Source organism: Microbacterium sp. BH-3-3-3, assembly GCF_007679045.1.
In the GTDB taxonomy this organism is placed as follows: Bacteria; Actinomycetota; Actinomycetes; order Actinomycetales; family Microbacteriaceae; genus Microbacterium; species Microbacterium algihabitans.
The window spans coordinates 1-56,452 of record NZ_VEFS01000006.1 but is presented as its reverse complement, the minus strand read 5'-3'; the positions used below and the strand labels follow the sequence as shown (position 1 = coordinate 56,452).

The following is a 56,452-nucleotide window of genomic DNA, read 5'->3' as shown; positions in this document are numbered from 1 at the left end:
TGACCGGGGGCCTTGGGGGCGACGAGGATCACGTCGACACCCTCGGGGGCGTCGATGTAGCCGAAGCGGATGTTGAAGCCGTGCGCGAAGGCGAGCGTCTTGCCCTCGGTGAGCTTGTCCTTGATCGAGTCGGCGAAGATCGAGCGCTGGTGCTGGTCGGGCGCCAGGATCATGATGAGGTCGGCCCACTCCGCGGCATCCGCGACGTTCTTGACCTCGAAGCCGTCTTCCTGCGCCTTGGCGGCCGACTTGGAGCCGTCCTTGAGCGCGATGACGACCTGGACACCCGAGTCGCGCAGGTTCTGCGCGTGGGCGTGACCCTGCGAGCCGTAGCCGACGATCGCGACCTTCTTGCCCTGGATGATCGAGAGGTCGGCGTCGTCGTCGTAGAAGATCTCTGCCATGAGGATGTTTCTCCTTGTGTGAGGTCCCCGAGCTTGTCGAAGGGACCGGGGGTTTGTGGGAGGTGTGAAGTTCGGGGTGTCGGGCCCTTCGACAGGCTCAGGGACCGACGGGTTCGGGGTGTCGGGCCCTTCGACAGGCTCAGGGACCGACGGGTTCAGCCGCGCAGGACGCGCTCGGTGATGCTCTTGCCGCCGCGGCCGACGGCGAGCAGGCCCGACTGCGCGAGCTCCTTCACGCCGAACGGCTCGATCGCCTTCAGGAAGGCGGCGACCTTGCCCGAGTCGCCGGTGATCTCGATCACGATGGCGTCGGGGGCGTAGTCGACGACCGACGCGCGGAAGAGGTTGACGACCTCGAGCACGTTGGAGCGGCTCGCGTTGTCGGCGCGCACCTTCACGAGCACGTGCTCGCGCTGCACGGAGCTGGCGGCGTCGAGCTCGACGATCTTGATGACGTTGATGAGCTTGTTCAGCTGCTTGGTCACCTGCTCGAGCGGCAGACCTTCGACGTCGACGACGACCGTGATGCGCGACAGGCCCGGCACCTCGGTGACGCCCACGGCGAGCGACTCGATGTTGAAGCCGCGACGGGCGAACAGGCCCGCGACGCGGGTCAGCAGACCCGGCTTGTCCTCGACGAGGAGGCTCAGAACGTGACGAGACATCTCAGTCCTCCTGCTCGTTGAAGGCGGGCGAGTGGTCGCGCGCGTACTGGACGTAGCTGTTGCTGACGCCCTGCGGCACCATCGGCCACACCATCGCGTCGGCGCTCACGACGAAGTCGATCACGACCGGGCGGTCGTTCGTGTCGAGGGCGAGCTGGATCGCCGCGTCGATCTCGTCTTCCTTCTCGACGCGGATCGCCAGGCATCCGTAAGCCTCGGCGAGCTTCACAAAGTCGGGGATGCGACGCGTGCCGTGTCCCGTGTTCAGGTCGGTATTGGAGTGGCGGCCGTCGAAGAACAGCGTCTGCCACTGGCGCACCATGCCCAGCGAGGAGTTGTTGATGATCGCGACCTTGATCGGGATGTCGTTGATGACGCAGGTCGCGAGCTCCTGGTTGGTCATCTGGAAGCAGCCGTCGCCGTCGATCGCCCAGACGGCGCGGTCGGGCTGGGCCACCTTGGCGCCCATGGCCGCCGGAACGGCGTAGCCCATGGTGCCGGCGCCGCCCGAGTTGAGCCACGCGTTGGGGCGCTCGTACTTGATGAACTGCGCCGCCCACATCTGGTGCTGGCCCACGCCCGAAGCGTAGACGCCCTCGGGACCGGTCATCTCGCCGATGCGCTGGATCACGTACTGCGGCGAGAGCAGCCCGTCGGTGGTCGGCGTGTACCCGAGCGGGAACTCCTCGCGGAGGCCGTTCAGGTAAGTCCACCACTCGGTGTAGTCGTGCGGGTTCTCGGCGTCGGCGGCGCGGAAGGCGGCGTCGAGGTCGACGAGCACGTCCTTCAGGTCGCCCACGATCGGCACGTCGGCCGTGCGGATCTTCGAGATCTCGGCGGGGTCGATGTCGACGTGCACCACCTGCGCGTTCGGGGCGAACAGCGCCGCCTTGCCGGTCACGCGGTCGTCGAAACGGGCACCGAGCGAGACGAGCAGGTCGCTCTCCTGCAGGGCGAGCACCGCGGGCACGGTGCCATGCATGCCCGGCATGCCGAGGTGCTGCTCGTGCGAGTCGGGGAACGCCCCGCGCGCCATGAGCGTCGTGACCACCGGGGCACCGGTCGCCTCGGCCAGCACCTTCAGCTCGGCCGCGGCGTTGGCGCGGATCGTGCCGCCGCCCACGTACAGCACGGGCTTCTTCGCGGTGGCGAGCAGCTGGGCCGCGGCCTGGATCTGCTTGCCGTGTGCCTTGGTGACCGGCCGGTAGCCGGGCAGCTCGATCTTGGGCGGCCACACGAACGGCGCTTCGGCCTGCTGGGCGTCCTTCGTGATGTCGACGAGCACGGGGCCGGGGCGCCCGGTCGAGGCGATCTCGAAGGCCGCCGCGATCGCGCCGGGGATCTCGTCGGCCGACTTCACCAAGAACGAGTGCTTGGTGATCGGCATGGTGATGCCGACGATGTCGGCCTCCTGGAAGGCGTCTGTTCCCATGAGGGTGGAGAACACCTGGCCGGTGATGCAGACCAGCGGCACCGAGTCCATGTAGGCGTCGGCGATCGCGGTGACGAGGTTGGTCGCACCGGGGCCCGACGTCGCAATGGCGACGCCGACCTTGCCCGAGGCGGCGGCGTAGCCCTCGGCCGCGTGGCCGGCGCCCTGCTCGTGCCGCACGAGGATGTGGCGCACGTGCTCGTCGTCCATGAGCGGGTCGTAGACGGGCATGATCGCCCCGCCCGGCAGACCGAACACGTCGGTGACGCCGAGCAGGTCGAGCGAGCGGACGACCGCCTGCGCACCCGTCATCACGGGCGCGGCAGCGGCGCGGGCGGGCGGCCGGGGAATGGCTGCCGTGGAGGAATCGATGGACATGGGAGTACCTCGAGAACCGGGAGAAAGGTGAGAAGGGGGACGGCCGTCAGCCCGTGACAGCGCCCTCGGCGGCGGAGTGCACGAGCTTGGAGTACTTGGCCAGAACGCCACGGGTATAGCGCGGGGGAAGCGGTTCCCAGCCTTCACGGCGGGAACTCAGCTCGGCGTCATCGACGATCAAGTCGAGAGTGCGAGCGGCGATATCGACCCGTATCAGATCACCATCGCGCACGAAGGCGATGGGACCTGCGTCCACCGCTTCGGGAGCTATGTGGCCGATGCACAGGCCGGTTGTGCCGCCTGAGAATCGTCCGTCCGTCAACAGTAGTACATCTTTTCCGAGGCCCGCGCCCTTGATGGCCGCGGTGATCGCGAGCATCTCGCGCATGCCGGGGCCGCCCTTGGGGCCCTCGTAGCGGATGACCACGACGTCGCCGGCGGCGATCTCGCCCGCCTCGAGGGCGTCCATCGCCCCGCGCTCGCGCTCGAACACGCGGGCCGGACCCTCGAAGACGTTTCCGTCGAAGCCGGCCGACTTGACGACGGCCCCCTCGGGGGCCATCGATCCGTGCAGGATCGTGATGCCGCCGGTGGCGTGGATCGGGTCGTTGAACGAGTGGATGACCTTGCCGTCGACCGGGTCGGGGTTCAGGTCGGCGAGGTTCTCGGCGAGGGTCTTGCCCGTGACGGTGAGTGCGTCACCGTGCAGCAGGCCCTCGTCGAGCATGGCCTTCATGATCACCGGGATGCCGCCGTGGCGGTCGACGTCGTTCATCACGTACTGGCCGAAGGGCTTCATGTCGGCCACGTGGGGCGTCTTGTCGCCGATGCGGTTGAAGTCGTGCAGGTTCAGCTCGACCTCGGCCTCGTTCGCGATGGCGAGCAGGTGCAGCACGACGTTGGTCGAGCCGCCGAGCGCCATGGCGAGGGCGATGGCGTTCTCGAACGCCTCTTTGGTGAGGATGTCGCGCGTGGTGATGCCCTGACGCAGCAGGTTGACCACGGCCTCGCCCGAGCGGTGCGCGAAGTAGTCGCGGCGGCGGTCGGCCGAGGGCGGGGCGGCGGAGCCGGGGAGGCTGAGGCCGAGGGCCTCGGCGACGGATGCCATGGTGTTGGCGGTGTACATGCCACCGCACGCGCCCTCACCGGGGGCGATCGCGCACTCGATGCGCTTGAGGTCGGCCTCGCTCATCTTGCCCGCGAGGCACGCACCCACGGCCTCGAACGAGTCGATGATCGTGACGTCTTTCTCGGTGCCGTCGCTGAGCTTGACCCAGCCCGGGGCGATGGAGCCGGCGTAGAGGAAGACGCTCGAGAGGTCGAGGCGCGCAGATGCCATGAGCATGCCGGGGATCGACTTGTCGCAGCCCGCGAGCAGCACGGAGCCGTCGAGGCGCTCGGCCATCATGACGGTCTCGACGCTGTCGGCGATGACCTCGCGCGACACGAGCGAGAAGTGCATGCCCTCGTGGCCCATCGAGATGCCGTCGGAGACGGAGATGGTGCCGAACTGCAGCGGGTAGCCGCCGCCGGCGTGCACGCCCTCTTTCGCGCCCTGCGCGAGGCGGTCGAGGCTGAGGTTGCAGGGGGTGATCTCGTTCCAGCTCGACGCGATGCCGATCTGGGGCTTGTCCCAGTCCTCGTCACCCATGCCGACGGCGCGGAGCATTCCGCGCGACGTGGTGGCTTCGATGCCATCGGTGACGACGCGACTGCGGGGCTTGATGTCGAATTCGCCGGTGTTCGGATTCTGCGGTGCGGGCATTCTCGAAGTCTATTGCGCGGGTACGACACCCGATGCTCCGCAGACCCGTGAACGCTCGATTAATCGGCGTCCGCGGGTGCGCGGACCATCGGTCTACGAGATGTGGGCTCGGCGCAGGCGTGCCACGTTCTCGAGCACCTCGACGAACGCGTCGATGTCGGGCACCCGCAGCGTCGCGGCGGTCTCTCCCCCGCCGATGCGCACGCCGAGGTCGCCCGGGCCGAGCGAGCCGAGGGCGTCTTCGTCGGTGACGTCGTCGCCCGCGAAGAGCACCGAGGTCGCGACGACGCGTTCGCGCAGGTGCGCGACGGCGGAGTCCTTGCCCTCGTGGCGGAACGAGAACTCGAGGATGTCGTGCCCGGTGCGACGCCGCCACGAGGGCGCCTCGGCGGCGAGCAGCTCGTCGGCCCGCTGCTGCGCGGCGGTCGAGGCCGCGGCATCCGCGGTGCGGGTGTGGATGCCGAGACCGAACTGCTTCGGCTCCACGCGCACCCCCGCCAGGTCGGCGACGGCGTCACGGATCTCGGCGGTCAGCCTGTCGCGCAGGGCGAGATCGTCGGAGTCGTCGCTCGACTCCCCCGCGCCCGTGCCGGGCTCCCACGACTCCGCGCCGTGCGATCCCATGAGCCACCACGGCGACGAGTCGTCGTGCTCGGCGATCTCGCGCAGGTCGGCGAGCGTGCGGCCCGACACGAGCGCGACAGTGGTGCGCGGCAGGGCGGCCAGGGAATCGAGCGCCGCACGGGCACCCGGAGTCATCCGCGCCGACATCGGCTCGTCGACCAGCGGCGAGAGGGTGCCGTCGAAGTCGAGCGCGATCAGCAGGGTGTCGGTCGTGGCGACCGCCTCGATCGTGGCGTCGGCGGCGGTCACGCGGCATCCACCCCCCTGCTTGCACTCGGGGCGCTCGCGAGTGCGGCGGTCATCCGGCGTCCGTCTCGTCGATGGGCTCGCGCTCGGGCGTCGACCCGTCGTCGTCGCGGGTGATCTGTTCGGCGGCGGCGCGCGACGACTTCTCGTGGAACACCGAGAGCGCCTCGAGGAAGTCCTGCGACCAGTCCTCGACATCGTGGTCGCGCACGCGCTTGCGCAGCGCCCGCATGCGACGCCCCTGCTCGGCGGCGGGCATGTCGATCGCCCGCATGATCTGGTCTTTCAGACCGTCGATGTCGTGCGGGTTGATGAGCAACGCACTGCCCATCTCGTCGGCGGCACCGGCGAACTCGCTCAGCACGAGCACGCCGCGGTTGTCGATGCGACTGGCCACGTACTCCTTCGCCACGAGGTTCATGCCGTCGCGCAGGGCGGTGACGAGCATGACGTCGGCGGCGAGGAAGAGGGCGACCATCTCTTCGCGCGGATACGACTGGTGCAGGTAGCGAATCGCGGTGTGCGTGGTCGTGTCGTAGTCGCCGTTGATGCGACCGACGGTCATCTCGATCTCGTCGCGCAGCTGCACGTACGCTTCGACGCGTTCGCGGCTGGGGCTGGCGACCTGCACGAGGGTCGCGTCTTCGACGCTCGCTCGTCCGTCCTCGAGCAGCTCGCCCCAGGCCTTCAGGCGGTGGCGGATGCCCTTGGTGTAGTCGAGGCGGTCGACGCCGAGCAGGATCTTGCGCGGGTTTCCGAGTCCCTCGCGGATCTCCTTCGCGCGCTGCTGGATCTCGGGCTTCTGCGCGAGCTCGATGTACGACTCGGCGTCGATCGAGATCGGGAACGCCTTCGCCAGCGCGACGCGGGTGCCGCCCTCGGCATCCGGAACGAGGATGCCGCTGGCCTTGGTCTCGTAGCGCAGCTGACGGCGCACCGCGCGGGCGAAGTTGCCGGCATCCGCCACCCGCTGGAAACCGATCACGTCGGCGCCGAGCAGCCCCTCGAGCACCTGCTTGCGCCACGGGAGCTGCGCGTACAGCCCGTACGCGGGGAACGGGATGTGGTGGAAGTAGCCGATCGTGAGGTCGGGGCGCATCTCGCGGAGCATCTTCGGCACCAGCTGCAGCTGGTAGTCCTGCACCCACACGATGCCGCTGTCGGCGGTCACGTCGGCGGCGGCCTGGGCGAAGCGCTGGTTGACCTTAACGTAGGCGTCCCACCAGGCGCGCTTGTACGTGGGCTCGGCGATCACGTCGTGGTACAGCGGCCAGATCGTGTCGTTCGAGAAGCCCTCGTAGTACAACTGCACGTCGCTGGCCGACAGGGTCACCGGAACGAGATGGGTGCCGTCGAAGTCGAAGGGCTCAACGGTGACGTCGGCCTGCCCGGCCCACCCCACCCACGCGCCCTCGGCGCTGCGCATGACGGGTTCGAGAGCGGTGACGAGACCGCCCGGTGAGCGTCTCCACCCCTCGCCGTCGGGGGTGCGATCGACGGGCAGACGGTTGGCGACGACGACGAAATCGGCCTGGGTCACAGGTCCTCCTCGGGGGATCGTCCTCAGGCTAACAGCGGGCCCGATCCGCGCACGGGGGTGGACGGGATGCGATATGTCCGTTCCATCGGCCGATGCTCGTCCTGTCAAGGTGCGGCAGCGGATCGACCTGCTCGATAGGTTGGGCGCATGCGGCAGTACATCTTCGGAACCGGTCTCCTCAGCGCCATCACCGGCGGCGTCACGCTCTTGCGCGGCCTCAAGAACGACGAGCCGTTCACGTGGCGCACTGCGCTGGCGTGGCTCAGCTGGGGAATCACCCTCGCCCTCGCCGTCGGCGCGGTGGTCGACACCCGTCGCGCACGCCGTGGCCGCACGATCGCCGGCGACTCCCCCGTCCAGAAGAAGCAGGCGAAGCTGCTGAAGAAGCGCCTCGCGCGCTGAGCGCTCACCACCATCGGTTTCCGGATGCCGCGGCCTCGAGGTCGCGGCATCCGTTCGTTTCGGCCTGGCCCTAGCGGGTGAGGATCAGCGCGTCGCCCTGACCGCCGCCTCCGCACAGCGCCACCGCGGCCGTGCCGCCGCCGCGACGCACCAGCTCGTGCACCGCGTGGACGACGAGCCGGTTGCCCGAAGCGCCGATGGGGTGACCGATCGCGATGCCGCCACCGTGCGGGTTGACGACCTCGTCGGAGACGCCGAGCTCGGCCTGCGACCGCGCGACCACGGCCCCGAAGGCCTCGTTGATCTCGATGAGGTCGAGGTCGGATGCCGCGATGCCCTGCTTCTCGAGCGCCTTCGCGATCGCGCGGGCGGGCTGGGCGTGCAGGGAGTTGTCGGGGCCGGCGACCTGACCGGACGCTCCGACCACGGCGAGCACGTCCCAGCCGCGCTCGTCGGCGATCGCACGGGTGGTGACGACCACCGCCGAGGCGCCGTCGGAGATCTGCGAGGCGTTGCCCGCGGTGATCGAGCCGCCCTCCGCGAAGGCGGGACGCAGCTTGGCGAGCGTCTCGACCGTCGTGTCGGCGCGGATGCCCTCATCGGCGGTGACGACGACCGGTCCCTGAGCCTGTCGAAGGGCGCCCTTTCGCTGCGGGATCGACACCGGCACGATCTCGGCGTCGAAGACGCCCTCGGCTTGCGCTGCGGCGGCACGCTGGTGGGAGCGTGCGGCCACGGTGTCCTGGGCTTCGCGGGTGACCTCGTATCGAGCGTTCGCGCGCTCGGTCGAGGCGCCCATGCTCTCGCGGTCGTAGGCGTCGGTGAGGCCGTCGTACGCCATGTGGTCGAGCACCTCGACGGAACCGTAGGCGTAGCCGTCGCGCGAGTTCATCAACAGGTGCGGGGCGCGGGTCATCGACTCCATGCCCGCGGCGACGACCACCGTCGCATCGCCGAGGCGCAGCATGCGCGCGGCGTCGATGATCGCGGTGAGGCCCGACAGGCAGACCTTGTTGATGGTGGCGCTGTGCACGTCCCACCCGATGCCCGCTTCGATCGCCGCCTGGCGCGCGGCGTTCTGCCCCGCTCCGGCCTGCAGCACCTGCCCCACGAGCACGGCGTCGACGGCATCGGCCGGAATACCGCCGCGCTCGAGCGCCCCGCGGATGGCGGCAGCGCCCAGCTGCACGGCGGTGAGCGGGGCGAGCTGCCCCTTCAGGCGGCCCTGCGGGGTGCGGGCGGCGGCGACGATGACGACGTCGTTCTGTGCGCTCATGCGTGCTGCTCCTCAGCGAGCCGGACGGTCAAGGCGGGTTCGGTTGCGGCCCGCACCTCATCAACGCTCACCCCGGGGGCGAGCTCGACGAGCACAAGGCCATCCTCCGCCACATCGATGACGGCGAGGTCGGTGATGATGCGGTCGACGACGCCGCGGCCGGTGAGCGGCAGCGAGCACTCGTCGACGATCTTCGGCGAGCCGTCTCGGGCGACGTGCTCCATCAGCACGATCACGCGGGCGGCGCCGTGGACGAGATCCATCGCCCCGCCGGGGCCCTTCACCATCTTTCCGGGGATCATCCAGTTGGCCAGGTCTCCGGATGCCGACACCTGCATCGCCCCGAGGATGGCGGCGTCGATCTTGCCGCCGCGGATCATCCCGAAGCTCAGGGCCGAGTCGAAGAACGCCGACCCCGGGAGGGTGGTCACGGTCTCTTTGCCGGCGTTGATGAGGTCGGCATCCACCGCGTCTTCGGTCGGATAGGGACCGACGCCGAGGATGCCGTTCTCGGACTGCAGCACGACCGTCACCCCGTCGGGCACGTAGTTCGGCACGAGGGTGGGCAGGCCGATGCCGAGGTTGACGTAGGCGCCGTCGGCGAGCTCGCGAGCGGCGCGGGCGGCCATCTCGGTGCGGGACAGGGGCATGTCAGTTCTCCTCCGTGACGGTCGTGCGCGGTGCGATGCCGGGTCCCTGATCGCGAGGTCCCTGAGCCTGTCGAAGGGACCGGGCGCCACGCGAGCGAGGTCCCTGAGCCTGTCGAAGGGACCGGGGCCCGCAGCTCCGCGTGATCACTGCTCCCCCTCCCGAACAGTGCGCTTCTCGATGCGCTTCGGGATGTCGGGCCCGACCTCGACGATGCGGTGCACGTAGACGCCGGGCAGGTGCACGGCATCTGGGTCGAGCTCTCCGGGTTCGACGAGGTGCTCCACCTGCACGATGCAGGTGCGTCCGGCCATCGCGGCGAGGGGGTTGAAGGCGCGCGCGGCCTTGCGGAAGACGAGGTTGCCGTGGCGGTCGCCCGTGTAGGCGTGCACGAGCGAGAAGTCGGTGGCGATGGCTTCTTCGAGCACGAACTCGCGTTGCTCGCCGTTCACGTCGAAGGTGCGCACGTCTTTGACCGGGGATGCCACGGCGATGCCGCCGGCGCCGTCGTAGCGACGCGGCAGGCCGCCCTCGGCGACCTGCGTGCCCACACCGGTCTGCGTGTAGAAGGCTGCGATGCCCGACCCGCCGGCCCGCAGCTTCTCGGCGAGGGTGCCCTGCGGGGTGAGCTCGAGTTCGAGTTCGCCGGAGAGGAACTGCCGCTCGAACTCCTTGTTCTCGCCGACGTACGACGAGGTCATCTTGCGGATGCGACCGGCCCCGAGCAGAATGCCGAGCCCCCAGTCGTCGACGCCGCAGTTGTTCGACACGACCGAGAGGTCGCGGGTCCCCTGGGCGAGCAGCGCCTCGATCAAGGCGATGGGGTTGCCCGAGAGGCCGAACCCGCCGACGGCGAGAGACGCCCCGTCGGGGATGTCGGCGACGGCCTCGGCGGCTGAGGCGACGGTCTTGTCGATCACGCGAACTCCTTCGTAGCGGCGTCCCTCCACCTTGCGGTGCGACCGGATGCGGTCGCGAGTCGCTTCTTGTGATGTGGATGCCGCGAGGCGTAGCGTCCACATCGTGGACACACCGAGGCAAAAGGTCGACGTCAGCGCGACGGGCATCCCCCACGCCGCGCACGGATCTGCGCGGAGGGCGGGGACCCCCGTTCCCGGAGCGCAGGCCATCGCGCGCGCGGCGCACCTGCTGCGCCTGGTGACGGCGGCCGGTGACACCGGCGCCTCGGTCGCAGACCTCGCCCACGACGCCGACCTGACTCGCCCGACCGCTCATCGCCTGCTCAGCGCCCTCCGCGTCGAAGGTCTCGTCGACCGCGACGATGCGACCGGGCACTGGCTCCCGGGGCCCGAGCTCTACCTGATGGGCAGCGTCGCGGCATCCCGCTTCGACATCACGGCGACCGCGCGCGACATCGTGCGCTCGCTCGCCGTGCGCACCGAGGAGAGCGCCTTCCTCTCGGTGCGGCGCGGCGACGAGACCGTCTGCCTCGTGCGCGAGGACGGCAGCTTCCCCATCCGCTCGTTCGTGCTTTCTGAGGGCGTGAGGTTCCCCCTCGGCGTCGCATCGGCGGGGCTGGCGATCCTCGCGTTCCTCCCACCTCAGGATGTGGATGCCTACCTCGAGCGCCACCCGGAACTCGTCGAGCGGTGGGGAGCCTCCCACTCCCCCTCTCGACTGCGCACGCGCATCGCCGACACGCAGGCCCGGGGCTACGCGGTGAACCCCGGCCTGATCGTCGAGGGCAGCTGGGGCGTGGGCGCCGCCGTCTTCACGCGCACCGGCGACCCGCAGTGGGCGCTGAGCCTGACCGGGGTCGAGTTCCGCTTCGGCGGTGAGCGACTCGCCGAACTCGGGCGGATCCTTCTGGCGCACGCCCACCAGCTGTCGACGCGGATCGCCGCGCGGTAGCCGCGGCGCGCGAGACCGCCGCCGCACGCGGCATCCCCCATTTAGATACCCACGGTATATAACGGGGGTATACTTCTGGATATGACCCGTGACGACGACCTGCAGCGCCTGCTGCTCGCGGTGCACGCGCTCACGCGTGTGGCCGCTCTCGACACGAACTCCGATGCGCCGGCGGCGCAGTGGCGCACGCTGACCCTGCTGCGCGACCACGGCCCGCAGCGCCTGGGCGACCTCGCGACGCTCAGCCGTGTCACGCAGCCGGGCATGACCCGACTGATCCGGCAGATGGATGCCGCGGGGCTCGTCTCGCGCCGCAGTCATCCGGCCGACTCCCGCGTCAGCGTGGTGGCGGCGACGGAGGACGGTCTCGACGCCCTCGAGCGGTGGTACGAGCTCTTCCGCTCCGCTCTCGCGCCGCACGTGGCCGACCTGTCCGACGCGGAGTGGGAGGCCGTGCGCACGTCGGCCTCGGCCCTGTCGCGCCAGGTCGGGATGGTGCCCGTCGGGTCGAACGATTTCACCGAGAACCCGAACGACGACGCGCCCGCCTCGCGCGGCGCCGCACGTCGTTCCGAAGAAGAAAGGGAGGTGGTCCGGTGAACGCCGGTACCGCAGCTAACCCGGCCGATGAGGCCCCCAGCGTCTGGAAACAGCCCGCACAAGTCTGGGCGGTCGCCTTCGCGTCGGTCGTGGCGTTCATGGGCATCGGGCTCGTCGATCCGATCCTCCCCGCGATCGCTGACTCGCTGCAGGCGAGCCCGGTGCAGACCGAACTGCTCTTCACGAGCTACCTCGTCGTGACCGGCCTCGCGATGCTCATCACCAGCTGGATCTCGAGCCGCATCGGCGCGAAGGCCACCCTGCTGGTCGGCCTCGGCCTGATCGTCGTCTTCGCGCTGTTCTGCGCGCTGAGCGGCAGCGTCGACGCCGTCATCGGCTTCCGCGCCGGGTGGGGTCTGGGCAACGCCCTGTTCATCTCGACGGCTCTCGCGACCATCGTCGGAGCAGCCTCGGGCGGCACGTCGTCGGCCATCATCCTGTACGAGGCCGCGCTGGGCCTCGGCATCGCCGTGGGTCCGCTGCTGGGCGGCGTTCTCGGTGAGGTCAGCTGGCGCGGGCCGTTCTTCGGCGTCGTCGTGCTCATGGCGATCGCGTTCATCGCGGTGGCGGTGCTGCTCCGCGGACCCAAGCCCGAGCGCACGCCCCTGCCCTTCAGCGCCCCCTTCCGTGCGCTGGGTCGTCCGGCCCTCGCGATCCTCGCGGCGACCGCGCTGTTCTACAACATCGGCTTCTTCACCCTGCTGGCGTTCTCGCCGTTCCCCCTCGGTTTCGGAGCCATGGGCATCGGCCTCACCTTCTTCGGCTGGGGTGTGGGCCTGGCGATCACGAGCGTGTGGGTGGCGCCCCTGCTGCTGCGTCGGCTGCGGCTGACCACCGTGCTGCTGATCGCCCTCCCCCTGCTCGCGATCGACCTTGTGGTCGCCGCGTTCACGGTGGCCTCCGCGACGGCTCTCGTCGTCTGCATCATCGTGGGTGGTCTGGTGCTGGGTGTGGTCAACACCGCCCTCACCGAGGCCGTCATGGAGGCCACCGACCTGCCGCGCTCGGTCGCGTCGTCGGCCTACTCCGCCGTCCGCTTCCTCGGCGGCGCCGTCGCTCCGCCGCTCGCGGCGTGGCTGTGGCACGCGTACGGCGCCGACGTACCGTACTTCATGGCCGCGGCATCGGTGTTCATCGCCGCCGCCTGCATCCTGTTCGGCCGCCGCCTGCTGGCCCACGTCGACGGCTCGCACCCCGACGCCGCCGACGATGGTGCCGCCGTGCTGGTCGGAGACGCCGCGTAACGACATCACTCCCCCGCGAGCACCTCTCGCACCACGGCCCGCGCGCCGGGTGCCGACATGACGATCGAGTAGTGATCGACATCCGGCACTCGGCGCGTCGCTGCGAGTTGCGGGAATCGCGCGCGGATGCCGTCGGGGTCGGGATACAGCGGGGGCACCTCGCCGAACAGTCCCCGCTCGGCCGCGATCAGCCGAGTCGGGCGGCGCAGTCGTTCGAGGGCTCCGGCGATCGCCTCGCCGGCGTTCTGATCGATGGAGTCGGCTTCGACCGTGGCGAACGTCGTCGCCGGGCGGAGCGCGGGTGGCTCCCCGACCAGGTCGTAGGCGAAGTAGGCGTCGAGCAGCGGGTCTTCGCGCCCGACGAACGCCGGGTGCGCGCGCCAGAAGTCGCGGTACGCGCCCACGCTCTCGAACCGCATGTCGAGCCGCGCCGCCGTCGGACCGAGCACGTGGCGCACGGCCGCGCGCGGGTCCATTCCAGGCGGCAAGGCCAGGGGCAGGCCGCCGTCGACGAGCACGATCCGCTCCACCCGGTCGGGGTGTCGGTCGCCGAACACCGTCGAGATGAATGCCCCCATCGAGTGCCCCACGACGACCACCTTCTCGACCCCGAGGGCGTCGAGCACCGCGGCCAGGTCGTCGGCGTGCTGCGCCAGCCCGGTCCGTCGCGTCGAGGCTGCGCTGCGGCCCCGCCCGCGCAGATCGGGGGCGATCAACCGTGCCGCGGTCTGTTGCGCGACCCATGCCCACGCCAGGTGCGACGCGGTGACGCCGTGCACGAGCAGCCACGGGGTGCCCTCGGCATCCGGATGCCATTCCCCGACGCGCAGGGCCCCCTCTTCGACCGCGAGGTCATGGGTGACGTACGTGGCGGGCGAGGCGTTCTCGATCGGCATGGCGACATGGTGGCACGGGGGTCCGACATCGGGCTCCGCCCGTGCTCTCGGTTCAGCGGGCGGTGCGTTTGCCCATGTCGGCCACCCGCTCCTGCAGCGTCTCCCAGAGCTGTTCGAAGCGCGCGTTCCACGGTGTCGCGAACCCGCCGTTCTCCCACCGATGCCGCACGACGTCGAGAGTGACCCACTCCGACTCCAGCACTTCTTCCGGATCCGGCACCGGCACGGGCTCCCCGTCGACGCGCGCGACCCACAGGTCGAAAAGCGCCCGCTCCTCGATCACCCGCCCGACCAGCACGAGGTCGTCGCGGGCGACCTGCATCCCGGTCTCTTCGGCGAGCTCGCGCACCGCGCCGGTCCGGCTCGTCTCTCCGCGCAGGGCGCTCCCGGCCGGGAACTCCCACGCGAGCGGGTAGTCCTTGCCCTCGGCCCGTCGACTCATCAGCACCCGGCCGGTCGACGACACCAGGCAGACGGATGCCACGATGTGGAACGACCCGGCCGGCACCGGGCCGTCACCGCGTCGGTGGAGGGTGCCCGTGGGCGTGCCCTGAATGTCGGTCACGTCCCACATCTCGTCGTCGGCCATGGCCCCATCCTTCCGCGCGCACGCCGCGAGCGCACCGGCCACGCCGGGCGCAACGGGCAGCGGTCAGAGCCTGGCGCACACGGGCGCTCAGGTGACGCCGATCGCCGCGGTCGTCGGGGCCGCGGTCGCCGTCCTGGTCGGCGGCGGTCTGATGCTGCTGGTCCGCCGACGGGCGCGACAGCGCGCGTGAGGTGAGCGGAGGCGGTGCGTCCGGGTACTGGTCCCCGGGCGCATCGCCTCCTCGTCATGTCAGCAGGTCTTGGAACACCATCGAGGTGCGCGTGCGCTCGATGCGGGGTGACATGCGGAGCGTCTCGATCGTCGACGAGACCTGCGCGCTCGTCGCCCCTTCGACCACGATCACCGCGTCGGCGGCCCCCGCCACGGTGACGGCGAGGGAGACGTGCGGGAGCTCGGCGACGATCTCCCTCAGTTCGGAGACGCTCGCATTCCCCCGGCAATACACCTCCACGATCGCCCGCGCGTCGAGAGGCCGCGTGGCGGTCTCGATCGTGAATCGCGTGATCGTCCCCTCGGAGTTCAGCGCCTCGATGCGACGCTTGACGGTCGAGGGGGCGAGGCCGAGCTGTCGGGCGATGGCGGCGGCGCTCGCCCGGGAGTTGTCGCGCAACGCCGCGAGGATGAGATCGTCCACGGTGGTCCTCTCCACGGATATCCGGATGCCGCGGCGCGGTGAACGATTCGTCCGAGCCGCCGCGGCGATGCGCGACATTCGACCACGCTCAGGCACGTGGGCCCGTCCGTGCGACGGCCCCGGGAGAGCGGGTGAAAACCCGCGACCGCACGGTCGAGGACGACGCAGGCGGTCCGTCGACGGAGTCACCCGATCACGACGGTGGCCGGTCCTCGACGAGGGTTCATCCTCAGATCAGGTCGAAGGGCATGTCGTCTTCGTCGTGCGTCCGCGGCGTCGGCCGGTCGACGCGTTGCGGCTCCGCAGAGGCGGAGCTCAGATGCACGGTCTCCACCGCGATCGTCGCCGACGTCGCGGGGGTGACGAGGATGCTCATCTTCCGTCCGTCATCTGCGGTGACGGTGAGGAACCCACCCTGCGCGTGAACCGCCGAGAGGATCTGGCGTCGCAGATCGTCAGCGTTCTCGAGCGGCGCAAGCGCGTGCGTCACCCCGTCGACGGTGACGTGTACTCGCTGTATAGAGTGCGCCATGCCATGAACGCTAGGGGGCGACGCTGCGGATGGGGCCGGGGTTGTTCGGGGACACCGCACGAGGGACACTACGTGGCCGACGCCGACGAACCGGTCAGCCGTATGCTCGCAGCGTGACCGATGCATCTATCGAAGAGTCCCCGCCACGACGCTCGCGAGCTCAGCTCGAAGCGTGGGTCCGTGAGTTCGAGGAGCAGGAACACTGCATCGCCGGGAAGATCACCATCCCACCGCAAGAGGACAACGGCGTAGACGACACCGGTCTGGTCATCCTGAACCTGCGAAACGCGTCACCGTCCATCTACATGAGGCCGCGGGGGTACGACGATCCGACCTGGGAGCTGACGGTCACCGAGCAGCCGACCGATCTCACGCTGTCCGTACACGACATCGCGAGCCTGGCCGCGGAGCTCGTCATCGCGAGCAACCTATGCACCTTCCTCCAGTACAAGTCCCTCGATTGGGATCGTCGGAGTGGTCAGCGCCGGGCGACCGAGGGCGGTTCGCGGACCAACCACGCCACGACGCGGAAGCCGGCAGTGGGCTAGGACTCGAGCGGGGCGTTCGTGGGGAGCACTTCGCCGGCGCGCTTTCTCAGCTGCGGCGCTCGCCAGTTCGGCGCTCTGACCGCGGCACACGCTGCGAGATGCACGGGTTCGTGGTGAGCCCAGAGCACGGCCATTCCGTCACGCTGATCGGCGAACGATCCGAGGGGTTCGGATCGTCGTCAGGCGGTCCAAATACCGTCCGCCCCGCGCGACATGAAACCGAACAATCGATAGGTGCACGCGCCGAGGACGAAGTCGTCTTCGACTTTCTTCCACGTCGCCTGAGGTGGCGGTTTCGGCATTCCCCACATGTGGCCCCCCTTGCACCCTCGCCATTCGAGGCGAGAAAGGCCCCGCGAGCCATTGTGCTGAGAGGAGGCCATTTACCGCCCTGGAAAGACGAAACGACCCCGGCGCCCCTGGGGAAGGGACGCCGGGGGCGTTCGACGTGCTAGCTGGCGCGGCGCTCAGACCGCCGGACCTGGCCATGAACGATGTCGGGGAGGTGCTCCCCATTGACCGTGACACCGACCAACGCGATGCCGCGCAGGTCGACATCGCCGAACATGAACCGGCCGAGCTGTCGCTCGCGGTCCGTCAGTCCTGAGATGCTGCTCCAGCTAATGGGCTCGGATTCGTGCACAACGTGCCTCTTCTCTGCCCCCCGGTCGCCGAAGCTACCAGCGCAGAGGGCGAGGTGGGAGGGGTTGCGCTGTCGTGCCCACCCACGCCGTGAAACGAGAAAATCCCCGGCCCTCCGAAGTGCTCGGAGAAACCGGGGATCCAGGTGGTGCACCCCCTGGGACTTGAACCCAGAACCCACTGATTAAGAGTCAGTTGCTCTGCCGATTGAGCTAGAGGTGCGTATTTTTCGGCCGGAGTTTCGCTCCCCGCGCCGAGGAATGACGTTACCAGGCGTGACGCGAGCACACCAAATCGGCTCAGCATCGCCGGTTATCCTGGGGCCGTGTCCCGCTCTGATCAGCCCGCCGCGTCCTCCCCCGACAGCACCCCCACCGAAGCTTTCGCCGACGACCTCGCCCTGGCCCTCCGCCTCGCCGACGCCGCCGATGCGGTGGCGATGCAGCGATTCGACGCGTCCGACCTGCGCATCGACACCAAGCCGGACCGCACGCACGTGACCGAGGCCGACCTCGCGACCGAGCGCGCGATCCGCCAGATCCTCGACAGCGAGCGCCCCGCCGACTCCGTCCTCGGCGAGGAGTACGGCACCTCGGGCGATACCGCGCGCCGCTGGGTGATCGACCCGATCGACGGCACGCACAACTACATGCGCGGAATCCCCGTCTGGGCGACCCTCATCGCCCTCACGGTCGACGGTGTGCCGCAGGTCGGCGTCGTCAGCCAGCCGGCCCTCGGCCGCCGCTGGTGGGCCGCCACCGGTCACGGCGCCTGGACCACGACGACGACCGGCGAGACCCGCCGCATCCACGTCTCGGCGATCGACGACGTCTCGGCCTCGAGCATCAGCTTCCAGAGCATCGAGCAGTGGGACGACGTCGACCTCCTCCCCACCCTCGAGAAGCTCTCGCGAGCGGTGTGGCGTGATCGCGGGTACGGCGACGCCCTCCCCTACATGTGGCTCGCCGAGGGGCGTCTCGAGCTCGTCGCGGAGTTCGGCGTCAAGGAGTACGACATCGCCGCGATCGCCCCGATCGTGCGCGAGGCCGGCGGGAGCTTCAGCGCGTTCGACGGGTCCGACCGCCTCGACGCCGAGTCGTCGCTGGCGACCAACGGTGTGCTGCACGACGCCTTCCTCGACCTGCTGCACGAGGACGACGCCCGATGACCCGCCGCGCACCGCACGCCGCGGCGATCACCGCCCTGGCCGTCGTCACCGCCCTCGCTCTGGCGGGGTGCTCGGCATCCGGCGCCCCCGAAACCGCGCCCAGCGTCGCCGCCACTGCGAGCGGACCGGCTGTCGACGGCAGCGCGCCCACCGACTCACCGGAGCCCGAAGACGAACCCTCGATCGCGCCGACCTGCGAGAACATCATTCCGAAGTCTCTGGTCGACAACTTCACGAGCGTCGGGTGGACATCGCAGGAGGATCAGTTCCGCGTCGGCGCGACGCCGCTCGACGGCGGCATCCAGTGCAAGTGGGGCGACCAGAGCATCGCGTCCGACCGCGTGCAGATCTTCGGCTGGGCGCCCATCGACGACTCGACTGCCGCCCAGGCCGTGAGCGATCTCACCGCGGCGGGCTGGAAGGTCGAGAAGGACTCCGACGGCACGTACGTCACCGAGAACCCCGACTGGCTCAACGGACGCGGCGTCGACGGCTACGGCCTCACCTACCTCTTCGGCGACGGCTTCGTGAAATTCGCCGACACCCGCCAGAGCCTTCTGCTGGTCGACAGCCCGCGCGCGTCCTGAGCCGCCGGCATCCGGAGACGAAGATCCCGGATGCCGAGACCTCACGTCACGCGAGGCTCCGGCCTCAGCGGTACGGGTTCGTCGCCCCGGCGTCGCGCGCTGCCGCGAATCCCTCGTCCCACGCGTCGCCGCGCGCCTCGACGTCGCGCCAGAGCGCGTCGGCCTGCAGCACGCGCTGCGCGAAGGCGACCCAGGCGGTCCACTGCGCCGTGATCTCGGGCGGCTCTGCGTCGGAGGCGCTCCGTGCCGTCGCCGTCCACGTCTCGGCATCCGGAGTCGGCAGCAGGTGGAACGGACCGACGTCGATGCGCAGCGCGCGAGGATCAGGCATCCCTCGACGCTAGACGCACCGCGCGGCGTCGCGCCACGACCCGCTCGCGTAGGCTCGAGGATCGTGGCTATCGGCTCGACCATTCACACCTTCACGGTGCACCTCTCCGACGTCGACCGCGGTGTCTATGACGAACTGCAGCTGCGCGTGGCTCGGCATCCGTCCGAGACCGCTCCGTACATGCTCACGCGCGTGCTCGCGTACTGCCTCGAATACGAGGAGGGCATCGGCTTCAGTGAGGGCGTCGCCGCGACCGACGAGCCCGCCGTGATGGTGCGCGACCTGACCGGCGCCCTGGTGGCGTGGGTCGAGGTCGGGGCTCCGGATGCCGCGCGCCTGCACACCGGCAGCATGAAAGCCGATCGCGTCGCGATCTACACGCACCGCGATCCCGAGAAGGTCGCCGCCCCGTGGGCGGGCAAGCGCATCCACCGCGCCGACGAGGTGCTGCTGCACAGCTTCGAGCCCGGGTTCGTCGAGAAACTCGCGGATGCCATCGAGCGCCGTAACACCGCCACCCTCACCCGCACCGAGGGGCGTATCTACCTCGAGCTCAACGGCGTCTCGGGCGAGACCGACGTCTTCACGCGGTCCGCGGCCTGATCACAAACCAAGAAAGCCCCCACCCTCGCCGAAACGGGCGAAGATGGGGGCTTTCTCACGTGACGATGGTTCGTGGAGCTGGGGGGAATCGAACCCCCGTCCAACGCTGGGTCTCCGCGTTTTCTCCGGGCGCAGTCTGTGCAGACGTTCTACTCGGCTCCGACCTTTGTCACAGACACCTAAGTCGACAAGCCCAGCCTGGGAAAAGTCCCGCGTGACGTCCAGACGCCGTCACACAGCAAGACCCCTAAATGACGCCAGATTCCGTGGCGGGGTCGCACACGGCCTGACGGACTATCGGGCTCGCTTACGCAGCGAGGGCGAAGTCAGTGCGCTTAGCATTGGCACTTATTGTTTTGCAGGGAGCGTTTACGAGATAACCCCACATCCTCGGCCCGCTTCTCGCGGGTTCGCAGGCGCTGTCGAAACCGATCAGCCCCGGGAACTCCGTGAAGGAGCGACCATCGTCACGCTGTTGAGTTACCACCTCGGGGCCGAAGCACCCGAGCGTCTCAGTCTATAACGGATCCCGCGGCCCCGTGATTCCCGCCGTCGCGCGGGAAGCGGAAAGGTGGCTGAGCCTGTCGAAGCCACCGCGACGCCGCGGGTACCTCGGAAAGGTGGCTGAGCCTGTCGAAGCCACCGCGACGCCGCGGGTACCTCGGCGAGGTGGCTGAGCCTGTCGAAGCCACCGGGACATCGCGGGTACCTCGGGGAGGTGGCTGAGCCTGTCGAAGCCACCGGAACACCGCGGGTACCGGTCCCTTCGACAAGCTCAGGGACCGGGGGGCGAGGTGGCTGAGCCTGTCGAAGCCACCGCGACGCCGCGGGTACCGGTCCCTTCGACAAGCTCAGGGACCTCGGAAAGGTGGCTGAGCCTGTCGAAGCCACCGGAACACCGCGGGTACCGGCCCTTCGACACGCTCAGCGACCTGGGTCGGTCCCGTATGCTCGCGCCATGACTGCCGTCGTCATCACCGTCCGAGGCGAGAGCGAGGCGCGCGTGCGCGCCGAAGAGGCCGCCGTCCGCGTCACCGTCACCACCGACGGCCCCGCCCGCGGGCCGGTCGTCGAGCGGGCGCAGGAACGCGCCGCCGTCGTGCAAGACGGCCTGGTCGCGCACCTGCGTTCGGGCGAGGTGTCGGAGTGGTCGAGTGCGCGCGTGTCGGTGTGGTCCGACCGTCCGTGGAACCACGACGGCGCGCAGCTCCCCCTCGTGCATCACGCCAGCGTGGAGCTGTCCGCGACCTTCATCGACGCGGGCGCCCTGTCGTGGTGGCTCGGCGATGTCGCCGAGTCCGACGACGTGCAGGTCACCGCTGTCGAGTGGCGCCTCTCCCCCACCACGCGCGCCCGTGTCGAACGCGAGGTGGCCGCGGCCGCGGTCGGCGTCGCCGTCGAGCGCGCCAGTGCGTACGCGGACGCTCTGGGCTTGGCATCCGTGTCTCCGGTGGAAGTGGCGGATGCCGGATTGCTGGCGACCCGGCCCGAGGCACAGCACCCGCTGGCGGCGCGCATGATGTCGGCCGACCATGCCGGCGGACCTTCATTCAGCCTGCAGCCGTCGGAGATCGTCGTGACCTCGGTCGTCGAGGGACGCTTCCGCGCGGAGTGACGGCGAAAGCCGCGATCAAGCTCAGTCGCCCAGGCGGTTCTTCGTGCGCATCGCGCGCTCGGCCTCGCGCTTGTCTTCGCGCTCGCGGATCGTCTGACGCTTCTCGAACTCGCGCTTGCCCTTGGCGACCGCGATCTCGACCTTGGCCTTGCCGTCGAGGAAGTACAGCCGCAGCGGCACCAGCGTGTATCCGCCGGCCGAGACGGCGTGCGAGAGCTTCACGATCTCTTCCTTGTGCAGCAAAAGCTTGCGCGTGCGCTTGGCCGAGTGGTTGGTCCAGTGACCCTGCGAGTACTCGGGGATGTGCACGGCGTCGAGGAACGCCTGACCGCCGTCGATGTAGGCGTACCCGTCGGTGAGGTTCGCGCGCCCCTGGCGCAGCGACTTCACCTCGGTGCCGGTCAGCACGAGACCGGCTTCGTACGTCTTCTCGATGGCGTAGTCGTGACGCGCCTTCTTGTTCGACGCGATGAGCTTTTCACCTTGCTCACGAGGCATGGTGCCACCTCCTCATGATCAAGGGCACACAGAGCCCTACAGTCTATCGCACGGCAGACGCCGAGACGGCTGCGTGCTAGGCGCGTAGCCAGCGGCGGATCGCGAAGCTCGCGCTGAGCGCGGCGAGCAGAACGCCGATCACCACGATCGCGGGGATCACGAATGCGACATCGCCCAGGGTCACCCACGAGGTGATGAAGCTGATCCGATCGCGCAGGTACTGGTTGACCCCGACGCCGACGATCGCCCACACCGCGACGCTCGCGAGCGCCGAGCCGATGAGCGCGGCCAGCACGCCCTCGACGATGAACGGCGTCTGGATGAAGCGGTTCGAGGCGCCGACCAGGCGCATGATGCCGAGCTCACGCCGTCGCGCGAAGGCCGACAAACGGATGGTCGTCGCGATCAGCAGCACCGCCGCGATGAGCATGAGACCGGCGATGCCGACGGCGACGTAGGTCGCGACCGTCAACGCCTGGAACAGCGGCTCGAGGTACTGCATCTGATCGGTCACCTCCTCGACGCCCGCCTGGCCGCTGAACGCCTCGGAGATCACGTCGGACTGGCTGGAGTCGTCGAGGTTGATGTTGAACGTCGCGTTGAACGAGTCGGCCGACACCACGCCGAGGATGCTGTCGGGCAGCTGGCTCTTGGCGCTGTCGAACACCTCCTCGCTGGTCGAGAAGGTGTAGTCGCGGATGAGGGGCGCGAGCGCCTCGCCGTCGAGCGTCGCCTTGACGGCGTCGATCTGGTCTTGTGTGGCCGCCTGACCGGTGGTGCAGGTCGGCACGTCCGACACGGACGCGCACATGAACACCGCCACCTGGGCGCGGTCGGCCCAGTACGACTGCATCTTGCCGATCTGCATCTGCATGAGTATCGCGGCGCCGACGAAGGTCAGCGACACGAAGGTCACGAGGATGACCGAGATGACCATCGACGCGTTGCGCCGCAGGCCTGTGAAGGCCTCGGAGAGGATGAGACCGAACCTCATGACGTGGGTCCTACTTCGTCGTGGCGGTCTTTCGATCCTCCGAGTCCGAGCCGGTCGGCGAGACCGAGGGCGTCGACGTCGGGGCGCGTGACCGGAATGGAACGTGTATTGGTGCCCGGCTCGCGCTCGGCGTTCTGCTGCGTGACGGCGGGGGCGGATGCCGCGGACGCGGCCTCTTCGCGCGGCTCGGCGTTCTCGCGTGCCTCCGACGTCGGCGCAGCGGCGGGCTGAGCCTGCGCTGCGGCGGGCCGCTCGGCATCCGGAACGCGGAGCGGCTCGACCGGACCGGTGAGGCCGGTCACCTCGCGCTGCACCTCGAGCACCGCGGTGAGGGCTGCGACGGCCGCCGCTCCGCGCTCGACCTCGGGTGCGAGGCGCGGGAGGCTCGACGTGTCGCCGTAGCCGCCGTGACGCTCGTCGCGCACCATCTCGCCGCCACGCAGCTCGATCACGCGACGCTGCATCTGGTCGACGAAGCCGGCCTCGTGCGTGGCCATGACGACGGTCGTGCCGCCGGCGTTGATGCGCGCGAGCAGGCGCATGATGTCGATCGAGGTGCCGGGGTCGAGGTTTCCGGTCGGCTCGTCGGCCAGCAGCACCTGCGGACGGTTGACGAGCGCGCGAGCGATCGCCACGCGCTGCTGCTCACCGCCCGAGAGCTCGTGCGGCAGACGCTTCTCTTTGCCGTCGAGGCCGACGAGCGCCAGCACCTCGGGCACGGCCTGCTGGATGAACCCGCGCGAGGCGCCGGTCACCTGCAGTGTGAAGGCGACGTTCTGGTGCACGGTCTTGTTCGGCAGCAGACGGAAGTCCTGGAAGACCGAACCGATGTGGCGCCGGAAGTACGGCACCTTGCGGTTCGACAGGCGGCGCAGGTCGCGACCGAGCACGACGACGCGCCCCTCGCTGGGGGTCTCGGCGCGCAGGATGAGCTGCAGGCACGACGACTTGCCCGAGCCCGAGGCTCCGACGAGGAAGACGAATTCCCCGCGCTGCACCTCGAAGTCGACGGCGTTGAGGGCGGGCTTCGCGGTGCCGCGATACCGCTTGGTGACGTTCTCGAACCGGATCATGGCTCGACGAGCCTAAGCGCGGGCTTCGAGCAGGCCGTCAGGACGCGCCGTGTCGTGAAACCGAGAGAGCCCTATGGATGCCGAGGTGATCGGCATCCGCAGGGCTCAGGCTCGGGCGGAAAGACGGCTCAGTCGTCGTCGTCCTTGCGCTTGCGCCAACGGATGCCGGCCGCGATCAGACCGTCGAGGTCACCGTCGAACACGACAGCCGGGTTGCCGACTTCGTACCCGGTGCGGAGATCTTTCACCAGCTGCTGGCCGTACAGGAAGTACGAGCGCATCTGGTCGCCCCAACTCGCGGTGATCGTGCCGGCGAGCTCCTTCTTCTTGGCGGCTTCTTCTTCGCGCTTGAGCAGCAGAAGGCGGGTCTGCAGCACGCGCATGGCGGCCGCGCGGTTCTGGATCTGCGACTTCTCGTTCTGCATCGAGACGACGAGACCGGTCGGAAGGTGCGTGATGCGCACGGCGGAGTCGGTCGTGTTGACCGACTGCCCACCGGGGCCCGACGAGCGGAACACGTCGACGCGGATGTCGCCCTCGGGCACCTCGACCTCGACGGCTTCTTCCATGACGGGGATGACCTCGACGGCCGCGAAGCTCGTCTGTCGCTTGTCGGCGCCGCCGAAGGGGCTGATGCGCGCGAGGCGGTGCGTGCCGGCCTCGACCGACAGCGTGCCGTAGGCGTAGGGCACGTCGACCTCGAAGGTGGCCGACTTGATGCCGGCGCCTTCAGCGTAGGAGGTGTCCATGACCTTGACGGGGTACTTGTGACGCTCGGCCCAGCGCAGGTACATGCGCAGCAGCATCTCGGCGAAGTCGGTGGCGTCGTCGCCGCCCGCGCCGGAGCGGATCGTGACGACCGCGGAGCGCGGGTCGTACTCGCCGTCGAGGAGGGTCTGCACCTCGAGCTGGCCGATCACGTCTTTCAGCGAGGCAAGCTCGCGGCGCGCTTCGTCGGCCGACTCGTCGTCTTCCATCTCGATGGCGAGTTCGACGAGCACCTCGAGGTCGTCAAGGCGCTGCTCGATCTCCGAGACGCGCTTGAGCTCGGCCTGCTTGTGGCTCAGGCTGCTGGTGACTTTCTGGGCCTTGTCGACGTCGTCCCAGAGGTCGGGGGCACCGGCCTCTTCGCTGAGGCGATCGATGTCAGCTTTGAGTGCGTCGACGTCGACCACGGCCTGGATATCGGCGAAGGTCGAGCGCAGCGCCTGGATGTCGGCGGTCAAATCGAGTTCGAGCATTTGACATCAAGCCTATCGTGGAGACGGTGACAGCCGACTCTCCCCGGAATGTGCTGGTGCGCTTCGCACCGATGATCTACGGCCCCACCCTGCTGTTCGCCCTCGGCGAGGGCGCGGTGATCCCGCTCATCCCGGTGATCGCGAACCGCCTCGGCGCCGACGTCGCACTGGCCGCCCTCGTGGCCGCAGCCCTGGTCGTCGGCCAGCTCTGCGGCAACATCCCCGCCGGGTGGGCGGTCGCCCGCTTCGGCGAGCGCATCACGATGGGCGTGGCCGGCATCGTCGTGTTGGCCGGCCTGACCGGCATCGTATTCGCGCAGTCGCTGGCGTTCTTCACCGCGGCGGTGTTCCTCATCGGTTTCTGCGCGGCGTCGTTCGCCCTGGCCCGTCACTCGTTCATGACCACGCGCGTGCCGCTGACCTTCCGCGCCCGTGCGCTGTCGTTGCTGGGCGGCACGTTCCGCCTCGGCATGTTCGTCGGCCCGTTCATCTCGGCAGGCCTGCTGGCGATCTTCGGCGACGAGACGGCATCCATCGTCTTCTTCGACGTCTGCCAGGTCGCCACGATCCTGCTGGTGTTCTTCGGCCCCGATCCCGAGAAGGCCGTGCCGGTGGGCGCGGGCTCCCCCACCCGCCGCGGCGCCGGCGACTCCCGCGACGCCGAAGACACCGGCGAACCCGTCACCGGCGCGATCCCGACCGTCGAGCGCGAGGGGGTGTTCCGCACGATGTGGCGTTTTCGCGGCGTGCTCGCGCGGCTGGGCCTCGCGGCGGCGTCTCTGTCGGCCGTGCGCTCGGCCCGCCAGGTGGTGCTGCCGCTGTGGGGCGTGTCGCTCGGACTCGACGCCGGCACGATCGCCGTAGTCGTCGGCGTCTCGGGCGCGATCGACTTCGCCCTGTTCTACGCCAGCGGCCAGGTGATGGACCGCTTCGGGCGCCTGTGGGCGGCCCTGCCCGCGATGGTGCTGATGGGTGCGGGCTTCCTCGCCTTGTCGTTCACGCACGAGCTGGGCTCGGCGGCCATGTGGTACGCGATGTTCGCGGCGGTGCTGGGGGTCGGCAACGGCCTGTCGAGCGGCATTCTGCTCACCCTCGGCGCCGACATCGCGCCGCCCACCGAGCCCGCCGCGTTCCTCGGATCGTGGCGCACGTTGACGGATGCCGGCGGCGCCATCGCCCCGCTGATCGTGTCGGCCCTGACGGCCGCGGTCTCGCTGTCGGTGGGCGTGGGCGCGATGGGTGTCATCGCCGTGCTCGGCGCGGCGGGCTTCATCCGCTGGGTCCCGCGCTACGTCCCGCGCACCCGCTGACCCGCCTTCCCTCTGATCGCGTGAGGGGTCCCTTTCGGTCGCTTCCGGACCCGTTCAGGCGACGAAAAGTGACCCCTCACGCGCGCCCCGGACAACCCTTCGCGGAGCCCCGCCCGTGTTACGTCGCCGTAAACATTCCGGCGACTCTTGCCGGATCTGTCGATTCCCTATGAGAATCGTCGAACGTTCGCTTCCCTCTGAAGCAGCGTGTCATTCCCCCTGGATGATGCGGGCGTCGACGCCCGCAGAGAGGTGCCTTTGACGTGCCCCGATACACCCTGCATTCCCCTCCCTCTCGCGCTCGTCGCGCCTCCGCGGTGCTCGCCGCGGGTGCCCTCGTCGGCGGCGCCCTGCTGTCGGCACCGGCCGCGTTCGCTGCCGCCGCACCGGGCGACTCCCCCGAAGACCTCGGCCTCACCGGCACCGACGTCATGACCCACCTGACCGAGCTGGCGCGCATCAGCGAGTCGTTCGCCGACGACGGCTACCGCGTCTGGAACGGCCCCGGCTACGAGGCCGCCGCGCAGTACGCCGAGAAGGTGCTCGAAGACACCGGCGCCTTCACGGTCTCGCGGCAGGTGTTCGAGGTCGACACCCCCGAGTTCGGTGAAGCCTCGCTCACCGTCGACGGCACCACCTACGAGGGTTCGCACTTCGACAACAGCGAGGGCATCGACGCCCCGTACACGGGCGCCCTCGCCCTTCCCCTCTCCGCAGACGGCGGCCGCCTCGGGTGCGAGCCGTCCGACTTCGCCGACATCGCGGCCGGGGCGATCGTGCTCGTGCAGCGCGGCGTCTGCTCGTTCGAGCAGAAGATCGACAACGCCACCGCCGCTGACGCCGGGGCCGTCTTCATCTACAACAACGAGCGGCCGCCCGAGGAGGAAGCCTCTCCCGACGACCAGCTGACCAACGTCACCTCGGGTGCGCGCAACCCCGACGACTCCCCCGCCGCCACCCTTCCGCAGTCGAGCGGCGACACCCTCGCCGCGCTGATCGAGGCGGCTCCGGCCGACGCCCCCGTCGAGGGCACCGCGGTGATCGAGAAGCAATTCCTCACCACGCAGACCTTCAACGTCATCGCCGACTCCGTCGCGGGCGACCCCGACGACACCGTCGTCATCGGCGCGCACCTCGACGGTGTGGCCGAGGGACCGGGCGTGAACGACAACGCCTCGGGCTCGGCCGCCGTGCTGGCGCTGGCCGAGAAGATCGCGGCATCCGACGTCCCCAACGACAAGCGCATCCGCCTCGCCCTGTGGAGCGCCGAAGAGGTCGGTCTGCTGGGTTCGACCGCCTACGTCGCCGACCTGGTCGAGAACGACCCGGCCGAGTGGGAGCGCATCTCGGCGTACCTCAACTACGACATGATCGGCTCCGAGAACTTCACGGTCGGCGTGTACGACGCGAACCGGTCGACCTACCCCGCCGAGGGCGTCACGATCCCCGAGGGGTCCGCCGCGATCGAGCAGGTGTACACCGACTACTTCGATGCGATCGAGCAGCCGTGGATCGACACCGAGTACTCCGGTCGCAGCGACTACCAGGCGTTCATCGACAACGGCGTGCCCGCCGGTGGCCTGTTCTCGGGCGCCGACGACACGAAGACCGCGGAGCAGGTGCAGCAGTTCGGCGGCACCGCGGGCGTCTTCATGGACCGCAACTACCACACGGTCAACGACACCCTGGCGAACGTGAACACCGACGCGATCGACATCTTCGCCCCCGCGATCGGTCACGCCGCGGCCGCCCTCGCGTGGACCGCCGTCGAAGAGCCGCCGGTGGAGCCCTCGCCCGAGCCCACGCCCGGCGAGCCCTCGCCCGAGCCCACCACCGAGCCGACGAACGAGCCGTCGCCGGTTCCGTCCGACGAGCCGGCCGCGGTTCCGAGCCCTGCGCCCTCGATCACGACCGGTCCCGGCGCGAACGGACCCGACCGCGGTGATCTGGCCGCCACGGGATCCGACGTCGAAGGATCCCCGCTCCCCGCGATCGGCCTCGGCATGCTGGCGATCGGCGTGATCGTCGCCGCCGGTACCGCCATCGTGCGTCGACGCGCACACGAGTGATGCCGCAGGAATGACGCAGCGCCGGGGTCTTCACGGACCCCGGCGCTGTCGTCGTTTCGGCTTACTCGCTGACGCGGATGAGCACCTTGCCGGTCGCTCCCTGCTCGACGGCGTCGTGCGCAGCGGCGGTGTCGCCCAAGTCGAAGAAGCTCAGCGGCAGGCCTGCGCCCTCGCCCACCGGCAGCGCACCATCGGCGACAGCCGCCGCAACGTCTTCGGCGGCGGCGAGAAGAGCGCGCTCCCCCACCGTGTAGAGCAGCAGGCCCTGCCAGCGCACGTTCTTCGCGAAGCTCACGCGCACGGGGGCGGTGAAGTCGTCTCCGCCATTGTCGGCGTAGTAGCCGACGGTGCCGTGGTTGGCGATCACCTCGACGTCGAGGGCGGCGTTGTCGGCGATCGCGACCTCGACGATGTGCTCGACGCCGTTCGGGGCGAGTTCGCGGATGCCAGCGGCCAGCGAATCGCTCGGATACTGCAGCACGTGGTGGGCGCCGGCCGAGCGCGCGAGGGCCTCCTTCTCGTCGCTGCTGACCGTGGCGATGACCGTCGCGCCGGCCCAGACCGCGAGCTGGATGGCGGCGTGACCCACCGCTCCCGCACCGCCCTGCACGAGTACCGTGCGTCCGGTGAGGGCGCCGGGGGCCAGGCGCGAGGGTCCGTCCTCGTGCACGGTGAGCGCGCGGTGCGCGGTCATCGCGGGCACACCGAGGCTCGCGCCGAGCTCGAACGACGCGTCGTCGGCCAGCGGCACGGCACGCGCGGCGGGCAGGATCGTGTACTCGGCCGCCGTGCCGAACGGACGCTGGTGCGCCGCGAGGTAGATCCACACCCGCTGGCCCACCGTCAGGTCGGTCACGCCGTCGCCGACGGCATCCACCACTCCCGAACCGTCCTGGTTGGGCGTCACCTCGTCGAACGGCAGGGGGCGGCCGGTCGTCGCGCGCGCCTTCCAGTCGGTCGGGTTCACGCCCGACACGACGACGCGAACGCGCACCTCGCCGGGTCCGGGTTCGGGCAGGGGCTTCTCGGCCAGCGAGAGGACGGAGGAGTCACCGGGCTGGGAGTACGTGATCGCCTTCATGGAGGAGTGAACGGATGCCATGGCGTCCAGCATTCCCCCGCGGCGTGTCGCGGCGGGGGAACGGGCGTGGGCTTGACGGCTCCTTCACATCGTGAGAGCGCCCCGCCTGCTTAGAATGAGCACACTCGCGGGAGTGGTGAAATCGGTAGACACGCAGGATTTAGGTTCCTGTGCCTTCGGGCGTGGGGGTTCAAGTCCCCCCTTCCGCACGTTTCGCCCTTTCCGCACTGCCTTCTCGACCCGACGGGACCGATGTGATCCACACCACCAGCGCGCTGCTCCCGTGGCTCGACCCTGCTGCGATCATCACCAACTCGCAGCCCTGGGCGCTGCTCGTGGTGTGCTTCATCATCTTCGCCGAGACGGGTCTGCTGATCGGCTTCCTGCTTCCCGGCGACACGCTGCTGATCATGGCGGGGCTACTGTCGCACTCCACGCCCGCCGCTCCCAACGGCGTCTTCGGCCTCAACGCGTGGTGGGTCGCCCTCGCAATCGGTGTCGCCGCATTCATCGGCGGTGAGGTCGGCTATTTCATCGGCCACAAGGCCGGGCCCTCGATCTTCGAGCGCAAAGAATCGGGCATCTTCAGCAAGAAGAACGTCGAGCGCACGAACGCGTTCTTCGAGCGCTTCGGCGGTCTCACCGTGATCCTCGCGCGCTTCGTGCCGGTCGTCCGCACCTTCGCCCCCATCGCCGCGGGCGTGGGCCACATGCCGTGGAAGAAGTACTCGCTCTACAACCTCATCGGCGCGATCCTCTGGGGCATCGGCCTCACGATGCTCGGGTACGCGGTCGGGTACATCCCGTTCATCCGCGACATCGTCACCGAGTACATCGACGTGATCCTGCTCGCCGCGGTCGCCGGCACCGCGATCTTCATCGCGATCCACTACTTCCGCGAGCGCGCCGCCGCCAAGCGCGAAGGTGCCGTCTCGCACGCCGAGGCCGAGTCGCTGACGCTCGACCCGAAGACGCTCGAAGACGGAGATCAGCCCGCGCGCTAAGACGCCTTCGACGTCTTCTTCTTCGCGGGGGCCTTCTTCTTCGGCGCGTCCTCGGTCTTCTCGCCGCGCGCGGCCCGGCTGCGCTCGACGCTCGCGCGCAGCGCCTCCATGAGGTCGATGACCTCGCCGCCGTCCTCTTCCTCCTGCTTGCCGAAGGTCGCGTCGGTGTCGAGGGCGTCGCCCTGCTCGAGCTTCGCGTCGATGAGAGTGCGCAGCTCGGCCTGGTACTCGTCGGTGAACTCCTCGGCGTCGAAGTCCTTCGAGAAGCTGTCGACGAGCGAGGCCGACATCTCGAGCTCCTTCGCCGAGATCCGCACGCTCTCATCGAGTGCCGGGAACGCCGCCTCGCGCACCTCGTCGGCCCACAGCAGCGTCTGCAGCACGAGCACGTCGCCGCGCACGCGCAGGGCCGCGAGCCGTGTCTTCTGCCGCAGCGAGAAACGCACGATCGCGGTGCGGTCGGTCTGCTCGAGCGTCTTGCGCAGCAGCACATAGGCCTTGGGTGACGACGAGTCGGGCTCGAGGTAATACGCCTTGTCGAGGGTCAGCAGGTCGACCTGATCGCTGGGCACGAACTCGACGACCTCGATCTCGCGGCTGCGTTCGCTGGGCAGCGACGACAGGTCGTCCTTGGTGAGCACGACGGTCTGTTCGCCGTCGTCGTAGGCCTTGTCGATGTTTTGGTAGGGAACGACCTCGCCGTCGATCTCGCAGATGCGCTGGTACCGGATGCGCCCGCCGTCTTTGTTGTGCACCTGGTGCAGAGAGACGTCGTGGTCTTCGGTCGCGGAGTACACCTTGACGGGCACGTTGACGAGGCCGAAGGTCAGGGCGCCTTTCCAGATCGATCGCATGCCCCCAGTGAACACCGAAAAGGTTCCGGATGCCGAGCCCCTTGCGCCCCGCCAGGTGGCATACCCTGTCTACGCCACCGGACCTCCGCGAACCCCCAACCGAGGTGGCTGAGCCTGTCGAAGCCACCGGACCCCCGCGAACCCCCAACCGAGGTGGCTGAGCCTGTCGAAGCCACCGGACCTCCGCGAACCCCCGGACCCTTCGACAAGCTCAGGGACCTCTCCACCCGCAACCCCCTCGGCACCCGCCGCCCGCTTCGCTCTACGCTGGGGCGATGACGGAGCAGACGGTGCGCATCGGCGGGCGCCGCCTGCGCCTGTCGAACCTCGACAAGGTCCTCTACCCCGAGACGGGCACCACCAAGGGCGAGGTGATCGACTACTACTCGCGCATCGCGCCGCTTCTGCTCCCCCACATCGCCGACCGTCCGCTGACGCGCAAGCGCTGGCCCGACGGAGTGGGAACGGATGCCGACCCCGGCGAACCGTTCTTCGCGAAGGCCCTCGAGCCCGGCGCTCCGGCGTGGGTGCGGCGCTTCCCGATCGATCATTCGAGCGGCGCGAAGGACTACCCGCTCGTCGACGATCTGCCGACGCTCGTCTACCTCGCGCAGGTCGCGAGCCTCGAGCTGCACGTGCCGCAGTGGCGCTTCACCTCCGAGGGCGAACGGCAGAACCCCGACCGGCTGGTGCTCGACCTGGATCCCGGCCCGGGCGTCGGCCTCGCCGAGTGCGCCGAGGTTGCGCGGTGGGCTCGCGCGATCCTGCAGGACATCGGCCTCGAACCGTTCCCGGTGACCAGCGGCAGCAAGGGCATCCACCTGTACGCGCGCCTCGACGGACGCCAGTCGAGCGACGCGGCGAGCGCGGTCGCGAAAGAACTCGCCCGCGCGATCGAGGCCGACCACCCCGACCTCGTCGTAAGCCAGATGGCCAAGGCCGCGCGCCCCGGCAAGGTGTTCATCGACTGGAGTCAGAACAACGGCTCGAAGACCACGATCGCGCCCTACTCGCTGAGAGGGCGCCCGCGTCCGTACGTCGCCGCCCCACGCACCTGGGACGAGCTCGACGACCCCGACCTGCGGCACCTGCTGTTCAGCGAGGTGCTCGAGCGTCCCGACGATCCGCTGGCTCCGGTTGACGAGGCGCACGGCCCCCTGCGCGCCTACATCTCGAAGCGAACGGCGGGTAAAACCCCCGAGCCCGTGCCCGAGGCCCCTCACGGCGAGCCCGACCCCGAGGGGCTCCCCCGCTTCGTCATCCAGGAGCACCACGCCAGCCGCCTGCACTGGGATCTCCGCCTCGAACGCGACGGCGTGCTCGTCAGCTGGGCCGTGCCCAAGGGCGTCCCACCGACGACCGCGAAGAACAGCCTCGCCGTCATGACCGAGGACCACCCGCTGCAGTACCTCGACTTCGCCGGAGAGATCCCGCGCGGAGAGTACGGCGCGGGCATCATGACGGTCTGGGACACCGGCACCTACGAGCTCGAGAAGTGGCGCGACGACGAGGTGATCGCGACCCTCGAGGGCCGTGACGATGGGCCGCTCGGACGCGTGCGCCTCGCTCTCATTCGCACCGAGGGCCAGGGCGAGAAGTCGCAGTGGCTGCTGCATCGGATGAAGACGGATGCCGAGGGCAAACCGCAAAGCGACGGAGCCCCGGTCGTGGCGCTCGACCACGGATCCCCTGCCCCTGAACCCGTTCACACCAAGGCCCCGTCGACCACCGACGCCCCCACCGTCGCCGACCTCCAGCCGATGCTCGCCACCTCCGCGACCCCGGGCATCGCCCGCGCCGCCGCCGAGCGGTGGGGCACCGCCTGGGTGGAGATGAAATGGGATGGCATCCGGGGTCTCTGCATCTGGGACGGACACCGCCTGCGCCTGCGTTCGCGCAACGGCAACGACCTCACGGCCGCGTATCCCGAGCTCACGGCGGTCGACCTGGGTCTCGGCGATGAGCCCGCGGTGCTCGACGGTGAGATCGTCGCTCTCGACGCGCAGGGCCGCCCGAGCTTTCCTCTGCTGCAGAAGCGCATGAACCTCGCCAAGCCGCGCGAGATCGAGCACGAGGCCGCGCGCACGCCCGTGCACCTCTACCTGTTCGACGTGCTGTCGGTGAACGGTCGAGACGTGGCATCCCTCCCCCTCTCCGAACGCCGCGAGCTGCTCGAAGCGCTGGCCGCCGACGCGGGGGCGCCCGTCGTCGTGCCGCCCGTGTTCGACGACGTCGACGCCGCCGTCGCCACCAGCGGACGCTTCGGCCTCGAGGGCGTGGTCGTGAAGGATCCCGGTTCGGCGTACCGGCGCGGGGTGCGCTCGGAGCAGTGGCTCAAGGTGAAGCGCTCCCGCACGCAAGAGGTGGTGATCGGCGGCATCCGCCCCGGCAAGGGCAACCGCGCGGGCACGATCGGCTCTCTGCTCGTCGGCGTGCCCACGGCCGATGGCCTGCAGTACGCCGGCCGGGTGGGTTCGGGCTTCGGCGAGCAGACCCTCGCGAAGCTCACCGCGCTGCTCGAGCCCCTGCGGTCCGATGCGGATCCGTTCCAGGGTGTTCCGGATGCCGATGCCCGCGACGCCCTGTGGGTGCGACCCGAGCTGGTCGGCGAGGTCGAGTTCGCGGAGTTCACGCCCGGCGGAATCCTGCGCCAGGCCCGCTGGCGCGGCCTGCGGCCGGACAAGTCCCCCTCCGACGTGACGCGCGAGTCCTGACGCGGCGCAAGGTGGCTGAGCCTGTCGAAGCCACCGAACCCAGCACCCGCCCAACCCAGGTGGCGGAGCCTGTCGAAACCCCCGCGACCAGACGGATTCTCGCGATTCACCGGGTGAATCCGGGCCACCCCAGCTCCGCCTCGCTTTCGCCGCAAAGCCCCTCCGATCAGGTCTTGCAGCACATTCACTCGGCAGCCCCTTCGCGCGCGTGTCCTCGCGGGCGACATGATGCGAGGGCACGTTCACATGTTCTCCTCACCGCACCGCGCAGCCTCACCGGCGCCGATCCCGGCTCGCCCGAAAGGACTCACCCCATGTCGACCCCGTCTTCTCGTCAGCACCACCCCACCCGTGTCTCCCGTCGCGCGCTTCTCGCCGCCTCGGCGTGGTCGGTCCCGGCGATCGCTCTCACGACCTCTTCGCCGGCCTTCGCCGCATCGGGTCTCACTCTCGCCCTCGACCGTTCGTCGTACAGCGGGACCGGGTGCTCCACGATCAGCGGCGCGACGGTATCCGCCACCGACAGCGGCGCTCCCGTTGGCGGAGTGGCCGTCACGGCCCTGCTCGCCGACGGCTACACCTTCGTCGGCGGCAGCACGAGCGCGACGGGCACGACCACCTCGAGCGGGGTCTTCGGGCTGCCCGATATCAACGTCCCCCGCGACGGCGGCCTTTCCTCGATCACCGCGTCGGCTTCGGGGGCGCAGTCTGCGACAGCTTCGCTCGCCGGTTCATCAGGTCTTTTCCGCTACACCGAGGGCGGGTCAATCGTGACGGCCAAGGGGGTACCGCAGGGCGCTCGTCCGATCGCACACTCCCTCTTCCTTGCTTCCGACGGGCGGCTGATCGATGGATCCACAGGCGGCACGCTCTCGTCGAACGTCGACACCGTCGGCCAGATGATCTATGCCTCGGGCACCTGGCGGATGCCGATCAAGAAGTCAGACGGGAGCTTCGTCTACCTCGAGAACGGAACGGAGATCGCGACGACCGGTGTGCTCGGAGGGGCCCCGCTCGGATACTCGATCTTCACGTCCGACTCCCCCACCGATGGTGCGACAGGGAAGATCCTGACGCAGAACGTCCGACAATCGGGCGAGGTCATCTCGAACAGCATCGGCGTCGTCTTCCCGGTGCATAACTCCGACGGCGCCACCAAATGGGTGACTCTGCAGAAGGCGACGAACGGCGGATCCAACTTCACACCGGTCGCCGGTCGCATCTTCTTCACGACCTTCTCGTCACTGATCGACGGAAAGGCCGACACCACCCTGGCGAATGGCGTGAAGTCGTACGGCAGTGCGTACAGCGACGGGTCGCACTACCGGCTGCCGATTGAGAAGACCGACGGCTCGTTCACCTACCTGGAGGACGACTCCGAGAAGGCAACCGTCGGCGTGCCGTCCGGTTCGACGCCCGCCTCGTCGTCGTGCTTCCTGACCGGCGACAACCGGCTCGTCGAGGGTGCATCGGGGGCCGTCCTCGCCACCGACGTCGACAAGCTCGGCACGTGGGCCTTCAACGGTTCGACCGCTCGAATCCCCTACAGCCTGTCGGGCAGCAGCTGCTGATACCTGCCTCACGAACGTGTCCGAATCAAGATGGCTGACTCCGTCGTAGCCACCGAGACTCAGCAGACGTCGCGCGCGAGATGAGACGCCGACACGGATGAACCGGGTGAGGCGAGGATAGGCGGACGGGTACACGTTCGCGAACGGCGGCACGAGCGTCACGGGCACGACGGACTCGGGGGGCTCGTATCCGGTCCGCGACATCAACGTCCCCTCCGGTGGCGGATCGTCGTCCATCACCGCTTCGGCACCGAATGCCTCGCCCGCCTCGGGCGACCCCGACGGATATTCGTACTTCTTGGGCGGGACGGCCAGCAACGGAGCTACCGGGCAGAACCTCGCGTACAACATCCTGGGGGGCCGTGATCTCGGACAGCGAGGGTCTGATGTTCCCCATCCTCAAGAATGACGGCCTGTGCTCCTGGGTTCAGAACGACACCGAGGTCCTTGCGCCATCCGGTCGCAACCCCGTGGCCGGCAATCTCTTTGAAGACGGTGGCTCGATCTTCCATGGCAACGATTCCGCCGCTCTCGCCCAGCACGTGAAGACCGTCGGCGCCTCTTACAGCGACGGCACTGACTACCGCATCCCCCTCGAGAAGAACGACGGCTCGTTCACCTACCTGCAGAGCGGTACCGAGACGACCGCCACGGGCGTGCCCTCGGGCTCGAAGCCGGAATGCTCCTCGTACTTCCACACGACCGACAACCGCCTCGTCGACGGCGCCTCGGGAACCGAACTCGCGAAAGAGGTTGAGAAGGTCGGTCGAAGCGCCTACAACGGATCGGTGGAGCGCACACCGTTGACGATCACGTCCCGCACCTGCTTACCGATTCGACACGGCCATTCGCCGAGACGGCGGGATCCGGATGCCGCCTAGAGGCATCCGGCGGCGTGACGCGAGGACCCCCGCGGCGGGCGAACGATGGGGTGCACCGCCCGGTCGTTTCGCTCGAAGTCGCCATCCTTTTCCTCGGAGTCCCGCGAGGGCAGGTTCGGTGTCGCGAAGTCGGCCACGTCAGTCGTCGATGACGGTCCACCCGCCGAAGCGGCGGAACCCGGATGCCAGGGCCAGGGCAACCGACGGCGCATTGTCGAGCTGGCACCGGTACTGCGGCTCGTAGCCCTGCTCGAGCGCCTCGGCCGCCATGGCCAGCACCGTCGCCCGGGCGAGACCGCGCCCGCGGAACTCGGGAAGCGTGATGACCCCCAGGTCGGCGAGACGCGTGCCCCGCCAGGGGAACATACTCGCCGCGGCGGCAAGTCGCCCCTCGACGAACGTGCCGAACACGAGCCAGTGGTCGAGTTCGACGAACGCCTCGTCGAGGTCGTTCTCGGGCGCCGCGGCGGCGAGAGCAGCGAACGTATCGGCGTCCTCTTCGCTGAGGCGGCGCGTGTGTTCATCAGCCGATTCGGCCAGCACCGACGCATGCTCTTCGACCGGCAGGTAGAACAGGTGGTCGGGATTGTTCAGGGCGATGCCGGCCGCCGTGATCCGCTCCGTCGCCTCGTCCGCCGCGATGCGTTCGCCGTGCGCGTGTCCGAGGTGCGCGGCGCGGTCCGGCGAGAGACGCACGACAGTTGGTCCGTCTTCAACCTCCAGAACCGAGACCGACCGGTTCTCGGGGAGTTCCGGGTCGATGACGACCACTCCCTCGCCTTCGGCGAGATCGCCTGCAGCGGCGGGGAGCCAATGGCCCATAACGGTCGACGAAAACATGGGAACCTCCGGGGGTGTGGGTACCTGTCCGCAGGCTAGCGGAGATCGGGTCCGCGAGGTGCAGGTGAGCGCCGGGGTGATCTGCCTCCCGACTTCACCCGCCTGCATGTCGCGACCGCCCCGGAATGACGCGGTTTGCGGCGACTTCACCCCCGGGCGATACGAATACGTGCCATATGGTTCCCCGCGGCCACGCCACAGTGGACCACACGTATACCTGCCCCGAAGGGACAACACTTCCGTGACGACCTCAACCACTCCCGAACCGCTCGCACCGGTCGCCCAGACCCCCATCGCGCGCCGAACGGTCCTGGCCGGCGCCGCCTGGTCCGTCCCCGCCATCGCCCTCACGACTGCGTCCCCCGCATTCGCGGCATCCGGCACCACCCTCTCGTTCGCGAAGTCGTCCTACACCGGCCCGGGCTGCTCGACCATCAACGGAATCAAGGTGACGGCGTCGGACAACGGCACCGGCCAGGCAGGCGTTTCCGTCACCATCTCGCTGTCCGGTGGCTTCGTCTTCTCGAACGGTGGCACGACATCCACCAGCGTCACCGGCTCCGACGGCTCGCTCACGCTGCCCGGCATCACCGTGCCCGCAACCGGCGGCACCGGAACGGCCTCAGCGTCGGCATCGGGCACATCCGGCTCGTCGACGACTCTGCGCGGCACGGACGCGACCGTTGCGAAGTACCTACAGAACGGTGCTGCGCAAACCGCGAGCAACATCCCCACGGGTTCCCTACCGGCGTTCGCCGGTTGCTACCTCGCCCCGGATGGCCGAGTTCTGGATGCCGCGAACAACAACACCGTACTGACGTCAGGTGTCGCTACTTTCGGCCAGATGTACCGCGACGACGACAACTGGGTAGTCCCCCTTTTGAAAACCGATGGATCGACCGGCTCCCTCGTCAGCGGTCGCGCCTCGTACCCGTCATGGCAGGAGCGCACCTACCCCAGCGTTCCTTCTGGTTCCACCCCGATCGTCGCGGAGTACTTCCTCACCTCCGACGGCAGCATCGTCTACGGTGGCAACGGCGTCGCGCAGGCCACGAACGTCGCCTCGTGGGGACAGATGTCGACCTGGGGCAATCAGCCGCAGAACGCCCACAACGACGCGCGGCTGCCCATCAAGAAGACTGACGGCAGCTTCCGGATCTTCAAGTTGCAAGCCGAGTACGCGACCACCGGCGTCCCTTCCGGCTCGACTCCCGCGGCGGACGCCTACTTCCTCGCACCCGACGGCAGACTCGTCGCCGGCGACGACGGATCCGTCCTCACGACGAACGTCGAAAGCTTCGGCCGCATGCTGTGGGACGGGTCTCACTGGCGCTGGCCTCTGAAGAAGTCCGACGGCAGCTTCACCGTCATCAAGGATGGCGCCGAATCCGCTGTCACCGGCATACCCTCCGGGTCCACCCCCGTCGTAGGTGGCGTTTTCCTTGCACCCGACGGTCGGCTCATCGACAGTGCGAACAGCAACACGGTCTATGCAACCGCGGTCAGCACGACAGGACAGGTTCTTTACTACGACTGGAACGGCCACTGGCAGATGCCGCTCGGCATCGCCGAAACAACCCCGGCGTATCGCGACGACAACACGCAGACAAATGCCTCGGGAACCCCGGTCAACTCTGCACCCGTCACCTTCTCGTGGTTCGTGGCGCCTGACGGCCGACTCATCGACGGCGTAAGCGGATCAGTCTTGGCCTCGAGCGTTGACACGTGGGGCCTCATCTTCCGTTGGACGAACAACCATTCCTACCTCCCACTGCGCAAGACGGACGGCACCTTCACCTTTCTCGAGAACGGATCTGAAACCGCGTGCACAGGGGTGCCATCGGGTTCCGTTCCCGTCGCCGGGTCCTCGTTCCTTTCGACCGATGGGCGACTGATTCAGGGGAACACCGGCATCGTCGAAGCGACGAACGTCGCGTCGTGCGGTGAGATCTATCTCGGAACCGACGGCAAGACTTACCTCCCCCTGAAGAAGCTGGACGGTACGTTCGCCTACCGGCAGGACGGCACCGAGAACCCCGCGTTGGGTGTGCCAGCAGGCTCACGACCGATTGCCTACACGTGGTTCCTCGCGACCGACGGTCGGCTGATCGATGGCGTCACGGGCGCCGTGCTTGCTTCCAACGTGGACTCGGTGGGCCGCATCTTCCGCTGGCGCAACGACCACTCGTATCTCCCGTTGAAGAAGCAGGACGGTAGCTTCACGTACCTCGATAACGGCGCCGAGACAGCCTGTCAGGGAATCCCGTCAGGGTCCGTCCCCGTCGCGGGATCGTCGTTCCTCGCGCCCAACGGTCAACTGATCCAGGGCAACACGGGCAGCGTCGAGGCCGACAACGTGCACTCGTGCGGTCAGATCTACCTGAACACCGACGGACACACGTTCCTGCCGTTGGCGATCAAGAAAACCAGCTGCTGAGGCGGGTGGATCCAAGGAGGGCGCGGACTGCAGCAATGCAGTCCGCGCCCTCTTCGTTGCCGCTTGGAACCTGGGCTCGGACGTCACGCGTGACGCGAGTCGTGCTCCACATGCCCCGCCGGCTCCAGCTGAAACGTCGAGTGCTCGACGTCAAAGTGATCCGTGAGGCACGTCTGCAGCGACGCCAGGATCGCGGCCGCACGGCCGTCGGTGAGAGCCGCGTCTTCCACGATGACGTGTGCGCTGAACACTGGCGCGCCGCGCGTGAGCTGCCACACGTGCACGTCGTGCACGTCGACCACACCGTTGGCCTCTCGCAGGTGCTCGCGGATCTCCGCGACGTGCACCCCCACCGGCGCCGACTCCGTCAGCACGACGACGACCTCGCGCAGCAGCCCGATTGCCCGCGGCACGATGAGCACCGCGATGAACAGCGAGGCTATGGCATCCGCCTGCGTGAATCCCGTCGTCACGATCACAATGGCCGCGACGATCACCGCGGCCGAGCCGATCAGGTCGCCGAGCACCTCGAGGTACGCGCCGCGCACGTTGATGCTGCGTTTCTGTGCCCGCGACAGCAGGAACATCGACACCGCATTCGCGACGAGGCCGGCGATCGCGACGACGAGCATCAGTCCGCCCTGCACCTCGGCCTCGGCGGGCGACAGCAGGCGCTGCACCGCCTCGATGCCGACCCACGCGCACAGCAGGATCAGGATGATCCCGTTGGCGAGAGCGCCGAGCACCTCGGCGCGCTGGTATCCGAACGTGCGGCGATCGTCGGCGGGCCGCGCAGCGATCGCGGTTGCGATGAGGGCGACGACGAGCGCTGCGGCGTCGGTGAACATGTGCGCCGCGTCGGCGAGCAGGGCGAGAGAGCCCGACACGATCGCGCCGACGATCTGCACGACCATCACCACGGTGGTCAATCCGAGGGCGATGGCGAGCAGGCGCCTATTACTGGCATCCCGGATGCCGCCGCCCGGCGCGTGATCGTGCATAGCTCCAGGCTAGGTGCGGTGTCAGCCCGGCCACGTCGATTCGGGCAAGTCGGGAATGAGAACGGGTGTCGCTCTCGCTCCAGGGTGAGATTCGGGGTGATTACCGACGCGAACCACCGGACGACTGTTGGCCGAAAAGCCCGGAATTACGCGCCAGTTGCACCCTTCAGCGAGTGACATAGGCGACCCTCACTAAAACACTTTTACATGTGCATGTCACAGTTACTCCTGTCGATGCATCCGCCCCAACCTGAGGAGTACGTTCCGTGTCCGTTGCCCTTCACGCCGTGCGCCCATCGCACGCGCTGGTGCGCTCCTCGCGACGTATGGGCACCTGTGGAGAACTCGCGCGGCACATTTCGCAAACTGGATACATTCGCGGGCATGACAACCTCGCCGAACTGCCCTGCCTGGTGCACGATCCATCGAGACCCGTGGTGGACCGGAGCTCACTACAGCGACCCTGTGGAGCTCGGCGCCGTGCTCGACCTCGGTGGGGTCGCGCAGCCGGTGACGCTCACGACGGTGCGGACCAAGTCTCCCTCCGGCGAGTGGATCGAGATCACGACCGAAGAACTGCGCGACCTTCACGTTCGCATCGATCTTTCCGGCGCCCTCCGCCTGGCAGAGGCCATGCACGCGGTGACGGGCGATCCCGATCCGTCGCACTGGAGTCGTTGGTTGCAGTAAAACCAGCGCGTCGGCGTCTCGCCGAGAGTTCCTGCCCCACGGTTACAAATGGAGCGCGGATGCCGCGCACGTAGGTGACTTGAGGGGTGATCTTCCGAGCGTCTCCCTTGCGCGCGTACTGTCCCGATTCTCCCTCTGACCAGGAAAGCACCACCTTCACCCGTCGGGGAAGGTGGTGCTTTTGCTGTGTTCGCGCAGGAGGCCGGTCAAAGTGCGGAGGAGTACCGCTGCCGTTCCAGCTCCCGCCGCGCCGACTTCGGCCACCGCAGCACGTTGATCGAAAGGATCGCCCTCGTGACCGACTCATCTGAACCCCTCACCGCGAAACCGATCGCGCGACGCACCGTCCTCGCCGGCGCCGCCTTCGCGGTACCCGCGATCGCGATAACCGCCGGAACACCGGCCTTCGCCGCATCCGGCCCCGTCCTTTCGTTCGCAAACTCGTCATACACCGGCGCAGCCTGCTCGACTATCTCCGGAGTGCAGCTGCGTGCAATGGAAAACGGAACCCCAAAGGCGAACGTGGCCGTGACGACCACGCTGGCCGGCAGCTACACGTTCTCGACCGGAGGAACGACATCTACCGGTGTTACCGGCACGAATGGGTGGCTCACGCTGCCTGACATTTCCGTCCCTTCGATCGGCGGAAACGTGGCAATCCTCGCCGCAAGTGCCGGCGCGAGCGGCGCGAGCGCCAACTTGTCGGCGACCGCACGTAACGGCGTGGCATCGCTACACAACGGTGCCTGGGCCTTCATCCCCGGAGTACCCACCGGCGCAAAGCCGATCTGGAACGACCTGTACCTCACCGGCGACAACCGCTTGGTGACGGCGGGTGGCTCGCAGGTGGGCACGGGCATTGCTTCAGCGGGCCAGGGGTATCGGGACACGTCCGGAAACACGACCCTCCCGCTGGTCGGGACGAACGGTGTCGCTGCCCTACTGCGAAACGGCGCCTGGGTGTCGGTGCCGAACATCCCGAACGGATCGACCCCCATCTGGAACGACCTGTTCCTCACTTCCGACAACAAACTCATCACCGCGGGCGGCTCCGTCGTGGGCACGGGAGTCGGGTACGCGGGTCAGGCCGACCGAGACACGTCCGGGAACACCACTCTTCCCCTTGTCGGAACGAACGGTGTCGCGGCGATGCTGCGAAATGGGGCATGGGTTTCCATTCCCAATGTGCCCAATGGCTCGAAGCCCATCTGGAATGACCTCTACCTCACCTCGGACAATAAGCTGGTCACAGCGGGCGGCTCCACTGTGGGCACCGGATTGGCCTCGGCGGGACAAGCAGACCGGGACACGTCGGGGAACACAACTCTGCCGCTGGTCGGAACTAACGGTGTCGCCGCACTGCTGCGAAACGGTGCTTGGGTTGCGATTCCCAACGTCCCGAACGGGTCGAGGCCTGTATGGAACGACCTTTTCCTCACCGCGGACGACAAGCTCATCACCGCGGGCGGGTCAGAGGTTGGAAGCGCCCTAGGCAGCGCGGGGCAAGCTGATCGCGACACCTCGGGCAACACGAGCCTCCCGCTGGTCGGAACGAACGGCGTCGCGGCGCTGCTTCGCAACGGCGCATGGGTCTCCCTTCCGGCAGTTCCGAGCGGGTCGAAACCCGTGTGGAACGATCTGTTCCTCACCTACTATGGCGACCTGGTGACCGCATGGGGCTCGCAGGTGGGCACTGGGATCGCCTTCGCGGGTCAAGCCGACAGAGACACTTCGGGAAACACCACGCTCCCGCTCGTCGGAACGAACGGTGTCGCAGCAATGCTGCGAAACGGAGCCTGGGTGTCAGTCCCGAACATCCCAAACGGATCCAAGCCCATCTGGAACGACCTGTACCTCACCTCTGACAACCGGCTCATCACCGCAGGCGGCTCCGTCGTCGGCGCCGGCATTGGTTCGGCAGGCCAGGGATACCGGGATGCCTCGGGGAACACCACCCTCCCGCTCGTCGGAACGAACGGAGTCGCAGCAATGCTGCGAAACGGAGCCTGGGTGTCAGTCCCGAACATCCCAAACGGATCCAAGCCCATCTGGAACGACCTGTACCTCACCTCTGACAACCGGCTCATCACCGCAGGCGGCTCCGTCGTCGGCACCGGCATTGGTTCGGCAGGGCAAGGAGACCGCGACGCCTCGGGAAACACCACCCTCCCGCTCGTTGGGACTAACGGAGTCGCGGCGATGCTACGTAACGGCGCCTGGGTTTCGGTCCCCAACATTCCGAACGGTTCGAAGCCCGTTTGGGACGACCTGTTCCTCACCCCGGACAACAAGCTGATTACCGCGGGTGGCTCGGTGGTCGGTACCGGCATTTCTGTTGCGGGCCAGGCCGATCGTGATGCGTCCGGAAATACGACCCTGCCCCTCGCGTTGACGGGGTGCGTGTAGCGCTTTCGGTGGCGTGAGCCACGGGACCCTTCGCCGACGGGATGTGCGTCAGCGGAGGGTCCTTACCCTTTCGGGGGTGCAAGCAAGCATGTTCGAGACCGCACAGATCGTTGGGGACACTGCCATCATCACTGCCTTGAGCTATCTCTGCTCTCCTCGGCAGCCAGGTGGTGCCTCATTTCCCTGAGATGAAATGGGCGCGGTCAACTCAGAGCGTCTCGAGCAGCGGCGCCAATTCCCGGAACGCCCGCGAACGATGCGACTCCGCGTTCTTCTCCGCGGCCGTCCACTCCCCCACGGTGCGCTCCTCCCCCGCGGCCTGGCCGTCGGGGATGAAGATCGGGTCGTAACCGAAGCCACCCGGCCCGGCCGGCGCCGTCGCCAGACGCCCCGGCCAACGGCCCTCGACCGTCTGCTCCCCACCGTCCGGGCGAACCAGCGCGATCACCGACACGAACTGCGCCGTGCGGTGGGGGTCGGCGACGTCCGACAGCTGGTCGAGCAGCAGCTCGAGGTTTGCCGTCGCGTTCTTCTTGTGTCCGGCCCAGTACGCCGAAAAGACGCCCGGCGAGCCGCCCAGCACGTCCACAGCCACACCGGAGTCGTCGGCCAGCGCCGGCAGACCCGTATGAGCAGCGGCCGCGTGGGCCTTGATCAGGGCATTGGCGGCGAAGGTCACGCCGTCTTCGACCGGCTCCGGACCGTCGTACGCGATCACCTCGAGGTCGGGGCGCACCTCGGCGACGATCGCCTGGAACTCTTCGACCTTGTGCGGGTTGTGCGTCGCCAGAACGATGCGCGCCATCTCAGCCCTCGAGCACCGAGGTCTGGATGCCGCGCAGCTCGGCGCAGCCGTTCACACCCAGCTCGAGCAGCTGGTCGAGCTCGCGCTTGTCGAAGGGAGCGCCCTCGGCGGTGCCCTGGACCTCGACGAAAAGACCGCGGCCGGTGACGACGACGTTCATGTCGGTCTCGGCCCGCACGTCCTCAACGTAGGCGAGGTCGAGCATCGGCTCTCCGTCGATGATGCCCACCGACACCGCGGCGACCGAGTCGCGCAGCACCTCGGCACGTTGACCGATGAACTTCTTCTCGCGGCCCCAGGAGATGGCATCCGCCAAGGCCACATACGCACCCGTGATCGCCGCGGTACGCGTACCGCCGTCGGCCTGCAGCACGTCGCAGTCGATCACGATGGTGTTCTCGCCCAGCGCCTTGGTGTCGACGACGGCGCGCAGCGCGCGACCGATCAGGCGCGAGATCTCGTGCGTGCGGCCGCCGACCTTGCCCTTGATCGACTCGCGGTCGTTGCGGCTGTTCGTCGCGCGCGGCAGCATCGCGTACTCGGCGGTGACCCAGCCCTTGCCCTTGCCCGTCAGCCAGCGCGGCACGCCGTTCGTGAACGAGGCGGTGCACAGCACCTTGGTGCCGCCGAACGTGACGAGAGCCGAGCCCTCGGCGTGCGCCGACCAGCCCCGCTCGATGGTCACGGGGCGCAGCTGGTCGTTGGTCCGGCCGTCTTTGCGGGTCATGGGGTCCTCCTGAAGGAACGGGTAGCGGATGCCGCGGCTCAGCGCGGCAGGTCGATGGCGCCGGTCTGCACGAGCTGCACCTCGCGCACCTCACGCCCCATCAAGCGATGGGCCAAGCGCACGAAGTCGTCGGCCGATGAGCCCGTGGCTTCGTAGCGGGCGGTGGGCACGGCATCCGGACTCGCGAGAAGATCGCGCGACACGAGCTGCCGGAACACGTCTTTCGCGGTTTCACTGTCGCTCGAGACGAGGCTCACGTCGGGGCCCATCACGTAGCTGATGGCGCCCTCGAGGAACGGATAGTGCGTGCACCCGAGCACGAGCGTGTCGACGCCGGCGTGGCGGAGCGGAGCGAGGTACTGCTCGGCGGTCGCGAGCACCTCGGGCGAGTCGGTGACTCCGGCCTCGACGAACTCGACGAAGCGCGGGCACGCCTCGGCGAACACCGTGAGGCGCTCGTTGACCTCGAGCATGTCTTGGTAGGCGCGGGATCCGATGGTGCCGACCGTGCCGATCACGCCGATGCGGCCGTTGCGGGTGGTCGACATGGCGGTGCGGACGGCGGGTCCGATGACCTCGACCACGGGTACGTCGTAGCGCTCGCGGGCATCGCGGAGCATGGCGGCGGATGCCGTGTTGCAGGCGATCACGAGCATCTTCACGCCCTGCTCGACGAGGGTGTCGAGCACCTCGAGCGAGTACTTGCGGACGTCGGCGATGGGCTTCGGGCCGTAGGGCGAACGCGCGGTGTCGCCGATGTAGAGGATCGACTCGCGCGGCAGCTGCTGCGAGACCGCGCGGGCGACGGTGAGGCCGCCGACTCCTGAGTCGAAGATCCCGATCGGCGCGTCGTTCATAGGCACCCAGCCTATCGGGCGGGGGTGGGGCGGGCGGTGGGTGCGGGGTGGGGCAACAGCGCGCCCCGGCAGCCCCGCCGCGAACACAACGCAGGAGATCCCGCGCGGCGCCAGCCCACCACCGCGGATCGTCCGGTCCCTTCCGCTGAATCTCCTGCGTTGTGTCGCCGGGTATCGGCCCGTCAAGGGGCCGCGGTTGACCCGGCGCCCGACGACGGGCCGCAATAGGCTGACCGAATGAGCCGCAGCACCGCCCTGCACACCGACCGGTACGAACTCACGATGCTCGACGCGGCGCTCCGCGACGGCACGGCCTCGCGCCGATGCGTGTTCGAGGTGTTCGGCCGCCGGCTGTCGGGCGGGCGCCGGTTCGGCGTCGTCGCCGGCACGGGGCGGTTGCTCGAGGCGATCCGCGACTTCCGGTTCGGCGACGATGAGCTGCGGTTCCTGCGTGACGAGCGGGTGGTGGATGCCACGACCATCGACTTCCTCGCCGATTACCGCTTCACCGGGTCGGTCACGGGATACCGCGAGGGCGAGATCTACTTCCCCGGCTCTCCCCTGCTGACGGTCGAGGGCACCTTCGCCGAGGCGGTTCTGCTCGAGACGCTGGCGCTCAGCATCCTGAATTACGACTCCGCCGTCGCCACCGCGGCCGCGCGCATGAGCGTCGCCGCGGGCGACCGCCCGCTCGCCGAGATGGGCTCCCGCCGCGCGAGCGAAGAGGCCGCGGTCGCCGCCGCGCGGGCCGCGTACATCGCCGGATTCTCGGCCACCAGCAACCTCGAGGCCGGACGCCGCTGGGGAGTCCCGACCATGGGCACCGCAGCGCACGCGTGGACGCTGCTGCACGACACCGAAGAAGACGCGTTCCGCTCGCAGATCGAGGCGCTCGGCGCCGGCACGACCCTGCTGATCGACACGTACGACATCGCCGAGGGCGTGCGTACCGCCGTGCGCGTTGCGGGAACCGAGCTGGGCGCGGTGCGCATCGACTCCGGCGACCTGCCGATCGTCGCGGGCGAGGTGCGGGCGCTGCTCGACGAGCTCGGCGCCACCTCGACGCGCATCACCGTGACCAGCGACCTCGACGAGTACGCGCTGGCCGCTCTCGCGGCATCCCCCGTCGACTCGTACGGCGTCGGGACGTCGGTCGCGACCGGATCGGGCGTGCCGACCGCGGGGCTCGTTTTCAAGCTCGTGGCCCGCGAGGCGGCCGACGGCTCATGGGTCGGCGTCGCCAAGGCCTCGGCCGAGAAGGCCTCGCACGGCGGACGCAAGGCCGCGTTCCGCACGCTCGACGGCGGCACCGCGACCTCGGAGTTGATCATCGTCAGCGACGGCTTCGAAGAACTGTCGACGGCGTCGGAGCACCCAGACGCCCGGGCGCTGCAGACGACGCTCATGCAGGACGGCGAAGCCGATGCCGCGTTCGTCGGCCGCGAGGGCGTGCAAGCTGCGCGGACCCATCACTCGCGCGTGCGTGAGGAACTGCCGATCCGCGCGCTCGCGCTCAGCAAGGCCGACCCGGCCCTGCCGACGGAGTACCGCGACGCGGAGTGACGCGCGCTGCGCGGGGGCTTCGGAGCAACCGAGGTCGCTGAGCCTGTCGAAGCGGCCGTGACCGGCGGCCCGCCGCCCGTGCGGGTGAGGGCGGGGGCTTCGGAGCAACAGAGGTCGCTGAGCCTGTCGAAGCGGCCGTGACCGGCGGCCCGCCGTGCGTGCAGGCTCGGGCGGGGGCTTCGACAAGCTCAGCCACCGCAGGCGCGGGTGTGGGCGGAGGCTTCGACAAGCTCAGCCACCGCTCATGGGTGTCGCTCAATCGAGGTCGCTGAGCCTGTCGAAGCGACCGCGACCGACGGCCCGCCGCGCGTGCGGGTGAGGGCGGGGGCTTCGACAGGCTCAGCCACCGCTCGCGCGAGGGGCCCTCAGTTGATGAGGGACTCGTAGATCTCTTTGCACTGGGGGCAGACGGGGAACTTCTCGGGGTCGCGACCCGGGGTCCACTTCTTGCCGCAGAGGGCGCGCACCGGCTTGCCGGACAGAGCCGACTCGAGGATCTTGTCCTTCTTCACGTAGTGCGAGAAGCGCTCATGATCGCCGGGCTCGATGTTCTCTTCACGGATGAGCTCCTCGAGCTCACGATCGAGGGTAGCGAGACCCCCGCTGTCCGGCTTGTCGAGAGGCGTGCTCATGGTCAGCCAGTGTAGCCGCGGAGAGCGCCGACGGCTCTGTCGGCTTCCCGCTCAGGTGGCTTCGGCGAACTCCATGAGCCGGGTTCCACGGCGTTCGAACAGCAGCGCTCCGATGGCGATGCCCACGATTAGCACGAAGGCGCCGGCCCCGACGCCGATCCACAGCGCGAACATCGAGTCGATGGTTTTGCCCTCGATCGCCTGCCAGGTGAGCCACCCCGCAGGAACCGCGGTGACGATCGCTCCGGCCATGACGAGGCCCTGCGCCATGACCCCGCCGGATCCTGTGCGCTGCGGCTGCTGGAACGGGCTGTCGCCCGGTCGCGACACGGCGTAGGGCGCGAGCACCGACGAAGTGCTCGAGAGGCCGAGGCCCGCGAGGAAGAGCGCGGCGCACACGCCGACCATGGCTGGGAACACCGCCCAACGGCCGTGCGCGACGATCGCGAGCGGCAGCGTGACGGCCAGCACCGGGATGCTGATCAGCAACACCGGCACGAGACGCCCGATGCGGTCGGGAGCTCCGCGCATGCCGCTGGCGATGTGCATCCACAGGGCGGTGGAGTCGTAGGCGAGGTCGTTGTGCGGGAGCCATCCGAAGAACAGCGCCATGATCGGCACGGGCAGCAGCACGGCGAGCTCGAACGGCACACCGGCGACCAGCAGCGGCACCATCGACACGACGGCGGCGATGGGCACGATGACGAGGTTGACGAGGTAGCGGCGATCGCGCAGCCAGTACGAGAGGCTGCGGGCGGCGACGGCTCCTCCGGGGGTTCCGGGGAGCAGGGCGAACCAGCCGAGGCCTCCGCGCTCACGCACGGCGACCGGTCGTCGCGTGGTGGTGAGCAAGACGTCGACGAGGGTGAACCAGGCGAGTGTGAGCAGCGCGACGGTGAGCACGGCGACGACGAGGCTGCCGACGGCGGCTCCGGCGGAGGGCGCGAGGGCGATGCCCCATGCGGCGCCGATAGGCGTCCAGGCGAGGATCTCGGCGGCCGAGGCCAGCTGCGACGGCACGGCTCCGCGCCATTCGAGCGAGCCGAGGAACACCCCGACCGGCACGACGACGACGAGGATCGCGACGAGGTACACACCCATCAGCTCGCGCGACTGGCGTGGCCGCTGCACGAGCGCCCCGAGGGCCATGCTGACGCGCGCGAACAGCACACAGGTCGCAAGGCCCAGCACGACCGAGACGATGCTCGCGAGGGCGTTGGCGCCGTGCGCGCCCCACGAGATCGCGAGGCTGATGCCGAGCACGAGCACGACGAGCACGGGCACGCTGAGAAAACCGGCCAGCAGCAGGGCCCCGGCCAGAGGACGCGGCTCAGGGCCGACGACGGCGAAGCGCCTCGGATCGAGAGGGTCGACGGATGCCGTGACGGGCGGACCGACCGCGAAACCGAGGGTCACCGCGGAACCGGCCAACACCGTGACGACAGCGACCGTGAGGGTGTCGGCATCCGCCATGCCCGACGCGCTGCGCGCGGCGATCACGGTTGCGGCGACCAGGACGACGACGCCGATGATGCGGCGGATGACGTCGCGCCGGTCGCCCCGGAGGGCGCCCAGCATCATCGCCAGTCTCAGGCGGAGAACGTGTGCAACCACTCGAGGCCCTCCACGTCGCCGAGTCCGCCGGAAAGCTCGCGAAAGCGCTGTTCGAGGGTGCCTTCGCCGCGGACCTCGTCGACGGTTCCTTCGGCGAGCACCTGGCCCGACACGATCACGGCGACGCGCGAGCAGACGCGCTCGACGAGTTCCATGCCGTGGCTCGAGAGGATCACGGTTCCGCCGTGCTCGACGTAGGCGCCGAGGATGTCGAGAATCACGCCGCTCGACACGGGGTCGACGGCCTCGAAGGGCTCGTCGAGCACGAGGAGGCGCGGAGAGTGGATCATCGCACCGGCCAGCATGACCTTCTTGGTCATACCCGCGGAGTAGTCCGACACCGGGCGGGCGAGCGCATCGACGAGGTCGAACGCGCGCGCGAGATCGGCGGTGCGGCTCTCGACGAGCGGGGCCGGGAGGCCGCGCAGAGCGCCGTAGTACGAAAGAAGCTGGCGCCCGGTGAGGCGGTCGAAGGTGCGCAGCCGGTCGGGCAGCACGCCGATGAGCTTCTTCGCCTCGCGCGAGCGCTTGGTCGCGTCGACGCCGTTGATGCTGACCGCTCCCCCATCGGGTCGCAGCAGGCCCGCGATGATCGACAGGGTCGTGGTCTTGCCAGCGCCGTTGGGGCCGACCAGGCCGTAGAACGAGCCGGCCGGAACCGTCAGGTCGATCGCGTCGACGGCCTTGAGCTCGCCGAACGACTTCGACACGTTCCGCAGGGTGAGCGCCGGGACGGCGGTCTCGGGATCGGCGCCTGTGGTGGCGGATGCCGCGACGACGGTGTCGTCAGCGTCGATCACCGCGACAGCGGGGTCATCGGTGGCGGATGCCGCGACCTCAGACTCGTCGGTGTCGGTGACGGCGACGGCGGAATCGTCGTTGGCGGATTCCGCGGTGGCGGCGGCCAGGACGGCGGTCGCGTCGTCGCGGTCGACGGGGGCGTCGTCTGCGTCGCGCTCGTTGTCGCGCTGGTCGTCGTCGGTGTGCTCTGCAGCGGAATCGTCGACGGACGCAGGTGCGAGCAGTGCGGTGCGGGTGTCGTCGGCGGGCTCGTCCGCAGCCGCAGGCTCGGGCGCGGCGGCAGCGTCGAGCACTGCCGTGCGGGTGTCGTCGGTCGGCTCGTCGTCGGCGGCCGCGAGGACCGCAGTCGTGATTGCGGAGTCGGCGTCGTCCGTTGCTTGCGCGGCCGGAACCGACTCGGCGTCGGCGGCCTCGTCCGAAGCCGGGGCCTCCTCGTCGACGCGGACGTCGGCGGGCGTCGGGTCTTCGGACTCCGCGACGTCGACAGGCTCGGCCACCGAGGAGCCGGTCTCATCCTCGAGCGGAGTCGCGACCAAGATCTCAGGCTCCGCCGCGGGGTCTTCGACGGTCGTGTCGGCGACGGGCTGCGCAGGGGTCTCGTCGACGACCACGGCATCGGACGCGTCCGCCTGACTCGGGTCGACGATCGGCTCTTCGACGGCGACATCAGCGGGGGTCGGGTCTGCGACGGCCTCAGCGGCGGGCTCGTCCGCCGCGATACCAGCAGAGGTCGGGTCCACCGCGATCGGGGCGGCGACAGCAGGCTCTCCCGCGGGGACGTCGGCGGGCGTCGTGTCCGCGGCGACGGCGGGCTCTCCCGCGGCGACATCAGCGGGAGTGTCGTTCGCGGCAACCGCGGGCTCTTCGACCGCAACATCAGCGGGAGTCTCGTCCGCGACAACCGCGGGCCCCTCGACCGCGACATCAGCAGGAGTTTCGTCCGCCGCGACCACGGGCTCCTCGTCCGCAACGTCAGCCGGTGTCGTCTCTGCGACAACCACGGGCTCTTCAACCGCCACATCGGCCGGCGTCGCGTCAGCAACAGCAGGCGCCGACTCGACCGCAGACGTCTGCTCCGCGTCACCAACAGCCGAATCACTCGCCGACACCGCACCCGGCAGCGGCGGACGCGGAGGCACGACAAGGTCGTCGGGCAGCGGCGGCGGCGGGCCGGGTGAAACCGGAGTCGCCGCAGCGGCCTCAGCCTCGGCCAGCTTCTTCGCCGCGGTGGCCTTGGCAGCAGCGGTCGTGCGAGGAGTCGCGGGCTTCTTAGCGGCCGGACGCTTCGCGGCGGGCTTCTTGGCCGCCGTCGAGGCGGAGCTCGCGGCCGGCGTGCGAGGCGTGTCGCTGTCGGTGGTCGCGTTCGACGCCGCCGTACGCGCGGCGGGCTTGCGCGGAGCGGCCGGCTTGCGGGCAGCGGTGGTCCGCGGAGTCGCTCCTGCGGCCGTCGTGCGAGGCGCACGCGGAGCGCGAGGCTTCGCAGCGGGCTTGGCCGGCGCGGCCGAGTCGGAGGCGGACGGGTCGCTGGGGGACGCGGCATCCGGACCCTCATTCGACCCCGCAGAAGCCGCAGCCGACGAGGCCTTCGGACGCGCGGGCGTCTTGCGCGGGGCGCGCGGTGTGGGCGGCGAGACGGGACCCGAAGGTTCGACGCTCGCCGCAGTACCCTCCGAGTCGGACGGGGACGTTTCGTAAGGCTCCGGCAGCGACGCTGTCATCGCACCAAACTACCAACCCCCTCCGACATCGCCCGACGCCTGGTCGCGAGGCGCAGAGATCGGTCGGGATCACGAAACCACAACAGTCGGCGCGAATCATGCCACTGGATCAGGGTTTTTCGCTAGCGTGAATCGAACACGAAGGCGTGACATTCCGGTGAACCGGACATGACGACTCATCCCCCCAGGAGCCAGCCTTGACTGTTCAGATCGTGATCCTCGCCGCGGGCATGGGCTCGCGCCTCGGCCGCAGCCTGCCGAAACCCCTCACTCCCCTTGCCGACGGCCGCAGCATCATGCAGCAGCAGCACGACAACATTCGTGCTGCCTTCGGCTCATCCGCGCGCATCACCACCGTCGTCGGCTACCGCGCCGAGACGATTGTCGACGCGTTCCCCGCGGTCGACTACGTCTACAACGACCGCTACGACCAGACCAACACGTCGAAGAGCCTGCTGCGCGCCCTCGCCAAGAGCTCGCGCGGCGGCGTGCTGTGGATGAACGGCGACGTCGTGTTCGACCCGCACGTGCTGACGCGCGCCGCGAGCCTCATCGACGACGACCGCTCGTTCGTCACCGTCGACACCGCCAAGGTCAGCGACGAAGAGGTGAAGTACACGGTGGATGCCGAGGGCTTCATCGCCGACCTGTCGAAGGTCGTCGTGGGCGGCGTCGGCGAAGCCGTGGGCATCAACTACATCTCGTCGCGCGACAAGAAGGCGTTCCAGCGTCAGCTGCAGCGCGTCGACGACCAGGACTACTTCGAGCGCGGCCTCGAGCTCGCCATCGCCGAAGACGGCGTGCGCGTCGAGCCGCTCGACATCAGCGACCTGTACGCGGTCGAGGTCGACTTCGCCGAAGACCTGGAGCGCGCGAACCTCTTCGTCTGAGGCGCGGTTCGTCCGAACGGACGAGGAATGCGCCGAGCCCGTCAACTCCCCCCGAACTTTCGGGCGGTGACGAGAAGATGGCGTCATGGCTGAGAAGGTGCACCGCATCCACACCCTGCCCGACGACGCGCCCTGGAAGGGCGGCATCCCGCCGGTCGGGTCGGAGGAGCACCCGCGTGCGATCCGACTGCTCGACCGCGTCATGACCGTGCAGCGACCCGTGGTGCTCGCGCATCTGCGGAGTATCCGCCTGCGGCATCCGGATGCCACTGTCGACGAGATCCTGAAGATCCTCGAGCGCCGCTATCTCGCGGCCGTCACCACCGGGGGTGCGGCGGTCGGCGCGACCGCTGTCGTGCCCGGGATCGGCACCGGGGTCACGCTCGCGCTGAGCGGAGTCGAGACCGTGGGCTTCCTCGAGGCGACCGCACTGTTCGCCCAGTCGGTGGCGGAGGTGCATGGACTCGCGGTGACGGATCCCGACCGCGGACGCGCCCTCGTGCTCGCGCTCATGCTCGGCAAAGAGGGCGTCGACCTCGTGTCGCAGCTCGCCGCGCAAGCGTCGGGACGCGGCGTCTCACGCTCGGGCTACTGGGGCGAGATGGTGACGAAGACGCTTCCGCGGGCCATGGTCGGCCCCCTCCTCGACCGCCTCAAGACGTCGTTCGTGCGCACGTTCGCCACGCGCGGCGGTGCGTCGTTCATTGGCAAGGCCCTGCCGTTCGGCGTGGGCGCGGTGGTCGGCGGCGCCGGCAACAACATCCTCGGCCGGCGCGTGCTGGTGAACTCGCGGCGGGCCTTCGGGGCCCCTCCCCTGCAGCTTCCGGCCGACCTCGAGCCGCGGCCCGGCAGTGAGCGACTCGAGCGCTCGGCTGCGGGCGGTGTGCGCCGCGCGGGGAATGCGATCGCGGATGCCGTGGGCTCGGGCGCGCGCAGGATGCTGCCCGGGCGCCGGCGGCGCGACGGCGAGGGTGAGTTGGGCGCGGGCGGGACGTCGGAGGGCTGAGTTCGGCCGAGTAGGCGCGCGCCTGGGCGCGCGGTCGCGTCGCATCAGCGCGTGGCGAGGATCGGGGCGTGAAACGTGGACCCGGGGCGTCGAACGTGGACCCAGGGCCACGCACGGGCGCCCGGCGGTCGCGCCGCCCAGCGCGCGGCGAAGACCGGGGCGTGGACCGTGGACCCGGGGCGCCAAGCGTGGCCCCGGGGCCACGGACGAGCGACCATCTGCGGCAACCGAAGCGCGCGAGACGCAGAGGACGCGGCATCCGGACCCATGTCATCGACACGGCGGGTCGCGCAAGTCCCGCGCGGCACGGAGCCGGGCGCGTTAGCCTCGCGACATGGGTGACCTCCTCGACCTGCTCGCCGTCTGGATGCCGCGTCAACGCTGGTATGGGACGAAGGGGCGCGATCCACAGCTCACGCTCGTGGCCGACTGGCCCCTCGACAACGCCGACGCGCGGCTGCTGCTCGTGCGCGACGACGCCGTGCAGCCCGCGATCGTGTACCAGGTTCCGGTCGCCGTGCGCGACGAAGGAACCGTGCTCCCGGGCAGTTTGATCGGCCCGGCCGCCGAGGGTCAGGTGTGGGCGGATGCCACGACCGACGACGCCTTCACCGCGGCGCTGTACTCGTGGGTCACCGTCGGCGGAGAAGTGGGTGAGGCGCAGAACGGCTTCATCGGCATCGCGCTGGCCTCCGCCGAGCAGCGCCCCGCGACGAAGGTCACCGCGCGCGTACTGAGCGGGGAGCAGTCGAACACGTCGCTGATCTTCCGGCCCGACGAGGGCGACGAGGGCGCTCCGGTGATCTGCAAGCTGTTCCGGCAGGTGAACCCGGGCATCAACCCCGACGTCGAGCTGCAGTCCGCTCTCGCGGCGGGCGGGGCCGCGTTCGTGCCGGCCGCGATTGGCGAGGTGCGCGGATCGTGGATCACGCCCGAGGGCGTGTCCGTCAGCGGATCGCTCGCGTTCGCGCAGGAGTTCTTCGAGGGCGTCGAGGACGCGTGGCGCGTTGCCCTCGACGCCGCCGCCGCCGGTGAGGACTTCGCTGCGCGGGCCTACGCCCTCGGCGCGAGCGTCGCGGGCATGCACGTCGCGTTGGCCGAGCAGTTCCCGACCGCCGAGCCCGACGCGGCCGACCGCGCCGCCGTGGTCGGAGCGTGGGAGCGGCGTCTCGCGATCGCGCTGGCCGAGGTTCCGCAGCTGGAGCCGTACGCCGATCGCATCCGCGAGGTGTACGCCGTCGCCGCCGAGGCCGTGTGGCCGAAGCTGCAACGCGTGCACGGCGACCTGCACCTCGGGCAGGTGCTCGACACTCCGCGCAACGGCTGGGTGCTGCTCGACTTCGAGGGCGAGCCGCTGCGTCCGATCCACGAGCGGCTCACGCCCGACGTCGCCGTGCGCGACGTCGCCGGCATGCTGCGCTCGTTCGACTACGTCTCGGGCGCCGTGGCCGACGACGACGGAGCCGCCGTGCGCGCGTGGGTCATCGCCGCACAGCAGGCTTTCTTGCAGGGATACGCCGAGACCGCGGGCCGCGCTCCCGACGACCACGACCCGTTGCTCGCCGCGTTCGAGCTCGACAAGGCCGTGTACGAGGCGATCTACGAGACGCGCAATCGTCCGGATTGGGTGGGGATCCCGCTCGCCGCGATCGGGCGTCTGGCTCCGCTGGGCTGAGTCGCGAGGTGGCCACGCGAGGTGGCTGAGCTTGCGAGGTGGCTGAGCCTGTCGAAGCCACCGGGGCCAGCCGTCACGCCAGGTGGCTGAGCCTGTCGAAGCCACCGGGGCCGTGCGGTCACGCCAGGTGGCTGAGCCTGTCGAAGCCACCGGGGCCGTGCGGTCACGCCAGGTGGCTGAGCCTGTCGAAGCCACCGGGGCCGGCTGTCACGCCAGGTGGCTGAGCCTGTCGAAGCCA

52 protein-coding genes, 2 tRNA genes and 1 other RNA gene (1 of these 55 cut by a window edge) are annotated in these 56,452 nt (G+C 69.2%); 25 read left to right on the top strand and 30 right to left on the bottom strand.

Features of this window, described 5'->3' with window-relative positions:
• The 6 genes from ilvC to otsA form a co-directional block, all read right to left on the bottom strand.
• On the bottom strand, positions 1-404 hold the 5' end (the start) of the coding sequence (gene ilvC / locus FS769_RS15035) for a ketol-acid reductoisomerase (protein WP_144834822.1). The gene continues 622 nt to the left of window position 1, outside the view; the window shows 404 of its 1,026 coding nt (coding positions 1-404); the start codon lies at positions 402-404; its stop codon lies beyond the left edge, outside the window.
• Between the two features lie 155 nt (positions 405-559).
• The gene (ilvN, locus tag FS769_RS15030; protein WP_144834820.1) at positions 560-1,069 is read right to left on the bottom strand and encodes an acetolactate synthase small subunit; all 510 of its coding nucleotides are present in this window, start codon (positions 1,067-1,069) and stop codon (positions 560-562) included.
• Between the two features lies 1 nt (position 1,070).
• Positions 1,071-2,879, bottom strand: a complete 1,809-nt coding sequence (locus FS769_RS15025) for an acetolactate synthase large subunit (protein WP_144834818.1) — start codon at positions 2,877-2,879, stop codon at positions 1,071-1,073.
• A 46-nt stretch (positions 2,880-2,925) separates the two neighbouring features.
• On the bottom strand, positions 2,926-4,644 hold the full coding sequence (ilvD, locus tag FS769_RS15020) for a dihydroxy-acid dehydratase (protein WP_144834816.1): 1,719 nt from the start codon (positions 4,642-4,644) through the stop codon (positions 2,926-2,928).
• A gap of 93 nt (positions 4,645-4,737) precedes the next feature.
• Positions 4,738-5,517, bottom strand: coding sequence for a trehalose-phosphatase (gene otsB / locus FS769_RS15015; RefSeq protein ID WP_144834814.1), 780 nt, complete (start codon positions 5,515-5,517; stop codon positions 4,738-4,740).
• 49 nt (positions 5,518-5,566) lie between these two features.
• A complete protein-coding gene (gene otsA, locus FS769_RS15010; protein ID WP_230704776.1) occupies positions 5,567-7,054 on the bottom strand; it encodes an alpha,alpha-trehalose-phosphate synthase (UDP-forming) in 1,488 nt (495 codons plus the stop codon).
• 147 nt (positions 7,055-7,201) lie between these two features.
• Between otsA and FS769_RS15005 the strand changes: the two genes are divergently transcribed.
• Positions 7,202-7,456 carry a protein BatD gene (locus tag FS769_RS15005; RefSeq protein WP_144834812.1) on the top strand — a complete coding sequence of 85 codons (255 nt, stop codon included), beginning with the start codon at positions 7,202-7,204 and terminating at the stop codon, positions 7,454-7,456.
• Positions 7,457-7,526: 70 nt separating this feature from the next.
• Here the strand turns inward: FS769_RS15005 and FS769_RS15000 are convergent, their stop codons facing one another.
• The 3 genes from FS769_RS15000 to FS769_RS14990 form a co-directional block, all read right to left on the bottom strand.
• Positions 7,527-8,732 carry an acetyl-CoA C-acetyltransferase gene (locus tag FS769_RS15000; protein ID WP_144834810.1) on the bottom strand — a complete coding sequence of 402 codons (1,206 nt, stop codon included), beginning with the start codon at positions 8,730-8,732 and terminating at the stop codon, positions 7,527-7,529.
• The gene (locus FS769_RS14995) at positions 8,729-9,382 is read right to left on the bottom strand and encodes a CoA transferase subunit B (RefSeq protein WP_186325578.1); all 654 of its coding nucleotides are present in this window, start codon (positions 9,380-9,382) and stop codon (positions 8,729-8,731) included. The genes FS769_RS15000 and FS769_RS14995 overlap by 4 nt, the downstream gene beginning before the upstream one ends.
• Positions 9,383-9,526: 144 nt before the next feature.
• Positions 9,527-10,300 carry a CoA transferase subunit A gene (locus FS769_RS14990; RefSeq protein WP_144834808.1) on the bottom strand — a complete coding sequence of 258 codons (774 nt, stop codon included), beginning with the start codon at positions 10,298-10,300 and terminating at the stop codon, positions 9,527-9,529.
• 145 nt (positions 10,301-10,445) lie between these two features.
• Between FS769_RS14990 and FS769_RS14985 the strand changes: the two genes are divergently transcribed.
• The 3 genes from FS769_RS14985 to FS769_RS14975 all read left to right on the top strand — a co-directional run bounded on the left by FS769_RS14985 (position 10,446) and on the right by FS769_RS14975 (position 13,096).
• Positions 10,446-11,252, top strand: coding sequence for an IclR family transcriptional regulator (locus FS769_RS14985; protein WP_260979787.1), 807 nt, complete (start codon positions 10,446-10,448; stop codon positions 11,250-11,252).
• 81 nt (positions 11,253-11,333) lie between these two features.
• Complete coding sequence (locus FS769_RS14980) at positions 11,334-11,852, top strand: MarR family winged helix-turn-helix transcriptional regulator (RefSeq protein WP_144834804.1); 519 nt, start codon at positions 11,334-11,336, stop codon at positions 11,850-11,852.
• Positions 11,849-13,096, top strand: coding sequence for an MFS transporter (locus FS769_RS14975; RefSeq protein WP_144834802.1), 1,248 nt, complete (start codon positions 11,849-11,851; stop codon positions 13,094-13,096). The genes FS769_RS14980 and FS769_RS14975 overlap by 4 nt, the downstream gene beginning before the upstream one ends.
• A gap of 5 nt (positions 13,097-13,101) precedes the next feature.
• Here FS769_RS14975 and FS769_RS14970 read toward each other — a convergent pair whose 3' ends face one another.
• Positions 13,102-13,992 (bottom strand): alpha/beta fold hydrolase, encoded by an 891-nt coding sequence (locus FS769_RS14970; RefSeq protein ID WP_144834800.1) that lies wholly within the window; start codon positions 13,990-13,992, stop codon positions 13,102-13,104.
• Between the two features lie 52 nt (positions 13,993-14,044).
• Complete coding sequence (locus FS769_RS14965; protein WP_144834798.1) at positions 14,045-14,581, bottom strand: NUDIX domain-containing protein; 537 nt, start codon at positions 14,579-14,581, stop codon at positions 14,045-14,047.
• Here FS769_RS14965 and FS769_RS14960 point away from each other — a divergent pair.
• Positions 14,580-14,771: an LPXTG cell wall anchor domain-containing protein gene (locus tag FS769_RS14960; RefSeq protein WP_186325577.1), complete on the top strand. Its 192-nt coding sequence runs from the start codon at positions 14,580-14,582 to the stop codon at positions 14,769-14,771. The genes FS769_RS14965 and FS769_RS14960 overlap by 2 nt on opposite strands.
• A 54-nt stretch (positions 14,772-14,825) precedes the next feature.
• Here FS769_RS14960 and FS769_RS14955 read toward each other — a convergent pair whose 3' ends face one another.
• Positions 14,826-15,236, bottom strand: coding sequence for an Lrp/AsnC family transcriptional regulator (locus tag FS769_RS14955; RefSeq protein WP_186325576.1), 411 nt, complete (start codon positions 15,234-15,236; stop codon positions 14,826-14,828).
• Between the two features lie 229 nt (positions 15,237-15,465).
• Positions 15,466-15,768 (bottom strand): hypothetical protein, encoded by a 303-nt coding sequence (locus tag FS769_RS14950; protein WP_144834792.1) that lies wholly within the window; start codon positions 15,766-15,768, stop codon positions 15,466-15,468.
• Positions 15,769-15,881: 113 nt separating this feature from the next.
• On the opposite strand from FS769_RS14950, the gene FS769_RS14945 reads away from it, so the two are divergent.
• Entirely contained in the window at positions 15,882-16,316 is a 435-nt protein-coding gene (locus tag FS769_RS14945; RefSeq protein ID WP_144834790.1) for a hypothetical protein, read from the top strand.
• Positions 16,317-17,104: 788 nt separating this feature from the next.
• Here the strand turns inward: FS769_RS14945 and FS769_RS14940 are convergent.
• Positions 17,105-17,180, bottom strand: a tRNA-Lys gene (locus FS769_RS14940).
• A gap of 103 nt (positions 17,181-17,283) precedes the next feature.
• Here FS769_RS14940 and FS769_RS14935 point away from each other — a divergent pair.
• Both FS769_RS14935 and FS769_RS14930 read left to right on the top strand, forming a co-directional pair.
• Entirely contained in the window at positions 17,284-18,126 is an 843-nt protein-coding gene (locus tag FS769_RS14935; RefSeq protein WP_144834788.1) for an inositol monophosphatase family protein, read from the top strand.
• Entirely contained in the window at positions 18,123-18,713 is a 591-nt protein-coding gene (locus tag FS769_RS14930) for a hypothetical protein (protein WP_144834786.1), read from the top strand. The genes FS769_RS14935 and FS769_RS14930 overlap by 4 nt, the downstream gene beginning before the upstream one ends.
• Positions 18,714-18,777: 64 nt before the next feature.
• On the opposite strand, the gene FS769_RS14925 is transcribed toward FS769_RS14930, so the two are convergent.
• Positions 18,778-19,044, bottom strand: coding sequence for a hypothetical protein (locus FS769_RS14925; protein ID WP_144834784.1), 267 nt, complete (start codon positions 19,042-19,044; stop codon positions 18,778-18,780).
• A gap of 63 nt (positions 19,045-19,107) precedes the next feature.
• Between FS769_RS14925 and FS769_RS14920 the strand changes: the two genes are divergently transcribed.
• Complete coding sequence (locus tag FS769_RS14920; protein WP_144834782.1) at positions 19,108-19,647, top strand: YaeQ family protein; 540 nt, start codon at positions 19,108-19,110, stop codon at positions 19,645-19,647.
• A 70-nt stretch (positions 19,648-19,717) separates the two neighbouring features.
• Here the strand turns inward: FS769_RS14920 and ssrA are convergent.
• Positions 19,718-20,087: a transfer-messenger RNA gene (gene ssrA / locus FS769_RS14915) on the bottom strand.
• 518 nt (positions 20,088-20,605) lie between these two features.
• On the opposite strand from ssrA, the gene FS769_RS14910 reads away from it, so the two are divergent.
• Positions 20,606-21,262 carry an SIMPL domain-containing protein gene (locus FS769_RS14910; protein ID WP_144834780.1) on the top strand — a complete coding sequence of 219 codons (657 nt, stop codon included), beginning with the start codon at positions 20,606-20,608 and terminating at the stop codon, positions 21,260-21,262.
• Between the two features lie 21 nt (positions 21,263-21,283).
• Here the strand turns inward: FS769_RS14910 and smpB are convergent, their stop codons facing one another.
• The 4 genes from smpB to prfB all read right to left on the bottom strand — a co-directional run bounded on the left by smpB (position 21,284) and on the right by prfB (position 25,068).
• On the bottom strand, positions 21,284-21,760 hold the full coding sequence (gene smpB / locus FS769_RS14905) for an SsrA-binding protein SmpB (RefSeq protein ID WP_144834778.1): 477 nt from the start codon (positions 21,758-21,760) through the stop codon (positions 21,284-21,286).
• Between the two features lie 76 nt (positions 21,761-21,836).
• Entirely contained in the window at positions 21,837-22,754 is a 918-nt protein-coding gene (gene ftsX, locus FS769_RS14900; RefSeq protein ID WP_144834776.1) for a permease-like cell division protein FtsX, read from the bottom strand.
• A complete protein-coding gene (ftsE, locus tag FS769_RS14895) occupies positions 22,751-23,827 on the bottom strand; it encodes a cell division ATP-binding protein FtsE (protein WP_144834774.1) in 1,077 nt (358 codons plus the stop codon). Before ftsE ends, ftsX begins: the two co-directional genes overlap by 4 nt.
• Before the next feature lie 128 nt (positions 23,828-23,955).
• Positions 23,956-25,068: a peptide chain release factor 2 gene (prfB, locus tag FS769_RS14890; protein ID WP_144834772.1), complete on the bottom strand. Its 1,113-nt coding sequence runs from the start codon at positions 25,066-25,068 to the stop codon at positions 23,956-23,958.
• A gap of 71 nt (positions 25,069-25,139) precedes the next feature.
• Here prfB and FS769_RS14885 point away from each other — a divergent pair, with 71 nt between their 5' ends.
• Both FS769_RS14885 and FS769_RS14880 read left to right on the top strand, forming a co-directional pair.
• Positions 25,140-26,378: an MFS transporter gene (locus FS769_RS14885; RefSeq protein ID WP_186325587.1), complete on the top strand. Its 1,239-nt coding sequence runs from the start codon at positions 25,140-25,142 to the stop codon at positions 26,376-26,378.
• A 263-nt stretch (positions 26,379-26,641) separates the two neighbouring features.
• On the top strand, positions 26,642-28,447 hold the full coding sequence (locus FS769_RS14880; protein ID WP_144834770.1) for a M20/M25/M40 family metallo-hydrolase: 1,806 nt from the start codon (positions 26,642-26,644) through the stop codon (positions 28,445-28,447).
• Between the two features lie 61 nt (positions 28,448-28,508).
• On the opposite strand, the gene FS769_RS14875 is transcribed toward FS769_RS14880, so the two are convergent.
• A complete protein-coding gene (locus FS769_RS14875) occupies positions 28,509-29,528 on the bottom strand; it encodes an NADPH:quinone reductase (protein WP_144835035.1) in 1,020 nt (339 codons plus the stop codon).
• 127 nt (positions 29,529-29,655) lie between these two features.
• Here FS769_RS14875 and FS769_RS14870 point away from each other — a divergent pair.
• A tRNA-Leu gene (locus FS769_RS14870) sits at positions 29,656-29,737 on the top strand.
• A gap of 45 nt (positions 29,738-29,782) precedes the next feature.
• Complete coding sequence (locus FS769_RS14865) at positions 29,783-30,532, top strand: DedA family protein (protein ID WP_144834768.1); 750 nt, start codon at positions 29,783-29,785, stop codon at positions 30,530-30,532.
• On the opposite strand, the gene FS769_RS14860 is transcribed toward FS769_RS14865, so the two are convergent.
• On the bottom strand, positions 30,529-31,386 hold the full coding sequence (locus FS769_RS14860; protein ID WP_144834766.1) for a Ku protein: 858 nt from the start codon (positions 31,384-31,386) through the stop codon (positions 30,529-30,531). The two genes, FS769_RS14865 and FS769_RS14860, sit on opposite strands and share 4 nt — an antisense overlap.
• A gap of 275 nt (positions 31,387-31,661) precedes the next feature.
• Between FS769_RS14860 and FS769_RS14855 the strand changes: the two genes are divergently transcribed.
• From FS769_RS14855 to FS769_RS14845, 3 genes are all read left to right on the top strand, one after another.
• Positions 31,662-34,100, top strand: a complete 2,439-nt coding sequence (locus FS769_RS14855) for an ATP-dependent DNA ligase (protein ID WP_144834764.1) — start codon at positions 31,662-31,664, stop codon at positions 34,098-34,100.
• A gap of 314 nt (positions 34,101-34,414) precedes the next feature.
• The gene (locus FS769_RS14850; RefSeq protein ID WP_144834762.1) at positions 34,415-35,671 is read left to right on the top strand and encodes a hypothetical protein; all 1,257 of its coding nucleotides are present in this window, start codon (positions 34,415-34,417) and stop codon (positions 35,669-35,671) included.
• Between the two features lie 362 nt (positions 35,672-36,033).
• The gene (locus FS769_RS14845; RefSeq protein WP_144834760.1) at positions 36,034-36,552 is read left to right on the top strand and encodes a hypothetical protein; all 519 of its coding nucleotides are present in this window, start codon (positions 36,034-36,036) and stop codon (positions 36,550-36,552) included.
• Positions 36,553-36,690: 138 nt separating this feature from the next.
• On the opposite strand, the gene FS769_RS16895 is transcribed toward FS769_RS14845, so the two are convergent.
• Positions 36,691-37,392, bottom strand: a complete 702-nt coding sequence (locus tag FS769_RS16895) for a GNAT family N-acetyltransferase (RefSeq protein WP_186325575.1) — start codon at positions 37,390-37,392, stop codon at positions 36,691-36,693.
• Between the two features lie 241 nt (positions 37,393-37,633).
• Between FS769_RS16895 and FS769_RS14835 the strand changes: the two genes are divergently transcribed.
• Complete coding sequence (locus FS769_RS14835; protein ID WP_186325574.1) at positions 37,634-39,829, top strand: hypothetical protein; 2,196 nt, start codon at positions 37,634-37,636, stop codon at positions 39,827-39,829.
• A gap of 83 nt (positions 39,830-39,912) precedes the next feature.
• Here FS769_RS14835 and FS769_RS14830 read toward each other — a convergent pair whose 3' ends face one another.
• On the bottom strand, positions 39,913-40,830 hold the full coding sequence (locus FS769_RS14830; protein ID WP_144834755.1) for a cation diffusion facilitator family transporter: 918 nt from the start codon (positions 40,828-40,830) through the stop codon (positions 39,913-39,915).
• A 384-nt stretch (positions 40,831-41,214) separates the two neighbouring features.
• Here FS769_RS14830 and FS769_RS14825 point away from each other — a divergent pair, with 384 nt between their 5' ends.
• Both FS769_RS14825 and FS769_RS14820 read left to right on the top strand, forming a co-directional pair.
• A complete protein-coding gene (locus tag FS769_RS14825; protein WP_144834753.1) occupies positions 41,215-41,520 on the top strand; it encodes a hypothetical protein in 306 nt (101 codons plus the stop codon).
• A gap of 294 nt (positions 41,521-41,814) precedes the next feature.
• Entirely contained in the window at positions 41,815-43,926 is a 2,112-nt protein-coding gene (locus FS769_RS14820) for a hypothetical protein (RefSeq protein WP_144834751.1), read from the top strand.
• Positions 43,927-44,134: 208 nt separating this feature from the next.
• Here FS769_RS14820 and rdgB read toward each other — a convergent pair whose 3' ends face one another.
• Genes rdgB through murI form a run of 3 tightly spaced genes read right to left on the bottom strand, consistent with a single transcriptional unit; the run spans position 44,135 to position 46,315 of the window.
• Entirely contained in the window at positions 44,135-44,731 is a 597-nt protein-coding gene (gene rdgB, locus FS769_RS14815) for an RdgB/HAM1 family non-canonical purine NTP pyrophosphatase (RefSeq protein ID WP_144834749.1), read from the bottom strand.
• 1 nt (position 44,732) lies between these two features.
• Positions 44,733-45,458 carry a ribonuclease PH gene (gene rph / locus FS769_RS14810; protein WP_144834747.1) on the bottom strand — a complete coding sequence of 242 codons (726 nt, stop codon included), beginning with the start codon at positions 45,456-45,458 and terminating at the stop codon, positions 44,733-44,735.
• A 38-nt stretch (positions 45,459-45,496) separates the two neighbouring features.
• The gene (gene murI, locus FS769_RS14805) at positions 45,497-46,315 is read right to left on the bottom strand and encodes a glutamate racemase (protein ID WP_144834746.1); all 819 of its coding nucleotides are present in this window, start codon (positions 46,313-46,315) and stop codon (positions 45,497-45,499) included.
• Positions 46,316-46,552: 237 nt separating this feature from the next.
• Here murI and FS769_RS14800 point away from each other — a divergent pair, with 237 nt between their 5' ends.
• Positions 46,553-47,878: a nicotinate phosphoribosyltransferase gene (locus FS769_RS14800; RefSeq protein ID WP_144834744.1), complete on the top strand. Its 1,326-nt coding sequence runs from the start codon at positions 46,553-46,555 to the stop codon at positions 47,876-47,878.
• Between the two features lie 365 nt (positions 47,879-48,243).
• On the opposite strand, the gene FS769_RS14795 is transcribed toward FS769_RS14800, so the two are convergent.
• The 3 genes from FS769_RS14795 to FS769_RS16990 are packed head-to-tail and all read right to left on the bottom strand — an operon-like array spanning position 48,244 to position 51,878.
• Complete coding sequence (locus tag FS769_RS14795; RefSeq protein WP_144834742.1) at positions 48,244-48,510, bottom strand: DUF3039 domain-containing protein; 267 nt, start codon at positions 48,508-48,510, stop codon at positions 48,244-48,246.
• 51 nt (positions 48,511-48,561) lie between these two features.
• A complete protein-coding gene (locus FS769_RS14790) occupies positions 48,562-50,088 on the bottom strand; it encodes a hypothetical protein (protein WP_260979781.1) in 1,527 nt (508 codons plus the stop codon).
• An 11-nt stretch (positions 50,089-50,099) separates the two neighbouring features.
• Positions 50,100-51,878 carry an ATP-binding cassette domain-containing protein gene (locus FS769_RS16990; RefSeq protein ID WP_260979780.1) on the bottom strand — a complete coding sequence of 593 codons (1,779 nt, stop codon included), beginning with the start codon at positions 51,876-51,878 and terminating at the stop codon, positions 50,100-50,102.
• 274 nt (positions 51,879-52,152) lie between these two features.
• On the opposite strand from FS769_RS16990, the gene FS769_RS17130 reads away from it, so the two are divergent.
• The 4 genes from FS769_RS17130 to FS769_RS14765 all read left to right on the top strand — a co-directional run bounded on the left by FS769_RS17130 (position 52,153) and on the right by FS769_RS14765 (position 56,214).
• Entirely contained in the window at positions 52,153-52,620 is a 468-nt protein-coding gene (locus tag FS769_RS17130) for a hypothetical protein (RefSeq protein ID WP_144834738.1), read from the top strand.
• 220 nt (positions 52,621-52,840) lie between these two features.
• Positions 52,841-53,533, top strand: coding sequence for an NTP transferase domain-containing protein (locus tag FS769_RS14775; protein WP_144834736.1), 693 nt, complete (start codon positions 52,841-52,843; stop codon positions 53,531-53,533).
• An 85-nt stretch (positions 53,534-53,618) separates the two neighbouring features.
• Positions 53,619-54,539 (top strand): hypothetical protein, encoded by a 921-nt coding sequence (locus FS769_RS14770; RefSeq protein ID WP_144834734.1) that lies wholly within the window; start codon positions 53,619-53,621, stop codon positions 54,537-54,539.
• A 334-nt stretch (positions 54,540-54,873) separates the two neighbouring features.
• A complete protein-coding gene (locus FS769_RS14765; protein WP_144834732.1) occupies positions 54,874-56,214 on the top strand; it encodes a maltokinase N-terminal cap-like domain-containing protein in 1,341 nt (446 codons plus the stop codon).
• Positions 56,215-56,452: the final 238 nt, after the last annotated feature.

What these genes read in the sequence shown, in the direction of transcription:
- ftsE (WP_144834774.1), bottom strand. Translation starts at nt 23,827, where the DNA reads ATGATCCGGTTCGAGAACGTCACCAAGCGGTATCGCGGCACCGCGAAG.
- FS769_RS14930 (WP_144834786.1), top strand. Translation starts at nt 18,123, where the DNA reads ATGACCCGCCGCGCACCGCACGCCGCGGCGATCACCGCCCTGGCCGTC.
- rph (WP_144834747.1), bottom strand. Translation starts at nt 45,458, where the DNA reads ATGACCCGCAAAGACGGCCGGACCAACGACCAGCTGCGCCCCGTGACC.
- rdgB (WP_144834749.1), bottom strand. Translation starts at nt 44,731, where the DNA reads ATGGCGCGCATCGTTCTGGCGACGCACAACCCGCACAAGGTCGAAGAG.
- FS769_RS14795 (WP_144834742.1), bottom strand. Translation starts at nt 48,510, where the DNA reads ATGAGCACGCCTCTCGACAAGCCGGACAGCGGGGGTCTCGCTACCCTC.
- FS769_RS15000 (WP_144834810.1), bottom strand. Translation starts at nt 8,732, where the DNA reads ATGAGCGCACAGAACGACGTCGTCATCGTCGCCGCCGCCCGCACCCCG.
- FS769_RS16895 (WP_186325575.1), bottom strand. Translation starts at nt 37,392, where the DNA reads ATGTTTTCGTCGACCGTTATGGGCCATTGGCTCCCCGCCGCTGCAGGC.
- prfB (WP_144834772.1), bottom strand. Translation starts at nt 25,068, where the DNA reads ATGCTCGAACTCGATTTGACCGCCGACATCCAGGCGCTGCGCTCGACC.
- FS769_RS14860 (WP_144834766.1), bottom strand. Translation starts at nt 31,386, where the DNA reads ATGCGATCGATCTGGAAAGGCGCCCTGACCTTCGGCCTCGTCAACGTG.
- FS769_RS14830 (WP_144834755.1), bottom strand. Translation starts at nt 40,830, where the DNA reads ATGCACGATCACGCGCCGGGCGGCGGCATCCGGGATGCCAGTAATAGG.
- FS769_RS14825 (WP_144834753.1), top strand. Translation starts at nt 41,215, where the DNA reads ATGACAACCTCGCCGAACTGCCCTGCCTGGTGCACGATCCATCGAGAC.
- ftsX (WP_144834776.1), bottom strand. Translation starts at nt 22,754, where the DNA reads ATGAGGTTCGGTCTCATCCTCTCCGAGGCCTTCACAGGCCTGCGGCGC.
- smpB (WP_144834778.1), bottom strand. Translation starts at nt 21,760, where the DNA reads ATGCCTCGTGAGCAAGGTGAAAAGCTCATCGCGTCGAACAAGAAGGCG.
- FS769_RS14965 (WP_144834798.1), bottom strand. Translation starts at nt 14,581, where the DNA reads ATGGCCGACGACGAGATGTGGGACGTGACCGACATTCAGGGCACGCCC.
- FS769_RS14885 (WP_186325587.1), top strand. Translation starts at nt 25,140, where the DNA reads ATGATCTACGGCCCCACCCTGCTGTTCGCCCTCGGCGAGGGCGCGGTG.
- murI (WP_144834746.1), bottom strand. Translation starts at nt 46,315, where the DNA reads ATGAACGACGCGCCGATCGGGATCTTCGACTCAGGAGTCGGCGGCCTC.
- FS769_RS14850 (WP_144834762.1), top strand. Translation starts at nt 34,415, where the DNA reads ATGTCGACCCCGTCTTCTCGTCAGCACCACCCCACCCGTGTCTCCCGT.
- FS769_RS15005 (WP_144834812.1), top strand. Translation starts at nt 7,202, where the DNA reads ATGCGGCAGTACATCTTCGGAACCGGTCTCCTCAGCGCCATCACCGGC.
- FS769_RS14970 (WP_144834800.1), bottom strand. Translation starts at nt 13,992, where the DNA reads ATGCCGATCGAGAACGCCTCGCCCGCCACGTACGTCACCCATGACCTC.
- FS769_RS15025 (WP_144834818.1), bottom strand. Translation starts at nt 2,879, where the DNA reads ATGTCCATCGATTCCTCCACGGCAGCCATTCCCCGGCCGCCCGCCCGC.
- FS769_RS14925 (WP_144834784.1), bottom strand. Translation starts at nt 19,044, where the DNA reads ATGCCTGATCCTCGCGCGCTGCGCATCGACGTCGGTCCGTTCCACCTG.
- FS769_RS14950 (WP_144834792.1), bottom strand. Translation starts at nt 15,768, where the DNA reads ATGGCGCACTCTATACAGCGAGTACACGTCACCGTCGACGGGGTGACG.
- FS769_RS14770 (WP_144834734.1), top strand. Translation starts at nt 53,619, where the DNA reads ATGGCTGAGAAGGTGCACCGCATCCACACCCTGCCCGACGACGCGCCC.
- ilvD (WP_144834816.1), bottom strand. Translation starts at nt 4,644, where the DNA reads ATGCCCGCACCGCAGAATCCGAACACCGGCGAATTCGACATCAAGCCC.
- FS769_RS14765 (WP_144834732.1), top strand. Translation starts at nt 54,874, where the DNA reads ATGGGTGACCTCCTCGACCTGCTCGCCGTCTGGATGCCGCGTCAACGC.
- ilvN (WP_144834820.1), bottom strand. Translation starts at nt 1,069, where the DNA reads ATGTCTCGTCACGTTCTGAGCCTCCTCGTCGAGGACAAGCCGGGTCTG.
- FS769_RS14855 (WP_144834764.1), top strand. Translation starts at nt 31,662, where the DNA reads ATGACGGAGCAGACGGTGCGCATCGGCGGGCGCCGCCTGCGCCTGTCG.
- FS769_RS14960 (WP_186325577.1), top strand. Translation starts at nt 14,580, where the DNA reads ATGGCCCCATCCTTCCGCGCGCACGCCGCGAGCGCACCGGCCACGCCG.
- FS769_RS14995 (WP_186325578.1), bottom strand. Translation starts at nt 9,382, where the DNA reads ATGCCCCTGTCCCGCACCGAGATGGCCGCCCGCGCCGCTCGCGAGCTC.
- FS769_RS14790 (WP_260979781.1), bottom strand. Translation starts at nt 50,088, where the DNA reads ATGCTGGGCGCCCTCCGGGGCGACCGGCGCGACGTCATCCGCCGCATC.
- FS769_RS14910 (WP_144834780.1), top strand. Translation starts at nt 20,606, where the DNA reads ATGACTGCCGTCGTCATCACCGTCCGAGGCGAGAGCGAGGCGCGCGTG.
- FS769_RS14800 (WP_144834744.1), top strand. Translation starts at nt 46,553, where the DNA reads ATGAGCCGCAGCACCGCCCTGCACACCGACCGGTACGAACTCACGATG.
- FS769_RS14875 (WP_144835035.1), bottom strand. Translation starts at nt 29,528, where the DNA reads ATGAAGGCGATCACGTACTCCCAGCCCGGTGACTCCTCCGTCCTCTCG.
- FS769_RS14980 (WP_144834804.1), top strand. Translation starts at nt 11,334, where the DNA reads ATGACCCGTGACGACGACCTGCAGCGCCTGCTGCTCGCGGTGCACGCG.